Annotated in this window: 51 protein-coding genes (1 of these 51 running past the window's edge); 25 read left to right on the forward strand and 26 right to left on the reverse strand. The window is 58.3% G+C overall.

Annotated elements, in window-relative coordinates; genetic code table 11:
* Nucleotides 1-541: 541 nt before the first annotated feature.
* From KGB21_RS11955 to KGB21_RS11970, 4 genes are all read left to right on the forward strand, one after another.
* A complete protein-coding gene (locus KGB21_RS11955; protein ID WP_223505219.1) occupies nt 542-1,696 on the forward strand; it encodes a DNA cytosine methyltransferase in 1,155 nt (384 codons plus the stop codon).
* Nucleotides 1,689-4,664 carry a sensor histidine kinase gene (locus KGB21_RS11960; protein ID WP_223505220.1) on the forward strand — a complete coding sequence of 992 codons (2,976 nt, stop codon included), beginning with the start codon at nt 1,689-1,691 and terminating at the stop codon, nt 4,662-4,664. Before KGB21_RS11955 ends, KGB21_RS11960 begins: the two co-directional genes overlap by 8 nt.
* Complete coding sequence (locus KGB21_RS11965; RefSeq protein ID WP_223505221.1) at nt 4,657-6,462, forward strand: response regulator receiver domain; 1,806 nt, start codon at nt 4,657-4,659, stop codon at nt 6,460-6,462. Before KGB21_RS11960 ends, KGB21_RS11965 begins: the two co-directional genes overlap by 8 nt.
* Nucleotides 6,463-6,948: 486 nt before the next feature.
* Complete coding sequence (locus KGB21_RS11970) at nt 6,949-7,260, forward strand: DUF3077 domain-containing protein (protein ID WP_223505222.1); 312 nt, start codon at nt 6,949-6,951, stop codon at nt 7,258-7,260.
* Between the two features lie 280 nt (nt 7,261-7,540).
* On the opposite strand, the gene KGB21_RS11975 is transcribed toward KGB21_RS11970, so the two are convergent.
* Nucleotides 7,541-7,909: a PH domain-containing protein gene (locus KGB21_RS11975; protein ID WP_217871134.1), complete on the reverse strand. Its 369-nt coding sequence runs from the start codon at nt 7,907-7,909 to the stop codon at nt 7,541-7,543.
* A 182-nt stretch (nt 7,910-8,091) separates the two neighbouring features.
* Nucleotides 8,092-8,904 (reverse strand): outer membrane protein OmpK, encoded by an 813-nt coding sequence (locus KGB21_RS11980; protein ID WP_223505223.1) that lies wholly within the window; start codon nt 8,902-8,904, stop codon nt 8,092-8,094.
* A 666-nt stretch (nt 8,905-9,570) separates the two neighbouring features.
* Here KGB21_RS11980 and KGB21_RS11985 point away from each other — a divergent pair.
* The 6 genes from KGB21_RS11985 to KGB21_RS12010 all read left to right on the forward strand — a co-directional run bounded on the left by KGB21_RS11985 (nt 9,571) and on the right by KGB21_RS12010 (nt 15,833).
* Nucleotides 9,571-10,593, forward strand: coding sequence for an ABC transporter substrate-binding protein (locus KGB21_RS11985; RefSeq protein ID WP_223505224.1), 1,023 nt, complete (start codon nt 9,571-9,573; stop codon nt 10,591-10,593).
* Nucleotides 10,594-10,667: 74 nt separating this feature from the next.
* Nucleotides 10,668-11,693, forward strand: a complete 1,026-nt coding sequence (locus KGB21_RS11990) for an aromatic ring-hydroxylating oxygenase subunit alpha (RefSeq protein ID WP_016774747.1) — start codon at nt 10,668-10,670, stop codon at nt 11,691-11,693.
* 60 nt (nt 11,694-11,753) lie between these two features.
* Nucleotides 11,754-12,596, forward strand: coding sequence for an ABC transporter ATP-binding protein (locus KGB21_RS11995; protein ID WP_223505225.1), 843 nt, complete (start codon nt 11,754-11,756; stop codon nt 12,594-12,596).
* Between the two features lie 96 nt (nt 12,597-12,692).
* Nucleotides 12,693-13,421 carry an ABC transporter permease gene (locus KGB21_RS12000; RefSeq protein WP_172668708.1) on the forward strand — a complete coding sequence of 243 codons (729 nt, stop codon included), beginning with the start codon at nt 12,693-12,695 and terminating at the stop codon, nt 13,419-13,421.
* A gap of 40 nt (nt 13,422-13,461) precedes the next feature.
* Nucleotides 13,462-14,892 (forward strand): amidohydrolase family protein, encoded by a 1,431-nt coding sequence (locus KGB21_RS12005; protein ID WP_223505226.1) that lies wholly within the window; start codon nt 13,462-13,464, stop codon nt 14,890-14,892.
* Nucleotides 14,889-15,833, forward strand: coding sequence for a PDR/VanB family oxidoreductase (locus KGB21_RS12010; RefSeq protein WP_223505227.1), 945 nt, complete (start codon nt 14,889-14,891; stop codon nt 15,831-15,833). The genes KGB21_RS12005 and KGB21_RS12010 overlap by 4 nt, the downstream gene beginning before the upstream one ends.
* Nucleotides 15,834-16,376: 543 nt before the next feature.
* On the opposite strand, the gene KGB21_RS12015 is transcribed toward KGB21_RS12010, so the two are convergent.
* The 3 genes from KGB21_RS12015 to KGB21_RS12025 are packed head-to-tail and all read right to left on the reverse strand — an operon-like array spanning nt 16,377 to nt 18,221.
* Nucleotides 16,377-16,751 (reverse strand): hypothetical protein, encoded by a 375-nt coding sequence (locus tag KGB21_RS12015; protein ID WP_223505228.1) that lies wholly within the window; start codon nt 16,749-16,751, stop codon nt 16,377-16,379.
* Nucleotides 16,748-17,725, reverse strand: a complete 978-nt coding sequence (locus KGB21_RS12020) for a hypothetical protein (RefSeq protein ID WP_034150863.1) — start codon at nt 17,723-17,725, stop codon at nt 16,748-16,750. The genes KGB21_RS12015 and KGB21_RS12020 overlap by 4 nt, the downstream gene beginning before the upstream one ends.
* Nucleotides 17,726-17,732: 7 nt before the next feature.
* Nucleotides 17,733-18,221 (reverse strand): Hcp family type VI secretion system effector, encoded by a 489-nt coding sequence (locus tag KGB21_RS12025; RefSeq protein WP_034150864.1) that lies wholly within the window; start codon nt 18,219-18,221, stop codon nt 17,733-17,735.
* 730 nt (nt 18,222-18,951) lie between these two features.
* On the opposite strand from KGB21_RS12025, the gene KGB21_RS12030 reads away from it, so the two are divergent.
* The 4 genes from KGB21_RS12030 to KGB21_RS12045 are packed head-to-tail and all read left to right on the forward strand — an operon-like array spanning nt 18,952 to nt 24,072.
* The gene (locus KGB21_RS12030; RefSeq protein ID WP_223505229.1) at nt 18,952-19,428 is read left to right on the forward strand and encodes a formate dehydrogenase subunit gamma; all 477 of its coding nucleotides are present in this window, start codon (nt 18,952-18,954) and stop codon (nt 19,426-19,428) included.
* Nucleotides 19,428-20,987: a formate dehydrogenase beta subunit gene (locus tag KGB21_RS12035; protein WP_223505230.1), complete on the forward strand. Its 1,560-nt coding sequence runs from the start codon at nt 19,428-19,430 to the stop codon at nt 20,985-20,987. The genes KGB21_RS12030 and KGB21_RS12035 overlap by 1 nt, the downstream gene beginning before the upstream one ends.
* Entirely contained in the window at nt 20,984-23,860 is a 2,877-nt protein-coding gene (fdhF, locus tag KGB21_RS12040; protein ID WP_223505231.1) for a formate dehydrogenase subunit alpha, read from the forward strand. The genes KGB21_RS12035 and fdhF overlap by 4 nt, the downstream gene beginning before the upstream one ends.
* The gene (locus KGB21_RS12045) at nt 23,857-24,072 is read left to right on the forward strand and encodes a formate dehydrogenase subunit delta (protein ID WP_223505232.1); all 216 of its coding nucleotides are present in this window, start codon (nt 23,857-23,859) and stop codon (nt 24,070-24,072) included. Before fdhF ends, KGB21_RS12045 begins: the two co-directional genes overlap by 4 nt.
* 558 nt (nt 24,073-24,630) lie before the next feature.
* Here the strand turns inward: KGB21_RS12045 and KGB21_RS12050 are convergent.
* The 8 genes from KGB21_RS12050 to KGB21_RS12085 all read right to left on the reverse strand — a co-directional run bounded on the left by KGB21_RS12050 (nt 24,631) and on the right by KGB21_RS12085 (nt 36,650).
* Nucleotides 24,631-24,972 carry a potassium channel family protein gene (locus KGB21_RS12050; RefSeq protein ID WP_223505233.1) on the reverse strand — a complete coding sequence of 114 codons (342 nt, stop codon included), beginning with the start codon at nt 24,970-24,972 and terminating at the stop codon, nt 24,631-24,633.
* Nucleotides 24,973-25,326: 354 nt separating this feature from the next.
* The gene (locus tag KGB21_RS12055; protein WP_034146993.1) at nt 25,327-26,970 is read right to left on the reverse strand and encodes a fatty acid--CoA ligase; all 1,644 of its coding nucleotides are present in this window, start codon (nt 26,968-26,970) and stop codon (nt 25,327-25,329) included.
* A 22-nt stretch (nt 26,971-26,992) separates the two neighbouring features.
* Complete coding sequence (locus tag KGB21_RS12060) at nt 26,993-28,771, reverse strand: acyl-CoA dehydrogenase C-terminal domain-containing protein (RefSeq protein WP_034146994.1); 1,779 nt, start codon at nt 28,769-28,771, stop codon at nt 26,993-26,995.
* Nucleotides 28,772-28,777: 6 nt separating this feature from the next.
* A complete protein-coding gene (locus KGB21_RS12065; RefSeq protein WP_223505234.1) occupies nt 28,778-31,297 on the reverse strand; it encodes an efflux RND transporter permease subunit in 2,520 nt (839 codons plus the stop codon).
* A 16-nt stretch (nt 31,298-31,313) separates the two neighbouring features.
* Nucleotides 31,314-32,405 (reverse strand): WD40/YVTN/BNR-like repeat-containing protein, encoded by a 1,092-nt coding sequence (locus KGB21_RS12070; protein WP_223505235.1) that lies wholly within the window; start codon nt 32,403-32,405, stop codon nt 31,314-31,316.
* A gap of 149 nt (nt 32,406-32,554) precedes the next feature.
* A complete protein-coding gene (locus tag KGB21_RS12075; protein WP_034146997.1) occupies nt 32,555-33,913 on the reverse strand; it encodes a DUF1329 domain-containing protein in 1,359 nt (452 codons plus the stop codon).
* 41 nt (nt 33,914-33,954) lie between these two features.
* Nucleotides 33,955-35,961: a DUF1302 domain-containing protein gene (locus KGB21_RS12080; RefSeq protein WP_223505236.1), complete on the reverse strand. Its 2,007-nt coding sequence runs from the start codon at nt 35,959-35,961 to the stop codon at nt 33,955-33,957.
* A gap of 122 nt (nt 35,962-36,083) precedes the next feature.
* The gene (locus KGB21_RS12085; protein WP_034146999.1) at nt 36,084-36,650 is read right to left on the reverse strand and encodes an RBBP9/YdeN family alpha/beta hydrolase; all 567 of its coding nucleotides are present in this window, start codon (nt 36,648-36,650) and stop codon (nt 36,084-36,086) included.
* Nucleotides 36,651-37,002: 352 nt separating this feature from the next.
* Here KGB21_RS12085 and KGB21_RS12090 point away from each other — a divergent pair, with 352 nt between their 5' ends.
* Entirely contained in the window at nt 37,003-38,046 is a 1,044-nt protein-coding gene (locus KGB21_RS12090) for an AraC family transcriptional regulator (RefSeq protein ID WP_223505237.1), read from the forward strand.
* A 130-nt stretch (nt 38,047-38,176) separates the two neighbouring features.
* Here KGB21_RS12090 and KGB21_RS12095 read toward each other — a convergent pair whose 3' ends face one another.
* The 8 genes from KGB21_RS12095 to KGB21_RS12130 all read right to left on the reverse strand — a co-directional run bounded on the left by KGB21_RS12095 (nt 38,177) and on the right by KGB21_RS12130 (nt 45,174).
* Entirely contained in the window at nt 38,177-39,187 is a 1,011-nt protein-coding gene (locus tag KGB21_RS12095) for a YeiH family protein (protein WP_223505238.1), read from the reverse strand.
* The gene (locus KGB21_RS12100; protein WP_034147002.1) at nt 39,184-39,510 is read right to left on the reverse strand and encodes a Rieske (2Fe-2S) protein; all 327 of its coding nucleotides are present in this window, start codon (nt 39,508-39,510) and stop codon (nt 39,184-39,186) included. Before KGB21_RS12100 ends, KGB21_RS12095 begins: the two co-directional genes overlap by 4 nt.
* Entirely contained in the window at nt 39,507-40,169 is a 663-nt protein-coding gene (locus KGB21_RS12105) for a DsbA family protein (RefSeq protein WP_034147003.1), read from the reverse strand. Before KGB21_RS12105 ends, KGB21_RS12100 begins: the two co-directional genes overlap by 4 nt.
* On the reverse strand, nt 40,166-41,494 hold the full coding sequence (locus tag KGB21_RS12110; RefSeq protein ID WP_223505239.1) for an MFS transporter: 1,329 nt from the start codon (nt 41,492-41,494) through the stop codon (nt 40,166-40,168). The genes KGB21_RS12105 and KGB21_RS12110 overlap by 4 nt, the downstream gene beginning before the upstream one ends.
* Before the next feature lie 92 nt (nt 41,495-41,586).
* On the reverse strand, nt 41,587-42,639 hold the full coding sequence (locus KGB21_RS12115) for a 3-keto-5-aminohexanoate cleavage protein (RefSeq protein WP_034147005.1): 1,053 nt from the start codon (nt 42,637-42,639) through the stop codon (nt 41,587-41,589).
* A gap of 87 nt (nt 42,640-42,726) precedes the next feature.
* Complete coding sequence (locus tag KGB21_RS12120) at nt 42,727-43,575, reverse strand: TauD/TfdA dioxygenase family protein (RefSeq protein WP_034147006.1); 849 nt, start codon at nt 43,573-43,575, stop codon at nt 42,727-42,729.
* Between the two features lie 13 nt (nt 43,576-43,588).
* Entirely contained in the window at nt 43,589-44,569 is a 981-nt protein-coding gene (locus KGB21_RS12125; RefSeq protein ID WP_034147007.1) for a quinone oxidoreductase family protein, read from the reverse strand.
* Nucleotides 44,570-44,709: 140 nt separating this feature from the next.
* Nucleotides 44,710-45,174: a hypothetical protein gene (locus tag KGB21_RS12130; protein ID WP_034147008.1), complete on the reverse strand. Its 465-nt coding sequence runs from the start codon at nt 45,172-45,174 to the stop codon at nt 44,710-44,712.
* 130 nt (nt 45,175-45,304) lie between these two features.
* Here KGB21_RS12130 and KGB21_RS12135 point away from each other — a divergent pair, with 130 nt between their 5' ends.
* The 4 genes from KGB21_RS12135 (at nt 45,305) to KGB21_RS12150 (ending at nt 48,506) form a co-directional block, all read left to right on the forward strand.
* Nucleotides 45,305-47,224, forward strand: coding sequence for an alkaline phosphatase D family protein (locus KGB21_RS12135; RefSeq protein ID WP_223505240.1), 1,920 nt, complete (start codon nt 45,305-45,307; stop codon nt 47,222-47,224).
* Between the two features lie 108 nt (nt 47,225-47,332).
* Nucleotides 47,333-47,827 (forward strand): adenylate kinase, encoded by a 495-nt coding sequence (locus KGB21_RS12140; RefSeq protein WP_223505241.1) that lies wholly within the window; start codon nt 47,333-47,335, stop codon nt 47,825-47,827.
* Between the two features lie 173 nt (nt 47,828-48,000).
* A complete protein-coding gene (yefM, locus tag KGB21_RS12145; protein ID WP_080757859.1) occupies nt 48,001-48,255 on the forward strand; it encodes a YoeB-YefM toxin-antitoxin system antitoxin YefM in 255 nt (84 codons plus the stop codon).
* Complete coding sequence (locus tag KGB21_RS12150; protein ID WP_223505242.1) at nt 48,252-48,506, forward strand: Txe/YoeB family addiction module toxin; 255 nt, start codon at nt 48,252-48,254, stop codon at nt 48,504-48,506. Before yefM ends, KGB21_RS12150 begins: the two co-directional genes overlap by 4 nt.
* Here KGB21_RS12150 and KGB21_RS12155 read toward each other — a convergent pair.
* Entirely contained in the window at nt 48,500-49,672 is a 1,173-nt protein-coding gene (locus tag KGB21_RS12155; protein ID WP_223505243.1) for an aspartate aminotransferase family protein, read from the reverse strand. The genes KGB21_RS12150 and KGB21_RS12155 overlap by 7 nt on opposite strands.
* A 102-nt stretch (nt 49,673-49,774) precedes the next feature.
* On the opposite strand from KGB21_RS12155, the gene KGB21_RS12160 reads away from it, so the two are divergent.
* Entirely contained in the window at nt 49,775-50,680 is a 906-nt protein-coding gene (locus KGB21_RS12160) for a LysR family transcriptional regulator (protein WP_034147013.1), read from the forward strand.
* A gap of 75 nt (nt 50,681-50,755) precedes the next feature.
* Nucleotides 50,756-51,769 (forward strand): sensor domain-containing diguanylate cyclase, encoded by a 1,014-nt coding sequence (locus tag KGB21_RS12165; RefSeq protein ID WP_034147014.1) that lies wholly within the window; start codon nt 50,756-50,758, stop codon nt 51,767-51,769.
* A 26-nt stretch (nt 51,770-51,795) separates the two neighbouring features.
* On the opposite strand, the gene msrA is transcribed toward KGB21_RS12165, so the two are convergent.
* Nucleotides 51,796-52,500: a peptide-methionine (S)-S-oxide reductase MsrA gene (gene msrA, locus KGB21_RS12170; RefSeq protein WP_223505244.1), complete on the reverse strand. Its 705-nt coding sequence runs from the start codon at nt 52,498-52,500 to the stop codon at nt 51,796-51,798.
* A gap of 48 nt (nt 52,501-52,548) precedes the next feature.
* The gene (msrB, locus tag KGB21_RS12175) at nt 52,549-53,061 is read right to left on the reverse strand and encodes a peptide-methionine (R)-S-oxide reductase MsrB (protein WP_034147016.1); all 513 of its coding nucleotides are present in this window, start codon (nt 53,059-53,061) and stop codon (nt 52,549-52,551) included.
* A 151-nt stretch (nt 53,062-53,212) separates the two neighbouring features.
* Between msrB and KGB21_RS12180 the strand changes: the two genes are divergently transcribed.
* The 3 genes from KGB21_RS12180 to KGB21_RS12190 all read left to right on the forward strand — a co-directional run bounded on the left by KGB21_RS12180 (nt 53,213) and on the right by KGB21_RS12190 (nt 56,277).
* Nucleotides 53,213-53,932 carry a response regulator transcription factor gene (locus KGB21_RS12180; protein ID WP_034147017.1) on the forward strand — a complete coding sequence of 240 codons (720 nt, stop codon included), beginning with the start codon at nt 53,213-53,215 and terminating at the stop codon, nt 53,930-53,932.
* Complete coding sequence (locus KGB21_RS12185) at nt 53,929-55,443, forward strand: sensor histidine kinase (protein WP_034147018.1); 1,515 nt, start codon at nt 53,929-53,931, stop codon at nt 55,441-55,443. Before KGB21_RS12180 ends, KGB21_RS12185 begins: the two co-directional genes overlap by 4 nt.
* A 129-nt stretch (nt 55,444-55,572) precedes the next feature.
* Nucleotides 55,573-56,277 carry a hypothetical protein gene (locus tag KGB21_RS12190; RefSeq protein WP_034147019.1) on the forward strand — a complete coding sequence of 235 codons (705 nt, stop codon included), beginning with the start codon at nt 55,573-55,575 and terminating at the stop codon, nt 56,275-56,277.
* A 144-nt stretch (nt 56,278-56,421) separates the two neighbouring features.
* Here KGB21_RS12190 and KGB21_RS12195 read toward each other — a convergent pair whose 3' ends face one another.
* Nucleotides 56,422-56,973 (reverse strand): hypothetical protein, encoded by a 552-nt coding sequence (locus tag KGB21_RS12195; RefSeq protein WP_034147020.1) that lies wholly within the window; start codon nt 56,971-56,973, stop codon nt 56,422-56,424.
* On the opposite strand from KGB21_RS12195, the gene KGB21_RS12200 reads away from it, so the two are divergent.
* The gene (locus tag KGB21_RS12200) at nt 56,972-57,244 is read left to right on the forward strand and encodes a hypothetical protein (RefSeq protein ID WP_155292716.1); all 273 of its coding nucleotides are present in this window, start codon (nt 56,972-56,974) and stop codon (nt 57,242-57,244) included. The genes KGB21_RS12195 and KGB21_RS12200 overlap by 2 nt on opposite strands.
* A 26-nt stretch (nt 57,245-57,270) precedes the next feature.
* Here the strand turns inward: KGB21_RS12200 and KGB21_RS12205 are convergent, their stop codons facing one another.
* Nucleotides 57,271-57,314, reverse strand: the 3' portion of a protein-coding gene (locus KGB21_RS12205) for a RidA family protein (RefSeq protein ID WP_034147109.1). 451 nt of this gene lie beyond the right edge of the window; only the last 44 of its 495 coding nucleotides appear in the window; the start codon falls outside the window, past its right edge; it ends in the stop codon at nt 57,271-57,273.

The raw sequence follows: 57,314 nt of genomic DNA on the forward strand, positions 1-57,314 counted from the left end.
ATGGAGGGGCTTGATGCTCCGCTCGTTGCGCTTAAGGGCTATCTGAAAGACATTCAATGAGATTGGAACGCACCCCACCGCTAGCCGCCATGCCTTGTGCACTAGTGATACCGCCCCCTCTTTCGTGATACCGGGAGAAGAATTTGACAACAATCAGGTCACTGCGCACGCGTCGCGGCCACGCAGAACCATCAGGCCGGATGATGCAAACGCGGTGTATGGCATCGCCTATCTGAGGCACTATATTTACGGCAGTCAGCAATGAAGATACTGTTGAAAAGCCAGCATGAGCTTAGGATCAAAATCCTTGAGGCGGCATCACTTTTTTTGTGAGGTAACCCACCCCATGCATAGCACCGACATAAATGGTTTCTTCTCAGATATCCAGGGAAAGAAAGGACCAACGCTACGGTTTTTTTCGACCAGCATAAAGATGAGTAACATGTCAAATGTCACCGACAAAAATAGCCAGCCTCCACAAAAAAACTTTAGTTGGCCAATAAATTTTAAAATTATAGAATCTGAGTGTTAATTCAATAGTATGGGCAAGTTGACATTAGACAAACTTGATAGCTTTGCAATTAGTGGTAATGATCGAGCGGCGAGTCAAACTAAGGCTTTGACTTGTGTAGACTTGTTCGCTGGGGCTGGTGGGTTTTCTTTGGCAGCACAGCGATGCGGAATTAAGATTATTGCTGCCGTAGAGCTTAATAAGCATGCGTGTAGAACGTATCGTGAAAACTTAGTCCATAACTCTACCCCGCACCTGTATGAAGCTAATATTTTAGAACTCGAACCTCATGATTTGGTCGCAAAGCATTTTTCAGAAGGTGAAGAGTGCGATATTTTGCTTGGTGGACCGCCATGCCAAGGCTTTTCCGTTCATCGTATTAACGACTCGGGCGTAGATGACCCAAGAAATTCATTGGTCTTGCGTTATTTTGAGTACGTTAGCGCATTAAAACCAAAAATATTCCTGATGGAAAATGTTCCAGGCATTCTTTGGAAGCGACACGATTTCTTTCTGAAGCAACTTTATTTGATGGGCGAGGCAGCAGGTTACCATATGTTTCCCCCTGCGGTAGTTGATGCTAGGGATTTCGGAGTTCCTCAGAGACGAAAAAGAGTTTTTATTCTTGGAGTTCGGAACGATATTGATTCAGATCTAAATTGGCCTCCAGAACCTACTCATGGCGATGAGAAGTCCAGAATTTCAAATCCAAAGCTACTAAAATGGAAATCTTCAGGCGATATTTTTAAGAAACCAGTAGCTGTTGATGACGTTAACAATATTCACATGAATCACTCTGCTTCACTGGTAGAGGTTTTTCGAAATACACCGTTAAATGGTGGCAGCCGCAAAGATTCAGGCAGAGTACTACCTTGCCACGACAAGCATAACGGCCATACCGATGTTTATGGGCGCATCAACCCCTCCGAACCTGCGCCCACTATGACGACAGCTTGTGTAAATCCTTCAAAAGGACGATTTGTACATCCTACTGAGCACCATGGAATCACGCTCAGACAAGCTGCTAGGTTCCAGACCTTCCCTGACAATTACGTTTTCCATGGAGGATTAATGGCCGGGGGGGCCCAAGTTGGAAATGCAGTTCCGATCCAGCTAGGTGAAGCATTACTAAATACCATTACATCGGCACTGCTATCATATACGGATATTAAATATCATGATTAGCTCGATTGCATTTCAAACTCGCGCAAGAACCATCGACCATCTTGGTCGCGAGCAGATTGCTGATTGCCCTACAGCGATATCTGAACTATGGAAAAACTCTTATGACGCCTACTCTCGCACAGTAGGAATGCATGTCTACGATGGCGAGTACCCGGTTGCTACCATTGTTGATAATGGGCATGGGATGAACTGCACCGAATTCAAAAATAAATGGTTAGTTGTAGGCACAGAATCGAAAACTGACAATATCACTTCGTCCAAAGAAGATATGTGCGGGCTTCAACCCAGGGTGAAACAAGGCCAGAAGGGTATCGGCCGCCTGTCTTCTGCAAATCTTGGATCCTTGCTTTTAATTGTTTCAAAAAGAAAAAACGATCGATTTGTCGCATCACTTATAGATTGGAGAATTTTCGAAAATCCATATTTATTTTTAATGGATATAGAAGTTCCAGTAATTGAGTTTGACAAAAAAGATGAGCTTTTCTTATCCCTCCCTGAAATGTTTGAAAAGCTTATTGAGAACGTCAACCCAATAGCTGATGATAATGAGCGAAATAAAAGAATATTGCTTGCTTGGGAGCAGTTCACAGCACTCGAAACATCTAATGGAAAAAAACATTCTACTCATCAGGCCATTCAAGACACCGTCGTCGGAACATTATTTGAAGAATGGCATTTTAGTGAGTGGCCTCTCTGGCGAGGTGAATCTGAGCATGGAACGATACTAGTAATTTCCGATGTGCAATCTGACCTTTTGGCACAACTTCCAAAATATGACAGTGGAGGACATGGAAAAGACTCGACTATCATCCAGGCACGTGATCAGTTATTCCAGACACTTTCTAATATTTCAGACCCTTTTCTAAATGAGAAGGAAATACTTAGGGGGGAAGGTGTCGTCGATTTTAGTACCAAAGCCACGGCGCGGGATCGCACTCGCCTCAGAACAATAGTTGATGATCAGCCACCATTCGATTTGGCATGGCTGCATGAACTCGAACACGTAGTTGATGGAAACGTCGACCCCGCTGGCATATTCCGCGGTAAAGTAAAGGCGTTTGGTGAGTGGCTGGAAGACGAAATCGTTATTCAACCTGCAATAGATATTCCATCGCGAAAAGATTCGTTAGTTGGCCCCTTTAACTTAAGGCTAGGCACTTACGAGCAAAAATTGGACTCAACTTCTCACAGCGAAGAAAGCTATCGGAGTTTTGAGGCAAAGTCAGATAATTACGCAGGATTCTTAGTCTACAGAAATGGCCTAAGAGTTATGCCCTATGGCCGAGAGGGTACTGATTTTTTCCAAATTGAGAAACGTCGAACTTTGCATGCCGGGCGGGAATTTTGGTCGCTCCGAAGATTATTCGGACGCGTAGCACTAGACAAATTCGACAACCCTAACTTACGTGACAAAGCTGGGCGCGAAGGCATCATTGACAACAAAGCTGCCAAAGTATTCAGAGACCTTGTAATTAACATCCTTAAGACATTGGCGCGCTCACACTTCGGCACCGCATCCGACCTAAGAAAAATTACCATTAGTGAACGAGTGGAGCAATTTGAGCAAAGAAAACTTGAAGAGGGACGGAATAAGCAGCGCGCACAAAAAAGAAAAGTTTTTAATTCAAGATTAAACACTAACGAGCCATTACTGATAAACATGCTATCGGCTATCGAAGTGCTTTCCGAAGAGGTGACTAACGACACTCTAAAGGACGAGGAAATTATAGTTCGTTACAAAGGCAAGTTAAGCTCATTAAAAACCGGACTAAAAGAATTAGTGCTGCCAGCGGCCCCTAGAAACCTGGGGTTACTAGAAGAAAAACACATCAACTATAGAACCAAAGCAAAAATCGCAAAGGAAATGGTAGATTTTCTAGAGCAGAAAATTTCTTTTGCATTAGACACAATCAAACCAAAATCACCAAGAGATATCGCATATTCTGAATTGAACTCCAATGCATCTTTTATCCATCGGCGTATTAGAGGCTGGGTTACAGAAGGCAAATCAATCATCGCAACTGAGCAGCAACGACTGCAAAGTCTTCAAGATGAACGAAACAAGGTTTATCACGCTAAAACCATGCCCTTGCTGGACCAATTAGATAGCGGAACAATTTCTCTCTCTGAAGCATCGCGGCTTTTAGATGAGGAGCGTGATATTCAAGATGCCGAAAACTCTAGCTTATTTGAATCATATGTAACCGCCCTTAATAGCCTAAGTGAAAATATCGACCTAGCTAGCTTAGTAACACATAGCGATGACTTGGCGGAGGGATTACGTGAAGAAGTTGACCGGCTGCATGCGCTTGCCCAACTAGGAATTACTGTAGAAATAATCGGCCATGAAATCGAATCACTAGAACAGTCAGTATCAACCAACTTAAAGTTATTTCCTCAAGCGGTACAGGAAAGTAACGCTTACATAGAAGTTAGAGAGAGCCATGAAGCGCTGATTGATAGATTAAGGTTTCTGTCTCCACTAAAACTATCAGGCCCGAAGACTAGGGCCAAGATTACAGGGCAGACAATTTACGATTATGTCCTCCGTTTCTTTAAAGCAAAGCTTGACAGCCAGAACCTCTCGCTTTCAGCAACGGAACAGTTTTTGCGATTTTCGATTCACGACCAGCCAGCAAGAATTATGCCTGTCTTTATAAACCTGATTAACAATAGTATTTATTGGGTTGAGCAATCTGAATTCGCAGAAAAGCATATCATTTTGCAAATAGTAAATGGCAAGGTCGCGATATCGGATAATGGCCCTGGTGTAAGAAGTGATGATATCAATCGTCTATTTCAGTTATTTTTCACAAGAAAAGTCCGGGGGGGCCGAGGAGTCGGACTGTATTTATGCAAGGCCAATCTTGCCGCTAGCGGGCATTCAATAGTTTATTCTGAAGGAAGTTCACCACTTCTATCAGGCGCCAATTTTTTGATTGATTTCAAGGGTGCGAAATATGATTGAGTCAATGGAAGACGCCGCAGCTATGATCCTTCCCAACAACCAAGGAAAACAGTACATCGACCTCATCGAGGAGGTATTTATATCTCCGATTCGGACTGCTGTTGTTGTGGATGACGAATTTCCGACATTGGATGAATTCTTATCAAACTCAAAAGATGCCGCCAACAAAAAACACGCAGATCGAGCCCAAGATATAATAAAATTCTGCCGTACTCGCAAGCCCTTCCCATGGATTGTAGATATACATGACGGAAAAAACATTACGCTGAGTGACGAAAAAGAAAGTGCAACCCACTTTGATCACACTGATCTTCTCGTACTGGACTATCACCTAAGGGGTGAACAACACGGCGGCGACCTTGCTGTCAGCCTGTTAAAACGCCTAGCAAAAAATGATCACTTCAATTTAGTAATAATTTATACGAACAACGAAGTATCAGCGACCTTGCGGGAAATCGGACTTAGCCTTTGCTACCAAGATCGCGTTGCGGCCTTCATGACGGAATTCAACGACAAAAGAGTCGAAGGTATTTATCAGCAATGGGTCGACGAGGGAGACGTGATTGTCCAGCAACTTATGGACAGCTTGGATGCTCTTGCCTTTATAAAAGCCACACATTTTGACGAAATCTCTTTTTCTGAAACCTCGAAGATAGAAGAGCTTTCTGGCTTTTACTCTCTACTCGCAACAAAGACTATCGATTACAACCAACAAAACATGCTAAGACTTTTTTTGAGTCTTAGACATTCCGAGTTCAAAGACAGCATGTCGCCAGTAGATTATGGCAGTGTGTTACTCAATGAAAATGCTGAGGCGGATGGAATAAATGACATCAACTGGCTCAGGGTTGATAGTTTATTCCTGACTATAATTAAGAAGTCGGAAGTTTCACCCGAGCACTTCACCCACAGATTGAGAGCTGCACTAACTAGCTGGGACCCTTCCCCTCACAGACTTATCGTAACAAAGATGCGCTCAGAGATTAGCAAGAGGGGGGTTATGGTTGAAAAGGAAATACTTCAAAACCCTTACCTCCAGGCTGCTTGGCTCGAGGGGCTATTTGACATTGACGCTCAAGCTCGTCGCACAAATGTCGCCAAAAGTGTTACTAAACATTGGGACAGTCTGGGTGGACGCGTAGAGCCGGAGGTTTTGAGCTTCGCAGAGAAGGTATGCACTTATCTTTTTGAGGAAAACGTGAAAGCACCGCGCTTTCATAACTCTGCATATTCAAAGTCTCCTCTAATGGCTCTCTATGTCAATCACAACGTATGCAGCAAGAGAGTGGAGGGACACCACTTATTTACTGGGCATGTTCTCAGAATAGATGGAGAGTTATGGGTATGCTTAACACCGGCCTGCGACTTGGAACCGGGAAGAAATATTGGCAAAGGCTCCAATAGAGAGATAGGCGACTGGAAGCCATTTAAGGCTGCACACATCGAATTACTTCCGGATCATAGAAGTGCACTTTCAAACGCTGCGCGCGGCCATCATCTATTTCTTAGTATTGATGATGCTGCCCCTCAAGCGTTTTCGTTCTCTGCTTCAGGCGATCAATCCGCTTTGCCGACCTTAAGGTGGCAACAGTTCTACGCAGGGAACCAAGGAGTTTTCGAGGCAACATCCACGAGATTTCAAGTGGCCAGTAGTGTTGCGAAGAATTCACAGCTTCACTTCGCTGAAAGCACTGCTGAAGTTGTTGCGCAACTTCGTTACGAATATGCACTTCATCTTCTTCAACGCCTAGGAAGTCACTTATCCAGAGTTGGCCTCGATTTTATTTCTCACACTTGAATAGATACTTTCTCTACCTTCTAGGCAACCAATTAATAGGAAGAATATTCCAACGAGATTAAATAGCTTCTAACAAATCATACAACTCTCGATCCCTAAATATTTTTTTGTAGGTTGCAGCAATACGGCATCCGCTATATCCTCCCCACCGTCGCTGCCAATTCAGCGACCGGGTGTGGAAACCCGTGTAATTCAAGGCGCAACAGCGCCCCCATCACGTCTGCCGGCGCTTTTTTTATGCCTGCGGCGTGAGTTATGGCGGCTGTGCGTGGGACGTCTTCGGGCGTGCCGGTTTCCTTGATTCCCGGTTTTCCACCCTGCGCACAGCTGTCACCCATTCGTGTGGAAACGAACGTGGCAGCTCCTCATATCAAGGAGTTGGATAATGCGCAGTATCAATCCGTTTGAAATTTGGCTTTCCCCTCTACGCCATTCCCAATCGCGTAACCCCCTCCCCCATTGCCTCTCCATCCTCGGAGGTGGCCAATGACTGAACAAAATGAACTCAAAACCATCGGTCTGACGCCCGCGATCTACTGCGCAGATCAAGCGCTGTTCCACGTCACTCGCGGCGTTCCTCTCGGTGATGCGTTGTCTATGGCTTCCGATTTCCTGTTCCTTGCTAAAACGCTCACTGAGGATGCTGCTTATGCCAGAGACACCGACCGACACGCTTGGGCGGCGCATTATTTGACTTCGATGAGTAAGGCGTTGGTGGATGATGCGGTGAAGGTGCTGACTCGGGATCGGGTTTGTATGCCGGTATCCAAGAAGGCGGGAGAGAAAGCTAAGGCTTAGTGTTTGGGCCGGTGGGGTGTGGGTTGTTTGCGATGGTGGTAGCTGGTTCAGCATTTGGGTTGGCTGGGCTGGCGCTATCGCGGGCAAGCCCGCTCCCACAGGGGTTGTGGTGAGTGGCAGGCATCGGTTGGCCCTGGTGTGTGAGCGGGTTTGCGGTGCATCTCAGCATTGAGGGCGGTTGGGCTGGCGCTATCGCCAGCAGGGCTAGCTCCCACAGGGGGATGCGCATCAGCAGGGAGTGCGCGTCAGCCCTGGGTTTCGGGGTTTCGATTAGAGCGGGTCAGAGCAGGTGTTGGGAGATCAGTTTTGAGATTTCTACCATGGACGTCCTGCCGGTGAATTCGAATTTCACCTTGCCCAGGGACGAGAAGTAGATCTCCAGTTCCGAATCCAGGTCGAAGGTGCCGGAGGTTTCTACGGAGTAGGCGACGATGTTTTTGTAGGGCAGTGAGGTGAAGTCTTTTTTGCTGCCGGTGAGGCCCTGGACGTTGACGGCGATGATGCGTTTGTTGGTGAACACGACGCCGTCGCGCATGGATTTGTAAGCGTCGATCACTTGCTCGCCGTCCAGCAGCAGCGCACTGACGCGTTCTGCGTATTCTTCGTTTTGCTTGAGTTTGAAGAAGCCTTTGTTGTTGAAATCAATCATCTGCTTTTCCCTGTTTTCTGGCGGTGAGTTCCAGGCTGATCGTGACGTACCTGGGCATCGGGGTGAATCAAGACAGGGAAATCTCGCACAAGCCCTACAGAAAACATCGACGAAAATTGTGACAGGGTAAAACCGGGGCACCACGCGCCCCGGTCAAACGCCCTACCCGTCACGCTTTCCCGTCAGAAATGCACCTTCAGCAAGAGACTCAGCGCGTTCTGGTCTGTTTCAAATCCTGAAGTGTCTTCAATCCCGTATTTATTCGACCAGTAATCCCACTCGATCCCCGCATAAAACTGCTTCTGCCGTTGCCCCAGCGCCTTGCCCACGTCGTATTTGATCTGCGGGTTGAAGTGCAAGCTCTTGGCCACGTAGTTGGAGGTGCCTTTGGTGCCGACGTCGTTGACGTACCACTCCAGGTAGCCGTCGAAGAGGATGTCGGAGCGGCCCACCGGGAGGGTCATGGACCAGGTGGGGTTGATCTGCCATTGGCCGGAGGCCTTGCCGGTGATGCCGTCGGGTTTGCGGTAGTAGGTGTTCAGGGAGAAGCGGTCGAAGCCCGGCATGGCAAGGTCTACAGCGGGGCCGAGCAGATATTTGCGGTTGCGGTCTTTGCCGCGTTCGTAGGTGGCGGCGATGAGCACGTCCTTGACGATGCCGTAGCTCAGGGACCGGTCGCTGATTTTGCCCAGGGACAGGCGTGGAGAGAATTCACCATAGTAGGAATAGCCGTCGTCACCCGAGAGGCCGTTGGACCATTTGTTGTCGACGAACATGAAGACGTCACCCCAGGTCCAGCCGCTGGCGTGCTCGAAGCTCACCGTTTGCTGGGTGTCGTCGCCGGTGCCGTCGACTTTGAAGTGCTGGCCGTAGAGGTAGCTCAGGCTGTTGTCGTTCCACAACATCGGGCCGGCTTCGACGCTGGCGCTGGCCAGGGCGAACAGCGGCAGCAGGCTGCGGCGCAAAAGAGGTGCAAGTAATGTAGACGTTTTCATGGGCTGCCCTTGTCAGGTGATTGGCGGATATCACCGGCAAGGCATGCCCGAGCTGCGGGTTTGCCACTGTTCTGGCCCTCAACGTAACGAGGGGCGCCCCTTGCCGGGTACGCGGCGTAATGCCGCCAGAGCAATGCCCTGCACGTTGCGTCCTGTTGGAGTCGCTCAGTGCTGACCGCTTCTACTCGATACGGGACTTAGCACGGGTTGTGCCAACTGATCGAATACAATCAACAGGCCCTATTCAGCACAATCCACGCCTGAAACTGCACACTCAATCGGCGAATGCGCTGCGCACCAATTTGAGGCCCGCCCAAAAAACTCGCACCATCGCGATTCATCTCCCCACTGCTCCCCAAGCGCCTGACACGCCGAATCCCCTGACGGCGCGGCAGCAACAACTTGGCACACTTCTGGCTTTAGCTCCCCTCGAGTAGAAGCGGTCAGTGCCAGCCATGGCACCGGGCATTGCTCTTGCGCCCTTCCCTATGGGCGTACGTCCGATTGGATGCTTGAACGCGGCGCCAACGCCCCGGGCAAGAGAGAATTGTCAGCCGCGTGAATACGCCTTGGCGCCCTCTCTCTTCCCACGTTCTCTCCAGTCGGTCCCTCGCTGGCGTGCCGATTGGCGCGCGGCGGTTTTCGAATCGTTGTGGAGAACACATCATGAAAATTCGCTTTGCCTTGGGTCAACCGCTTCGCTCGCTACTGGCCATGGCCGTCGTGCCCGCTGTCCTAATAGCGTCTCCGCTGGCCCTGGCCAATGACAAGGTGGTGCTGCTCACTTCCTGGTATGCCCAGGCCGAACAGGGTGGTTTCTATCAGGCCCTGGCCGATGGCTTGTACGAGAAAGAAGGCCTGGACGTGACCATTCGCATGGGTGGGCCGCAGGTCAATGGTATGCAGTTGCTGGTCAACAAGCAGGCCGACTTCATCGTCAACTACGACTTGCAGATCCTCAAGAGCGTGGAGCAAGGCCTGCCGGTGGTGGCGGTGGCCGCGCCGTTTCAGGGCGACCCCCAAGGCTTGTTGACCCATAGTGATGTCAGTGGCCTGGACGCCCTGCAGAACAAGCAGGTGCTGGTGTCCACCTCGGGCCAGCAAACCTGGTGGCCGTGGCTCAAGGGCAAGTACCAACTCAAGGACAGCCAGGCCCGGCCCTACACCTTCAACCTGCAACCTTTCCTCGCAGACGCCAACACCACGCAGCAGGCCTATGCCAGTTCCGAGTTGTTCCAGGCGCTGAAGACCGGTGAGAAAGCCAACTTTTTCCTGTTTGCCGACGCCGGCTACCCGCCCTACGGCTCGACTCTGGCCACCCGCCAGGACGTGATTGATCAGCACCCTGACCGGGTCCAGCGTTTTGTCCGCGCCTCGATGGAGGGCTGGAAGCGCTACCTGGACAACCCGAGCGCCAACCACCTGATCAAGGCCGACAACCCGAACATGAGCGATGAACTGCTCGCCTGGGGTTTGTCGACCCTCAAGCAATACCGCCTGGTCACCGGTGGTGATGCCGCCACCCAGGGCATCGGCGTGATGAGCGATGCGCGCTGGCAGGCCACCCGCAATTTCATGGTCGAGGCCGGCCTTCTCGGGGCCGATGCGCCTTGGCAGAAGGCCTATACCACGCGCTTCGTCCAGGATTTGAAGGTGCTGCCTACCGCCGAGCAGGCCGCCAGCCGCTAAGCCGATTGCCCCAACGCTGAACCCAAAGCCCGGGCCCAAGAGCCGGCTGAATGAATACCGTGAGGACACTTTTTATGTTGGTCACCAAACAACCTGTACTGCGCCGTTTCTGGTATGCCCTGCTGCCCATGACCGCGCTGGACGCTGGCCCGCAGCCCTTCACGCTGCTGGGTGAGGCGCTGGTGCTGTGGAAGCGCCCCGACGGCACCCCGGTGGCGATGCGCGACCGTTGCTGCCACCGCACTGCCAAACTGTCCAAAGGCTTTGTCAGCGAGGACGGCAACATCGCTTGCGGCTATCACGGCTGGGAATACGACTGCACCGGCACCTGCGTGAAGATCCCGCAAAACCCCGCGGGCATGATCCCGCCGGGCGCCTCGGTCCAGGCCTTTCACTGCCAGGAAAAATACGGCTACGCCTGGGTCGCCCTCGACGATCCGCTGCAGCCTATCCCTGAGTTTCCCGAAGACGGCGCCCCGGGCTACCGGCGCATCTTCCAGTTTTATGAAGAGTGGAAAACCAGCCCGCTGCGGGTCATGGAAAACTCCTTCGACAACTCCCACTTTTCCTTCGTCCACAAGGCCAACTTCGGCCTGTTCGACCAGCCGGCGCCGGCCGGCTACGAGTTCCGCGAAACCGACTACGGCTTCGAGGCCGAAACCCGGGTGCCGATCCGCAACCCCGAGGAAAGCTATCGGATCACCGGCACCCGCGAGCCGATCACCCAGCGCCACCTGATCAACCGTTATTACCTGCCTTTCTCCCGGCGCTTCGGCTGCATGTACCCGGACAGCGGCATCCACCACATCATCTACAACTGCGCGACGCCCATGGAAGACGGGCGCCTGATGCTGGTGCAGTGGCTGTATCGCAACGACAGCGAGGAACAATGTTCGACCCAGGAGCTGATCGACTGGGACGCGGCGATCACCGCCGAAGACCGCGACATCCTTGAGGCCACCGATTACGACGCCTGTGTCGACACCCGGCGCCGGGTGGAACTGCACATGCCGTCGGACAAGCCCGGCCTGGTGATTCGTCGGCAGCTGCTGGGCCTGCTCGAAGCCCACGGCGAAAGCGAAGTGTTCCTCAGCCACTGAGTTCAGCGCCCCGGTGCGCCGGGGCTTATCCGGTCGCTCATGACCCCAGGGGAGAGCGCTATGTTGATGCAAACCATAACTCCAGCCGACGCCCGGCCACAGGCATTGCCCGACACCGACAGCGTGGGTGTGCAAACGCCGCTGTTCGCCAACCAGGTGGAAAAAACCTACAGCAATGGCACCCAGGCCTTGAGCCGGGTGAAGATGGCAATCCAGCGCGGCGAGTTCGTGTCGTTGCTCGGCCCTTCGGGCTGCGGCAAAAGCACCCTGCTGAAGATGTTCGCCGGCCTCGAACAACCTTCCGCCGGCCATGTGCGCTGGTGGGGCAAGGACAGCCCGGCCAGCCCGACGCAGGGTCAAAGCCTGGCCATGGTGTTCCAGGAGGCGACACTGATGCCCTGGGCACGGGTCAGCGATAACGTGCGCCTGCCCCTGGACCTGGCCGGTGTGCCCAAGGCCCAGAGCCAGCCCAAGGTCGACGCGGCCCTGGCCCTGGTCGGCCTGGACCGCTTCAGCCAGGTGTACCCGCGGGAGCTGTCCGGCGGCATGCAAATGCGCGCATCCATCGCCCGGGCCCTGGCCACCGAGCCCAATCTGCTACTGATGGATGAGCCCTTCGGCGCCCTCGACGAGTTCACCCGCAACAAGCTCGACAGTGACCTGCGCCAGCTGTGGGCCAGCCGCGACCTGACCGTGGTGTTCGTCACCCACAGCATCTTCGAGGCGGTGTACCTGTCGTCGCGGGTGGTGGTGATGGGCGCGCGCCCGGGCCGGGTGATCGCCGACATCGAGATCGACGGCCCCCTGGAGCGGGACGAGGCCTACCGCACCTCCCCGGCCTTTATCGAGCAGTGCGCACGCCTGTCCCGACTGCTGGCCCAGGCCAATGGCGACCCTTGCTGATTTCACTTTGAGAGCCCAATCATGAGCCCATCCTTTACTCCCTGGTTGCGTCACCCCACGGTGTTGCGCATCGTCTCGCCGCTGCTGCTCGGCGCCGTGTTGCTGAGCCTGTGGCAACTGGCCTGCGTGGCCTGGCAGGTGCCGGTGTATTTGGTGCCCTCCCCGGCCGACATCGGCCGCACCCTGATCAGCGATGGCCCGATGTTGCTCGGTGCGTTATGGATGACCTTGAAGATCACCTTCTTCTCGTTTGCCTTGGCGGTGCTGATCGGCACGTTGGCGGCATTTGTTTTCGTGCAGAGCCGGGTGCTGGAAGCCAGCCTGTTTCCCTACGCCATCCTGTTGCAGGTTACGCCGGTGGTGGCGGTGGCGCCGCTGATCATCATCTGGTGCAGCAACACCACGCTGGCGTTGGTGATATGCGCGACCCTGGTGGCGATTTTCCCGATCATCGCCAACACCGTACTCGGCCTGCGCAGCGTCAACCCCGGCTTGCTCAATCTGTTCCGCCTGAACCGCGCCAGCCGCTGGCAGGTACTGCTGCGCCTGCGCATTCCCAGCGCCCTGCCGTGTTTTTTTGCCGGGCTGCGCATTGCCAGCGGGCTGGCTTTGATCGGCGCGGTGGTGGCGGAGTTCGTCGCGGGCACCGGGGGCACCGGCGCCGGGCTGGCGTACCAGATTCTCCAGGCCGGTTTCCAACTGAATATTCCAAGGCTGTTCGCCGCCCTGCTGTTGATCGCCCTGACCGGTGTCGCATTGTTCAGCCTGATGGCCGTGCTGGCCCGGTTGAGCCTGCGCAACTGGCACGAAAGCGAAATCGGCTAACCCTTTGAGTCCGCCGCAGGCGCGGCGTATGGAGCCTCACATGACGTTTCAAAACAGCTGGCTGGTGCGCAATGCCAGCGCCATTCTCACCGGGTTGTCCGGCGCGGCGGCGCGCCATGCCGGGCCCGATATTCGCATCGTCGACGGGCGCATCGCCGCCATCGGCGCCCTGCAACTCCAGCCCGGGGAGCGCGTGCTGGATGCCACCGATTGCGTGGTCTACCCGGCGTGGGTCAATACCCACCATCACTTGTTCCAGTCGCTGCTCAAGGGCATTCCCGCAGGTATCGACCAGAGCCTGGGGGCCTGGCTGGGGGCCGTGCCTTATCGCTATCGCGGCCTGTTTGACGAGCAGAGCTTTCGTCTGGCCGCACGCATTGGCCTGGTCGAGTTGGCCCGCTCCGGCTGCGCCACCGTCGCCGACCACCATTACCTGTATTTGCCGGGCATGGCCTTCGACAGCGCCGAGGTGCTGTTCGAGGAAGCCGAACGGCTGGGGCTGCGATTTGTCCTGTGCCGTGGCGGCGCCACGCAGGCGCGGCAAGCCGAAGGCAACGCGGTGGCCGGGCCGGAGACTCTGGAGCAGTACCTGAATGACGTTGAGCGCTTGGTGCGGCGTTACCACGACCCGGCTGCCGATGCCTGGCGACGGGTGGTGATGGCGCCCACCAGCCCTCCCTACTCCATGCCGGCGGAGCACCTGCGGGAAACCGCCCGGGTCGCCCGGCGATTGGGCATTCGCCTGCACAGCCATCTGAGCGAAACCGTCGAATACCAAAACGAGGTGCAGCAACGCCATGGCATGTCACCAGTGGCGTTCTGTGCCGAGCAGGAGTGGCTGGGGCCAGACGTGTGGTTCGCCCATCTGGTGAAACTCGACACCGAGGAAATCCAGATGCTCGGGGCCAGCGGCACGGGCATCGCCCATTGCCCGCAAAGCAATGGCCGCCTGGGCAGCGGCATCGCCGATGTGGTGGCCATGGAAGCCGCCGGGATGCAGGTGTCGATCGGCGTAGACGGCGCCGCCTCCAACGAGGCCTGCGACATGATCAGCGAAACCCACGCCGCCTGGCTGATGCAGCGGGCCAAGGCCGGCGAACGGACCCGGCCGCGTTATGCCGGCGGTGACGAGGAAGGCGGTGCCCACGCGGCCACGGTGGAAGACGTGGTGCGCTGGGGTACCGCCGGCGGGGCAAAGGTGCTGGGGCTGGACGACGTGGGCAGCCTGCAGGTGGGCATGGCGGCCGACCTGGCGATCTACCGCCTCGACCAGCCGCGCTACTTCGGCCTGCACGACCCGGCGATCGGTCCGGTGGTGGGAGGTGGGCGCCCGACGTTGCGTGCACTGCTGGTGGGCGGGCGGTTGACCGTGGACAACGACCAGTTGCCCGACCTCGACCTGGCGGAACTCGGCGCTCAGGCCCGGGACGCGGTGCGCCGCTTGCAGCAGGCCGCAGGAGTCCGCGCATGAGCTGGTCTGCCCTGCACGTGCGCAGCCTGCGCCTGGAAGCCGACGATGTGCTGGGTATCGAACTGGCCCCCGTCGACGCCGCGCCCCTGCCCTTTAGCTGGGCCGCCGGCGCCCACGTCGACCTGCGCCTGGGCAACGGCGCGGTACGCCAGTACTCGCTGCTGAGCCTGCCCGAAGATGGTCACCTGTACCTGGGGATCAAGCGCGAACCGGCCTCCCGGGGTGGCTCGCGCTGGCTGCACGAGCAACTGCGCCTGGGTGCGCAGATTGAAGTCAGTGCGCCACGCAATCTGTTTGCCCTGCAACCGGGCAACGGGCCGGTGACGCTGGTGGCAGCGGGCATCGGTATTACGCCGTTGCTGCCGATGTATCGCCAATGCCTGGCCGAAGGCCGCCCCGTGCGCTTGCTGTACTTCACCCGGGAGACACGCCAGGCGCCTTTCATCCAGCGCCTGGGCGCCGACGTCCAGTGGTACGGCGGCTTGCGCGCCGGGCAAATCGCCGAGCTGTTGGCCAGGCAATTTCCCGCGTGGCAAAGCGCAGCCGGTTTGTATTGCTGCGGCCCCACCGGCTTCATGGACACCGTCGAACAGGCGGCGCTCAAGGCGAACTGGCCGGCCTCAGCCCTGTATCGCGAGCACTTCCAGGCCCAGCAGCCCGCGAACCCTGAGGCGCAGAGCTTTTCACTGGAGCTGCGACGCAGTGGCTGTGAGGTGCAAGTGCAAGCCGGGGAAAGCCTGATCCAGGCAGCTTCGCGGGCCGGGGTCAATCTGGAATTTTCCTGCGGCATGGGCATGTGCGGCGCTTGCGTGTGCCGGGTGCTTGAAGGCGAACCGGAGCACCGGGATGAATGCCTGAGTGACGCTCAGCGCCAGAGCGGGGAATGGATTGCGGCCTGTGTGTCCGGGTGTCGCGGCCAACGGTTGGTGCTGGATGCCTGAAACCGGCAGGCATGGAGCCTGTGAAATGAATGCAGCATCAACAATAATAAAATCAAACGACCAAAAGCCAAAAAATAAACATTGCGAAAAACAAGAACACACCAATAATCCATGGCACGAACAACTTCCACTTCAGATGCACCGGCAAATTTAGGAGCTCACCCTTCTCTATTAGGCCACGTCTCTCACAGAGCCCAGGAAACAAAAACATCAATGCTATCGAACCATTTCTGACCGCTTTACCTAGCAACCCCAAACCAGACAAAGCCTTACGATTACTTGCTACAAACTTACTCCTATCTAAGTAGCCTTCTATTAACTCCGTAAATAAATAAGAGAACACATATATCCAGCAAGAGACCACCAGAGAGGAAAAAAATCATGAATATTGCGACACCTGCCAAAGCAATATCACTCATTAGGGCAATGACTCATAAATTATTATATCCGACCATCTTGCATACGATACGACAGAAATTGATAACGATAGGTATTTTCATCCCCAGCCATTCTCAGCCAGCATATATCCTCCACCCACCCAATTCATTTAATATACTTTACAAACGCCCCAAATATAACAAAAACAAGACTTAACAGCCAAAACAACCCCCACGAGATAACTAGCATTCTTTTTAAAACTTTCGGAAATTTTTCGACTTCAGCATCATTGACTATACCTCGTTTCACGGAAATCCCCGGCATAATCAAAACCATAGTGAGAACCCCACTGCGCATAAATCTTCCAACAACCCCCATATTAGAAAATGCGGCTTTGTTAACTCTTACAAAATGACTATTACACAACAACGCCTCCGCTTTTTCGGTGTGAGCTTGCACAACATAAATCAACCATACCGCCACAAGTAAAAGCGGACTCAGTATTATTAAAAATATCAAACCGATGTGATCGGTATTCATTGCTCTATTTTTCCATAGAGATATTCACCAATATATTCACCTGCCATTTCGCCTATCTTCCCTCCTTCGATCCCACCCAATGCGCCGCCAACTACGCCGCACGCGAATGCACCAGGCCCGCTACTTGCGATACCCAACACTAATACGCACGCAAAAGTGGTTGCGTGCCCCCCAAGGCTTCCTCCAACGGCTCCACCAACAAGGCTTACCGCCAAAGAAGAACCCTCAACATACTTCGCCGTCGTACACTCATCCTCCCGTCCAAACGCACATGCCTGCTTGATCTTCAGCCCGGCAGAGGCAACACTCAGGGCAGTACCGATGTAGACTCCTCGCTTGATCAGCTTCGCCGCCCTGGCCACGCCACTGACCTTCTGCGCATAACCGGTAATCTCGCCGGTACTCATGTAGCTTTTGGTCGAAATTCCCAACATTCGTTTGATCGAACCTTGGGAACGCAATCCCGAGCCGTAAGAGGCAATATTGCCCAGTTGTTTTTCCAGCTTGATGAATAATCTGGCGCGCTCGCTGTAGAACTTGTCTCTGGCGGCAATAGATCCGCTGCGCAGATAGTTTTCATGGGCGTGTTCGATCTCCTCTAGCGTGGCCTTGATCGCGACCATGTATTTGCTCCACCCATCACTGACGGCCCCGGCGCCGATAGCGCCGTAGTCGAGAACCTCCTGCAGCAGTTCGAAGTTGTCGAGAAAGAAGTCGTCGGCGTCGACCTGATTAGTCAGCAGGGCTATGTGGATGTCCCTGGCTTTGCTCATCAAGTACGCCTCTTGATGAGTACTGGATGAGGTCGTGACATCGCCAATGATCACCACTTCACCCGCCAAGACCACAGTGTTGGCGATATGGCTGTTGAGTGCATCAAACTTGCTTCTTGCAATGCCGGTCAGTCGCAGTTCGGCCTTGAGGGATTCGAAAGACTGGGTTCGGGAGTTGATAAACGCTAGAGGCTCTGTCATCTACACCTCACGAATATCTTTTATTGCTAATGCGATCCCAGCCACCCGCTATGTTGCCGCCGCCTGCACCATCGCTGCGTTTTTGCTGGGTGTACACGGTTTTAATGCGGCCGTAATTCAATTGCACGATTTCAACGGGAATGCCGGCTGCGGCATTTTGCGTGTAGTCGGCGATGATGACTTCCTCTAGCACAATCTCGTAGTACTTGAGCTTGTCGGTACCCGCCCGGCTCAGCACCAGGGTGACTTCTTTCAGGTGCTCACCGGCGCAACTGGCTTCCATCAGTTTGCAGCTCGATTTGTCCAGCGATTTGGTAAAAGTGAAATGGCTCAGGGTTGTCCGGCCGGCGGTAGCGCCACCGGCAGAGCTGGCGGTGGCTGAGGTGCTTTGATAGGTGCTAAAGCTGTAGCCACTCACTTCGATCCAGTTACGGTATTTTTCGTCCAGCGCTTCGCCTGGAATACCTTCGATTTTGATAAAAGCGTCGAACGCCATGAGACGGCTCCTTGGCAGTGGCTGGTTCTATTTAAGGGAGTAGAAAATCTACGCCATTCGGGATCAGCGATGGCTCATTCAGCCATCGCCAAAAAACAGAATCAGATGCTTCCGATTCTGTTTTGGCCGTCGGATGTAGGACGTTTCCACGCAGCAGGCATTGGAGTGAGTTTTGGGTGCATCTTCAGCGTTGATGGTGGTAGGGCTGGCGCTATCGCCAGCAGGCTGGCTCCCACGGGGGGAATTGTGGGGTGGCTGGAATTTGGGATTGGCTTCGCGGTTTTCGGTTTTTTTTGTGTTTGAGTCAGAGGGGAAGGCGTTCGGGTTGCGGTGGAGTGGATCAGTGCATCTGCTCCGTAGAATTGCCCACGGTTCTGATGCTTCTTCTCACCTTTAATGATTGCTATACATCAATCATCGACAAGCCCACCGGGCATTAGGCCAGTGAGTGAACGCCCCCGCCTCCCTCATCTAGACTTAATGGATAGTCGTAGGCAGAACCGAACACGTCGCTTTGGTGCAGGTCGATCAATAGCGGCGTGGCAAGCTGCCCTTTATGCCCAGTAGAGGTGCGGCGAAGACCGTGCCGGGCACAACAAGATGCCCGCCAAGGGTGCCCTGGCCAACGGCCTGAAAATCCACGATGCCGTGACGTGGTACGAGTGCCGCAGCCGACACTTTCGGACGACCGACAACCATCTGGTTTGTCCGTGACCGTGAGGATTGCTGAATGCCTGATGAGATGTTGCACCTGCCTGTGGTCAACAGTCTGCTGGAGCGCCACAAGGGCTCTGCGGGTGCGCTGTTGCCCATTCTTCATGATATTCAGGAGCGCATCGGTTACATCCCCGATGCCGCCGTCCCCGAGATTGCCCACGCCCTCAATCAGAGTCAGGCCGAGATTCGTGGGGTGATCAGTTTTTACCATGACTTCCGTACTGCGCCACCTGCGCGGCATATCCTGCGGCTGTGCCGGGCTGAGTCGTGCAAGAGTCGTGGTGCCGAGGATCTCGCTGCGCAGTTGCGCGAGCGTCTGCAACTGGACGACCACGGCAGCAGCGCCGATGGCAGCATCAGTTTGCGACCGGTGTATTGCCTGGGTGCCTGCGCCTGTTCGCCGGCGCTGGAGCTGGATGGTCGGGTGCATGCGCGGCTCAGTGCCGAGCGGTTGGATGCGTTGCTTGATGCTTGCCGGGAGGACGCGTGATGCCGACTCTCTTTCTGCCTTGTGATTCGCTGTCCCGCGCCGTGGGGGCGGATGAGGTAGCGACGGCGCTGATCACTCAGGCCCACGAACGCAATCTGCCACTGGAATTGCAGCGCACCAGTTCGCGGGGGTTGTATTGGCTGGAGCCGTTGCTGGAAGTGGACAGCCCGCAAGGTCGTATCGGCTTTGGTCCGCTGACGGCTGCTGATGTGCCGTCTGTGCTTGAGGCGCTGAAAGGCGATCCATCCGCTCATCCCCTGGCCTTGGGTCTGGTGGAAGAGTTGCCGTATCTGAAGACTCAACAACGCCTGCTGTTCGCCCGCGCCGGTATCACTCGACCGCTGTCGCTGGACGATTACCGGGCCCATGGCGGTTTCGAAGGTTTGACGAGGGCCGTCAGCATTGGCGGCGAGCAAACTGCGACGGCGGTGTTCGACTCAGGCCTGCGTGGCCGTGGCGGCGCGGCCTTCCCTGCCGGAATCAAATGGCGCACCGTGCGCGCGACCGAAGCGGCGCAAAAGTACATCGTGTGCAACGCCGACGAAGGCGACTCCGGCACTTTTGCCGATCGCATGCTGATGGAGGGCGACCCCTTCCTGTTGATCGAAGGCATGGCGATCGCGGGCATCACCGTCGGCGCCACCTACGGCTACATCTATGTGCGTTCGGAGTATCCGGATGCTGTGGCGACACTGCGCGCAGCGCTAAACATCGCCCGAACCGCCGGTTACCTCGGCGCCAATGTCGGCGGCAGTGGTCAGGCTTTCGACATGGAAGTACGCGTCGGTGCCGGCGCTTACATCTGCGGTGAAGAAACCGCGCTGCTGGATTCCCTCCAAGGCAAGCGCGGCATCGTTCGCGCCAAGCCGCCGATTCCTGCGTTGAAGGGATTGTTCGGCCAGCCGACTCTTGTGCACAACGTGCTGACCCTGGCCTCGGTGCCGCTGATTCTGGCCAAGGGTGCGCAGTTCTATCGTGACTACGGTATGGGCCGTTCTCTGGGCACCATGCCTTTCCAGTTGGCGGGCAACATTCGTCACGGCGGACTCGTGGAACGAGCCTTCGGCCTGACCTTGCGGGAGCTGGTGCAAGATTACGGTGGCGGAACCGCCAGTGGCCGACCGCTGAAGGCTGCGCAGGTGGGCGGCCCGCTCGGTGCATGGGTGCCGCCATCGCAATTCGACACGCCGCTGGATTACGAAGCCTTCGCCGGCATCGGCGCAATGCTCGGTCACGGTGGTGTGGTGGTGGCGGACGACACGCTGGACATGGCCCACATGGCGCGCTTCGCCTTGCAGTTCTGCGCCGAGGAGTCCTGTGGCAAGTGCACGCCGTGCCGCATTGGTTCGACTCGCGGCGTGGAGGTGATCGACCGGATGCTGGCCGCGCCGAACCAGGGCGGTCGCGATGAGCAGGCGATCATCCTCAAGGACCTGTGCGACACGATGCAATACGGTTCGCTGTGCGCGCTGGGCGGCATGGCCCCGTTCCCGGTGGTCAGCGCCCTCAAGTACTTCCCTGCCGACTTCGGTCTGCAAGCCTCGGAGGCCGAGCAATGATTACTCTCTTCGACCCGAAAACCGATATCGACTTGGGCACTCCGCACCGCGACAGCCAGGTACAAGTCACCCTTAATATCGACGGCCGCAGCATCAGCGTGCCCGAAGGCACCTCGGTGATGCGCGCCGCCGCGTTGCTGGGCACCACCATTCCCAAACTCTGCGCCACCGACAGCCTGGAAGCCTTCGGCTCCTGCCGCATGTGCCTGGTGGAGATCGACGGCATGCGTGGTTATCCGGCGTCCTGCACCACGCCGGTCAGCGAAGGCATGAGCGTGCACACCCAGACGCCGAAGCTCGCGACCCTGCGCCGCAATGTCATGGAGTTGTACATTTCCGATCACCCGCTGGACTGCCTGACCTGCTCGGCCAACGGCAACTGCGAACTGCAAACCGTGGCCGGTCAGGTTGGCCTGCGGGAGGTGCGTTACGGCTATGAAGGCGACAACCATCTGGCCGATGTGAAGGACACTTCCAACCCCTATTTCGACTACGACCCAAGCAAGTGCATCGTCTGCAACCGCTGCGTGCGCGCCTGTGAAGAAACCCAGGGCACTTTTGCCCTGACCATTACCGGACGCGGTTTTGAATCCCGAGTGGCGGCGGCCGGTGGGGATAACTTCCTCGACTCGGAATGCGTGTCCTGCGGCGCCTGTGTGCAGGCCTGCCCTACTGCGACCCTGATGGAAAAAAGCGTGGTTGAGTTGGGTCAGCCGGAGCGCAGCGTGATCACTACGTGTGCCTATTGCGGCGTGGGATGTTCGTTCCGCGCCGAGATGAAAGGCGACCAGTTGGTGCGCATGGTTCCGGACAAGAACGGTCAGGCGAACCATGGCCATTCCTGCGTGAAGGGGCGCTTTGCCTGGGGTTACGCCACCCACCCGGATCGCATTACCAAACCGATGATCCGCCAGCACATCAACGACCCGTGGCAGGAAGTCAGCTGGGATGAGGCGGTGACCTATGCCGCCAGTGAATTCCGCCGACTGCAGCAGAAATACGGCCGCGACTCCATCGGTGGGATCACTTCCAGCCGTTGCACCAATGAAGAAACCTATCTGGTGCAGAAACTTGTGCGCGCGGCGTTCGGCAACAACAACGTCGACACCTGTGCGCGGGTTTGTCACTCGCCGACGGGCTATGGTTTGAAGCAGACGTTGGGCGAATCTGCCGGTACTCAGAGTTTTGATTCTGTGATGCAGGCTGACGTGATTCTGGTGATGGGCGCTAACCCTAGCGATGCGCACCCGGTGTTTGCCTCCCAGCTCAAACGCCGTCTGCGGGAAGGTGCGCGGCTGATTGTGATCGATCCGCGACGCATTGATCTGGTGGACTCGGTGCACGCCCGCGCTGAATATCACCTGGCCCTGCGGCCGGGGACTAACGTCGCCATGCTTAACGCTTTGGCGCATGTGATTGTCACTGAAGGTTTGCTCAATCAGTCCTTTATTGATGCACGTTGCGAGGGCATTGATTTTGCCCGTTGGAGCGAGTTGGTCAGCCAGCCGGAGAACTCGCCGGAAGTGCTCGGCGCGATCTGCGGTGTGCCCGCTGCGGACATCCGTGCCGCTGCGCGGTTGTATGCCACTGGCGGTAATGCGGCGATTTATTACGGGCTCGGTGTCACCGAGCACAGCCAGGGCAGCACGGCGGTGATGGGCATTGCCAACCTGGCCATGGCCACCGGCAACATCGGCCGTGAAGGCGTGGGCGTGAACCCGTTGCGGGGGCAGAACAACGTGCAGGGCTCCTGCGACATGGGCTCGTTCCCTCATGAGTTGCCCGGTTACCGGCACATCTCCAACGAAGTCGTGCGGACTCAGTTTGAACAGGCGTGGAACGTCACCCTGCAACCTGAACCGGGTTTGCGCATTCCCAATATGTTCGAGGCGGCGCTGGGCGGCAGCTTCAAGGGTTTATATTGCCAGGGTGAGGACATTGCCCAGAGCGATCCGAATACCCAGCACGTCACCGCGGCGCTGTCGGCCATGGAGTGCGTGGTGGTGCAGGATATTTTCCTCAACGAAACCGCCAAGTTTGCCCATGTGTTTTTGCCGGGCAGTGCGTTTCTGGAGAAGGACGGGACTTTTACTAATGCCGAGCGGCGGATCTCGCGGGTGCGCAAGGTGATGGAGCCGCTGGGTGGCAAGGCTGACTGGGAAGGCACGGTGGCTTTGGCCAACGCGCTGGGCTACCCGATGCATTACCAGCACCCATCAGAAATCATGGATGAAATCGCCAGCCTGACGCCGACTTTCACCAACGTCAGTTACGCCGAACTGGATCGCCACGGCAGCCTTCAATGGCCGTGCAACGCGGCGGCACCAGACGGCACGCCGACCATGCACATTGAGGAATTCGTGCGTGGTAAGGGGCGGTTCATGCTCACCGGGTATGTGCCGACGGAGGAGAAGGTCAACAGCCGTTATCCGCTGTTGCTGACTACCGGGCGCATTCTTAGTCAGTACAACGTTGGTGCGCAGACGCGACGTACCGAGAACGTTGCCTGGCATGATGAGGACCGGCTGGAAATCCATCCGACTGACGCTGAGAGCCGTGGCATCAATGAAGGTGATTGGGTGGGTATCGGCAGCCGGGCTGGGCAGACGGTGTTGCGGGCGCGGATTACCGAACGGGTTGCGCCGGGTGTGGTTTACACCACGTTCCACTTTCCTGAGTCGGGGGCCAATGTCATCACCACCGACAACTCCGACTGGGCTACTAACTGTCCGGAGTACAAGGTCACGGCCGTGGAGATCAGCCGCGTGTATCACCCTTCGGAGTGGCAGAAGCGCTTTCAGGAATTCAGTGATGAACAACATCGCCTGCTGAAGGAACGTCGACACCCCGAGAAAGCCGAGGTGCGCAAATGAGTACGGACAATCTGATCAAGATGGCCAACCAGATCGCCCAGTATTTTGCCAGTCAACCGGACCAGGAACAGGCGGTGCTCAGCGTGCGCAATCACCTGCAGATGTTTTGGGCGCCGAGCATGCGCAAGGAGTTGTTGGCCTGGCAGACGGAGCATAAGGGCGCGGATTTGCATCCGCTGGTGCAGGCGGCGGTGAGTGGCGCGGGTTGGTAGTGACTGAAAAAACGCAAATTACGTAGGAGCCGGCTTGCTGGCGATGGCGGTTTGTCAGGCGGCGTCTGTGTCAACTGTATGTCCGCAATCGCCAGCAAGCCGGCTCCTACAGGTTGCGCATGGCATTATTTTTTTGCGCCAGATTGTGGCGAGGGAGCTTGCTCCCGCCGGGTCGCGAAGCGGCCCCAAAAAAGGGGACTGCTGCGCAGTCCAGCGGGAGCAAGCTCCCTCGCCACAGGTTTTTTGATCGCTCGAAAATATCCTTACTCTTCTTGGCCCGTCGCTCGCACCGCCACTTCAATCGCCCGAACGCTGACCGCGGCAAATATCGCGGTCATCAGCACGTTTGTCAGGCGACGTCTGTGTCGACTGTATGTCCGCAATCGCCAGCAAGCCGGCTCCTACAGGTTGGGCACCGCGTTATTTTTGGTGGGCCAATTTGTGGCGAGGGAGCTTGCTCCCGCTGGGTCGCGAAGCGGCCCCAAAAAGGGGACTGCTGCGCAGTCCAGCGGGAGCAAGCTCCCTCGCCACCGGTTTTTTGGTCGCTCGAAAATATCCTTACTCTTCTTGGCCCGTCGCTAGCACCGCCACTTCAATCGCCCGAACGCTGACCGCGGCAAATATCGCGGTCATCAGCACGCCGTTGAACCCTAGCATTAACGCCAGAACCCGCGAGACGCCGAGTTTGGGCACCAGCTCTCCATAACCAATGGTCAAACCGGTCACGAAGCCGAAATAGATGCCGTCCATGGGCTTCCAGCCTTCCAGATAGCCGATGATGAAGCCGAACAGCACGATCAGGAAAACCAATACGGAGAAGATCGGCCAGACAACTCGCAAGTAGAAACCGACTGCTTTGAAGAATTCTCGACGGACATGCGCTGCATGAGTGATGTTCATGTCATGGGCTTCCTGAGGATGGGATGAGCTGATGGCGTATCAAGACTCCATTAGCTTGGCACAAACGCTGGAAACCGCTGGTCAATCGCAGCTCGCGACCGACGGAGAGTTGCCGTGAAGATTCAAGGCTAAGCTGGTATTTCACGGCGCAGGAGAACACCGATGATCAAGCACTTGATCCCTCCCGTCCTGATCGCCGTTGTCATCGCGCTCAGCGGTTCTTCGTGCCATGACCCTGGCAAAGATGAAAGCGTAACCGCGTCACAGGCTCCCCCCATCAACGGAGGCGGCGCCAGGATGATCCCGGCGCAGCAACGCATGCCCTCTACGATGCCGCGCCCGAGAAGGTAACGGTCAGCCCGCTTCGCTTTCGCGGATCAGCTTCTTGTTGATCTTGCCGACGCTGGTCTTGGGAATCTCCGTGACGAACTTGAACTGCTTGGGGATCGCCCACTTGTTGATGCGACCGCGTTCAACAAAAGTTTGCAGGTGGGTTTCGAGGATTTTGCGGTCGAGGTATTGCCCCGGTTCGCACACCACCAACGCCATCGGCCGCTCGCCCCATTGCTCGTCGGCGATGCCCACGACGGCGACCGACATGACCGCTGCGTGCTCGCTGATCAGGCTTTCCAGTTCCAGGGAGCTGATCCACTCGCCACCGGTCTTGATCACGTCCTTGATCCGGTCCTTGATTTCCACGCCGCCCATCGCGTCGATGGATGCCATGTCGCCGGTGTGCAGCCAGCCGTTGTGCCAGAGCTCGGCGCCTTTTTCCGGCTCATTCAGGTAGCCCTGAGTCAGCCACGGTGCGCGCACGACGATTTCGCCTTGGGCCACGCCGTCATGGACGACGTCCTTGCCTTCGGCATCGATGATCTTCAGGTCGACCATCGGCACCGGTGTACCAGTCTTGATGCGCAGCGGCAACTGGTCGTGCATCGGCTGCTTGAGGTCTTCGTCACGCAGGTAGGTCACGCACAGCAACGGGCAGGTTTCCGACATGCCGTAACCGGCGTGCACCACCATGCCTTTGGCGCTGGCTTCGCTGGCGATGCCGAGGGTCAGGGCGCTGCCGCCGAGGAGCATTTTCCAGCCGTCGAAACGGGCGGATTTCGCTTCCTCACAGTTGAGGATCATTTGCAGGATGGTCGGCACGCAGTGAGAGAACGTCACCTTCTCTTCGCGGTGCAGACGGACCAGGCTGTTGGGTTCATAGCGGCCGGGGTAGACCTGCTTGATGCCCATCAGGGTCGCGACATAGGGCACGCCCCACGCATGCACGTGGAACATCGGCGTGATCGGCATGTACACGTCGTCGGAACGCAACAGCGGCTGGCCTTGGTACACGCCCAAAGTGCCGACGGCATTCAGGGTGTGCAGGACCAATTGGCGATGGGTGAAGTACACGCCTTTCGGCGCGCCAGTGGTGCCGGTGGTGTAGAACAGCGTCGCGACCGAGTTCTCGTCGAAGTCGGGGAAGTCGTACTGATCCGAGGCCTGCGCCAGCAACTGCTCGTACTCGCCGAGTACCGGCAGCGACGTGTTGGCGGCGCTGTCGTCGGTGAGCTGGAGGAAGCCTTTGACGGTGGTCAGTTGCCCCTGGATCTGCTCCACCAGCGGCAGGAAATCGTCATGCACCAGCACCAGGTCATCCTCGGCGTGGTTCATGGTGTAGAGCACCTGATCCGGCGACAGGCGAATGTTCACCGTGTGCAGCACCGCGCCGATCATCGGCACGGCGAAGAAGCATTCCAGGTAGCGATGGCTGTCCCAGTCGAGCAAGGCCACGGTGTCCCCGGCCTTGACCCCGGCCGCCGTCAGCGCATTGGCCAAACGGCGGATGCGTTTGTTCAGCGTCTGGTAGCTGTAGCGCAGTTTGTCGGCGTAGACGATTTCCCGACCCGGTTCGTAGCGCACCCCGGACAGCAACAATTGCTTGATCAGCAGGGGGTAGGCATAGGCGCCTTCGGCGGGCGCAATTATTTTTGTATTTATCATGTTGGAGTTCCTTGTCCGTGGCTTAGAACTGCGCCGCGTCCAGTTGATAGAGGCATTCGCTGCCAGCCTTGGCCGACGCGCTCAGCGAGTGGATACGCGGCAACAGACGAGCGAAGTAGAAGCGTGCGGTGGCCAGTTTGCTGACGTAGAAATCGTCGCTGGAATCGGTGCTCATGGCGGCTTTTGCCATGCGTGCCCACATGTAGGCGTACGCGGTGTAGCCGAACACTTGCAGGTACTCGACCGAGGCCGCACCGATTTCATTCGGGTTGCTTTGGGCTCGATCCAGCAGCCACGACGTCAGTTCGTCGAGGGTGTCCACGGCGGCGTTCAGCGGTTGGGTGAACTCGCCGAGGTCAGCGCAAGCGTTGGCGGTGAAGTTACGGATTTCCGAGGCGAACAACCGATAGAGCGCCCCGCCGCTGCCGACGATTTTGCGCCCGACCAGATCCAGGGATTGAATGCCGTTGGTGCCTTCGTAGATCTGGGTGATGCGCACATCGCGCACCAGTTGCTCCTGGCCCCACTCGCGGATGTAGCCGTGGCCGCCAAAAACCATCTGGCCGTGAAGGGTGGTCTCCAGGCCCATGTCGGTGAGGAATGCCTTGGCCACCGGTGTCAACAGGGCCACCAGTTCCTGGGCGCGATTGCGCGTGACTTCATCTTCACTGAACTTGGCGGTGTCCAGTTGCAGCGCGACATAGCTGGAGAACGCACGACCACCTTCGTTCAAAGCTTTCATGGTCAGCAGCATGCGACGCACGTCCGGGTGGACGATGATCGGGTCGGCGGATTTGTCCTTGTGCTGCGCACCGGTGGGCGCACGGCTTTGCAGGCGATCGCGGGCGTACGCCAGGGCGTTCTGGTACGAGCGCTCACCCTGAGCCAAACCCTGAATCCCAACGCCCAGACGCTCGTAGTTCATCATGGTGAACATCGCCGCCAGGCCTTTGTTCGGCGCGTCGACGAGCCAACCGGTGGCGCCGTCGAAGTTCATCACGCAAGTAGCCGAAGCCTTGATGCCCATCTTGTGTTCGATGGAACCGCAGGACAGCGCGTTGCGTTCACCCAGCGAGCCGTCGTCATTGACCAGCACTTTCGGCACCAGGAACAGCGAGATACCTTTCGGCCCTGCTGGCGCATCCGGTAGACGTGCCAGTACCAGGTGGATGATGTTTTCCGTCAGATCGTGCTCGCCGCCGGTGATGAAAATCTTGCTGCCGCTGACTTTATAGCTGCCGTCAGCCTGAGGCTCGGCGCGGGTACGAATCATGCCCAGGTCGGTGCCGGCGTGGGCTTCGGTCAGGCACATCGAACCGGTCCAGGTGCCGGCGTACATGTTCGGCAAATACTTGGTTTTCAGCGCTTCGCTGGCGTGGGCGTTGATCGACAGGCACGCGCCCGCGGTCAGCATCGGGTACAGGCCGAAGGACAGGCTGGCCGAGTTGACCATCTCTTCGACCTGCGCCGAAATCGCCTTGGGCATGCCCATGCCACCGAACTGCGGATCGCCGCCGACACCGACCCAGCCGCCTTCAGCGAAGGCTTGATAGGCTTCGGCAAAACCGTCCGCCGCGCTGACCGAGCCATTGCTCCAGGTGCAGCCCTGTTCGTCGCTGGCGCGGTTCAGCGGTGCAATCACTTCACCACTGATTTTGCCGGCTTCTTCGAGAATCGCGGCGGCGGTTTCTTCATCGATCACGTCAGCCAGGCCAGGCAATTCGGCCCACAACCGGGACACCTGGAAAACCTCGTTGAGTACGAAGCGCATGTCGCGCAGGGGAGCTTTGTAGTCAGACATCGTTGCTTACTCGGAAGTGGTCACGGCATGAGGCATGCCAGGACGTTCAGTGGTTTCGGTGGTTTCGGCTGCCGTGACAGCAGCGGTTTCGACCGCGCGTTCACGCAGCAGGAAGTACGACAGGGCCGGGATCAGGATCAGCGCGCCGAGCATGTTCCACAGGAACATGAAGGTCAGCAGGATGCCCATGTCGGCCTGGAACTTGATCGGCGACCAGACCCAGCACACCACGCCAGCGGCGAGGGTGATACCGACCAGCCCGACCACCCGGCCGGTGAACGACACGGCGTTGCGGTAAGCCTGGGACAACGGCATGCCCTGACGCTGGAAGTGCAATTGCACACTGAGCAGGTACAACGCGTAGTCGACGCCGATGCCCACGCCGAGGGCGATCACCGGCAATGTCGCGACTTTCACGCCGATGCCCATGGCTACCATCAAGGCTTCGCAGAGGATCGAGGTCAGCACCAGCGGCAGCAATGCCACCAGCGTCGCGCGCCAGCTGCGGAAGGTGATCAGGCAGAACAGCGTCACCGCCAGGTAGACGTACAGCAGCATGGTGCGGTTGGCCTCACGCACCACGATGTTGGTCGCCGCCTCGATACCGGCACTGCCGGCAGCGAGCAGGAACTGGCGATCCTCGGTGCTGTTTTCCTTGGCGAACTTGTCGGCAATCGCCACCACGGCATCGAGCGTTTCAGCCTTGTGATCCTTGAGGAACGCAATCACCGGCATCAGCGAACAGTTGTTGTTGAACAGCTCCGGCGAGTTGACCGAAGCCTGTTGCGCAGCGTAGTTCAGCACGTCCTGGTTGCGCTGGATGCTGTTGAGCTTGGGGTTGCCTTCGTAGGTGCCCGCGGTGATTTGCCGTACCGCGTTGACCAGCGAGGTGGTCGCTTGCACGCCCGGATACTGTTGCAGCTCCCAGGCCAGGCGGTCGGCGAGGGTCAGCGTCTTGTAGTTCAGACAGCCTTCCGGCGCAGTCTTGATCATCACCGCGAACAGGTCGCTGGACAGCGCGTAATGCTGAGTGATGTAGGCGTTGTCGCGGTTGTAGCGCGAGTCCGCACGCAACTCCGGCGCGCCGCTTTCCAGGTCGCCGATCTTCAGGTTCAGGCTGACCATGAAACCGCCAATGCCCATCAACACTGCGACCAATACGGCACCGGTGGCCCACTTGCGCGTGGTGAAGCGGTCGAGCAGCTCCCACAGTTTGCCAAAGCCTTTGTTGCGTTCGGCGCGGTTGTCGATTTTCAGTGCGCGGTCAGCAGCCTTGGCGCCGACGCCGACGTAAGACAGCGCCACCGGCATCAGCAACAGCGAGGTGAAGATCAGCACTGCGACACCGATACTCGCGGTGATTGCCAGGTCCTGAATCACTGGAATGTCGATCAGCATCAACACCGCGAAGCCCACGGCGTCGGCCAGCAATGCGGTGACGCCCGCGATGAACAGACGGCGGAAGGTGTAACGCGCGGCGATCAGTTTGTGGGTGCCACGGGCGATGTCCTGCATGATGCCGTTCATCTTCTGCGCCGCGTGGGACACGCCGATGGCGAAGATCAGGAACGGCACCAGCACCGAGTACGGATCAATGGCATAACCCAGCCAGGCGACGATGCCCAGTTGCCAGACCACCGCGATCAGCGAGCAGCCGACCACCAGCAATGTGCTGCGCACGCAACGGGTGTAGGCATAAATGATGATCAGCGAGGTGATGACGGCGAGGCCGAAGAACATCATCACCTGAATCAGGCCGTCGATCAGATCGCCCATCAGTTTGGCGAAACCAATCACGCGGACCTTGTACTGGCCCTTACCCTCTACCCCGGATTTACGCGCGGCACTGTCGCCGGCGTATTCGATCTTGTCGCGCAACTGCTCTTCGAGCATCTGCGAGAACGCGTGATAGTTGATGGGCTGACCACCCGCGGCGGCTTTATCCAGCAGCGGCACGATCAACATGCTCGACTTGAAGTCGCTGGCCACCAGGCTGCCGACGATGCCGGCGCGAGAGATGTTCTGGCGCAGTTGTTCGATCTGTTCAGGTTGACCCGAGTAGGTGTCGGGCATCACCGGGCCACCCTGGAAACCTTCCTCGGTGACTTCAGTCCAGCGCACCGCCGGGCTCCACAGCGACTTCATCCACGCCCGGTCGACGCCTTCGGTGAGGAACAACTGATCGTTGACCTGCTTGAGCACGTCGAGGTACGCCGGGTCGAAAATATCGCCCTGGGTGTTTTCCACCACCACCCGCACCGAGTTGCCCAGGCCGCGCAGCGACTGGCGGTTTTCCAGGAAGTTCTGGATGTACGGCTGGCTCTGCGGAATCATTTTTTCGAAGCTTGGGCGCAACTCCAGGCGAGTCACGGCCATGAAGCCCAGCACCACGGTGGCCAGGGCCATCAGCAGCATGAACAGCGGCCGATAGTTGAACACCAGCCGTTCGAGCAGGTTGCCGGAGCGGTGGTCGAAATCACGCAGATCGCGGATCACCGGCATGGCGTCTTGTTTGATATTGCCCATGTCTGGGTTCTCGCTCTTAGGGTTCGAGGGCTGGATCGGCGGCCAGCGTCCGTGCGCCACGGCTGCCTGCCACGACCAGCGCGCCATCGGCGGACTGGGTAGCACCGGCTATGGGTGTCGGTGTCGGTTTCTGCACCAGATACAGTTGTGCGCCAGAACCCTGGCTCACCAGCATCTGCCCTCCCTGGGTGAACAAGCGGTATTGCCCGCGCGCATCGATAAGGCCGGCGGTGACGCTGACGTGCAGACCGGTTTTCAGCGCGGTCCAGTTTTGCCCGCCGTCGGTGCTGCGCAACACGTTGCCGCGCAAGCCGTAGACGAGCACTTCGCCAGGCTTGCCGAGTACGCCGAAGAAGCTGCCCTGATAAGGCGTCGGCACCGCAGCGAAACGCTGGGTGATGTCGTCCCATTTGAGCAACAGGCCTTGCTCGCCGGCGATGTACACGGCGTCGCCGGTGGAGGCGATGGCGTTGAGGTGGAAACCCTGCGGGTTGTCGGTGCGATCCTGGAATGGGGTCCAGGTCAGGCCACCGTCTTCGGTGCGCAGGATCAGGTTGAACACGCCGACGACATAGCCGACTTTTTCATTGGCGAACCAGACGTCAAGCAGCGGCTTGTCCGCGCCTTGATCGACCAGTCGTTGGCCTTCCATAGCCAACTGGGGCCATTGCTCGTTGCCCGGTTCGGCGCTGGCCAGCGCCGTGTAATGGTTGACCACCAAAGTACCGATCTGGCGGCCGTCAAGTTGCTTGCTCCAGGTCGCGCCTGCGTCGCTGGTATGCAGCACCACGCCGTCATTGCCCACCGCCCAGCCTTGGCTGGCGGTCGGGAAGTTAACGGCGGTGAGGTCAGCACTGACCGGCACGGATGCCTGTTGCCAGTGCTGGCCGGAATCATCGGAAAACAGAATATGACCACGCTGGCCGACGGCGATCACACGCCCACCGGCGCGGGCCATGCCAGACAACGGGCTTTTGATGGCCAGGGCGCTGACCTTGGCGGGCAGGTCCAGCACATCGACGTAATCGTTCGCATGGGTGATGCCCTGCGACAGGCAGAGCACAACGCCAAATGCCAGCTGCAACATATTATTTTTATACGAACACATACCGCGTCCTCTTCGAAAAACCGCGCCGGGGCACACGTTGGTGTGCCTGACGTTCGAACCTGGCGCCCGCGGCGATCGGCATGCACCGACCGCAGCACGGTTCACCGCCTTGTGAGCAGTGGACCGTACGGGCGTTTTTTATGGTTGGCTTAGCGAATGCCGCTACCGGCCAGCGATTCCGAAGACCACTGGGCCTTGGAGAGCGGTTCGATGTACTTGATGCCGCCGTAAGGGCCGACTACACCGTTGATGTTGTAGGAGCCGCCCACCAGGTCGTAGATCATGAATGGCGTGGAGTCCGGAACCTGCTTGTCATAGCTCTGGCTGAGGAAGGCGAACGAGCCGCGATAGAGCTGACCACGGGCGTCATATTGATCCGAGGCCAGAGCGGTCCAGCTGTCTTCGTCGAGGTAGAAGCGGCGCTTGGCGTAGATGTGACGAGCACCGGCCTTGAGGGTGCCTTCGACGACCCAGACGCGGTGTTTTTCCCAACGGACGAAGTCCGGTGCCAGGTGATTAGGCGTCGTGATCGACTTCGGATCCTGGACGTAGGTCAGCTTGTAGGTGTTGTAGGGCACGATCATTTCCTGCTTGCCCACCAGCTTCCAGTCGTAGCGGTCCAGCGCACCGTTGAAGACGAACACGTCATCGTAGGTGCCGGCGCCGGCAGTACCCGGGTTAGGCGTGTCGTACGCCAGGCTCGGTGCCAGTTTGACCCGACGCTGACCAGGCAAGTACTGCCAGGCGCGACGTGGTTGCTGCAACGGGTTGGCGGCGTCCTTGAGCATGATCGCCTCGCCGGCACGGCGTGCAGGACCGGTGTAGGCCAGCTTCATCTGGTAGTACACATCGGAACTGCTGATCGGCTGCGAAAGGTTCTCGTAGATCGGATAGGAGATGTTCGCCTGCCCGGTGGTTGCCAGGCTCGGAACGCCAGCGGAGTCAACGTTCCAGGAGTCGTACTTGGAGCTGATGCTGACACCCTGGTAGCGCAGCAGGAAGTTCCACATCGCTTCGTTACCCGACTGCGGAATCGGGAACGGCACGCCTGGCAGCACGTTGTCGATGGCCAGGCCACCTTCCAGCGACTTGGCATCGGTGGCGTTTTTCACGCCATTGTCCAGCACCGCTTTTGGCAGCGAGACGGTACGGTGGGTCGGGAACACGTTGACGTGGAAGGTGGAAAAACGCTTGGCCAGTTCCACGGTGGTGGCGCTGAGCATGCCCTTGTACTGATCGACGTTCTTGCCGTCGATCACCAGCAACGGTTGCTCATTGGCAAACGGATCCGGGCGCATGCTGTCGCCGGCTTTGAAACTGGCTGGCGGCGTGGTCAGGCCACCGTTGTAGGCAGGAATGGAACCATCAGCGTTCCCGGCCTTTTCGGCGCCCACCAGAGTCAGGTTGCTGCCCAATTTGGCGGCTTCCTGGGTTGATACAGCGGCCTGTGCCTGAGCGGCAAGGACCATGGCCAGCGAAGCGGCCAACACGGTTTTTACGAATTTCATGTTGTTATTCTCCTGCTTGCATTGAGCAAATCAGTGGTGAATCAAAAAGTGGTTTTCATCGTCAGGTAAACAGCGCCACGGTCCTCAGTCGTTGCACCACCACCGGAAAAGGCTGAGTAGCCACCGGCGTAACAGGCGTAGTTTTCGTTGCCGCTGAAGGCGTTCGGCGCAGCGCCGTCACCGCCATTCGGACCGGTACTCACACCACTGACATTGCACTTGTCGGCCTTGCCGAAAGAATCCACGTACTTCAGGTCGACAAAGTATTTGTTGTACACAACGGCACCCAGGCCGACTGCGTAGTTACCGGTGTCTTTGGCACCGCCACCGGAGACCGGTGACACACCATCGAGACCGAGGTTGATCGACATCGGCGCGTTGAGGTCAACACCGGGAAACACCTGGTACCAGGTCGGTGTGAAGTTGACCGCGATACCCCAGTTATCCCGGGTCGGCTGATCGATGCCGCGGTAGGTGCTCTTTCCTTTGTAGAGCGCTTCATTCTTGCTATCGAGCTTGAGCAAGTTGCTGTAGTACAACTCGGCGAGCAGGGTCGCCGAATCGAACACGGGGGTTTTCGGCATGGTCATCAGACCGTTGAGCGTCCAGTGCAGGGTGTCGCCGGTGGCGGCCATGCTGTCGCCCTTCTCCGGCGTGTCATAAATCACGCCGGTGGAAGCCGTGCGCGCCGGCAACAGGCCAAGACCCTGGCCCAGACCCAGCGGACTGGTAGTGCTGACAATCGCCGGAATACTGGCCAGCGGCATGTTGTGACGAACGTTCAGGTCGGAACCCACGCTCACCCCGCCGACGTCCTTGGACAGGCTCAGGCCGACGATCTTGATGTTGTCGGCGTAGGCCATTTGATAGGTGGCAGTGTTCAGCGAGTTGAGCGTGTTGACGACCGCTGGCACTTGCCCTGCCGGACGGGTGCCGTTGGCGTTGGCCGAGCTGATGCCCCTGGCATCCAGCCACGCTTGCGGCAGGATTTCCGAGGTTTCGCGGTAGTAAACGCCGAGGGTGCCGTCCAGCCAGGCTGGCGACCACTTGGCCATCAGGCCCCAGTCGCCGCGCTTGTCCGGTGTCAGGTCATGGCCGCGACGGACGTTGGTCAAACCGTTGCACGGCGCCAGGCCACAACCCAGCGGGCTGCCCGGAACCACGGCGTTGGTGTTGCCCAACAGGAACGATTGCGCACCGAAACCGACCAGGTCGGAACCGCCGTAATAGGTGCCCGCTTCCGGCAAGCGCGCTTCATCCCAATCGAGGAAGTACTGCGCCGCCAGGGTCAGTTCAGGGTTGACCGTGAACGACATCGACAGCTGATTACGCGGAACGAACAGCTCCTTGGCTTCGGTGCCTGGCGACGCGGCCAGTTTGGCCAGGTCGAGGCCGGATTGGCCGTAGCTGATCGAGTGCACCGGGTTGAGAATGGTCTCGCCCCAGAACACGTTGTGCTGGCCAGCCTTGAAGCTCAGCATCGACTCCTCGCCCACTTCAGTGCTGTAGAACACGAAGGCATCGAGGATTTCGCCGGACGGACCGGTGTAGTAACGCTGGGCATAGTTGCTCAGGTGCGGGCTGCCAGTGCCAACGTTGTCATTGGTAACCGGGGCCAGGCGCGGGTCGTTGGCGATCAGGCCCGACGTCGAACCGTTGCCGTTGACGAACGGGTTGGAGTTGGAGCCGGTGTTCTCGTAAGCCTTGTCGTACCAGCTGGCGGCGCTGACGCGAAAGCCCATGTGGTTTTGGTAGACCACGTCCATCTCGGTCAGCAAGTCGACGCGATTGGTGATGTTGGTCCCGGACTTGCGGAAGTTGTAATCGCCGTCGTTGTTGTTCGGCGTTGCCAACATGCGCTTGTCAGCACTTTCGGTGCGTACGCCGTAGTTGTACTTGATGGTGTTATCGATTCGCATGGTCCAGTCCGGGTTACCCGTCTCAATCTCTGCCCCATGTGCGGCCGGCATAATGGCGGCCAGAATGGCCGACGCCAGCAAGGTGTAGCGTGTCGTGGTGAAGCCGTGACTCTTATTGTTGTTGTGCATTGCGTTGTCTCCGCCTTTTTGTATTTGTTTTTAGCGCAGCCGCCCTCGCGCGGCCAGGTGAGGCCAGCGTTTCAGGGGTGAGGGCAAATGCCGGTCGGGATGCGGCCCGACTGGCTCCTGTACTAGCGGTCCAGCTCCAGGATGAGTTCTTCGGCCTGGGGCCAGTGACCGAAACCGGCCGCCGGGTTGAGGTGGCCGACATCGCCCAGATTGAGCAATTCGGCGCCCCAGCCATGGGCCAGGTGAGTGGCAGCGTCCAGGCTGGCCAGGTGATCGTTGGTGCTGGCAGCCACCAGGCTACGGAAGGGCAGTCGGTTTTTGGGTAGAGGATCCCAACCGTTGCTGCGCAGGGTTTCAGGGGATGGGTAATTGGCGGGCCACGCCGCATTCAGATCCGGTGGCGCGGCCAGCAAAGCACCCTTGATCGGACGAGTGAACTGCGCAGCCCAGTGCGCGACCATCAACACACCGGCACTGTGGGCAACCAGAATCACCGGCCCGTCGATCTGTTCAAGTTCGTGCTGGATCGCCCGGACACGCGCCTGGCAATCGAGCTTGTCGGTCTCGAGCGGCGGCACGCTGCGTACTTTGCTCAATCTGGCTTCCAGCAGCGTTTGCCAATGTTCGGCAACGTGCTCGCGCAGACCGGGTACGATCAAAACGGTGGCAGCAGTTTGCAGTTTGTCCACGTCAACACCTTTGCTTTCTCGATGACTCGACTGGCTCTTTCGCCAGGGGCTTTTTGTAGTGTCGACATTAAAGAGCGCCCACCCGCTACGCTTTACATTGGACGTCATGCACTTTTCTTTTGATGACAAATTGTCGGACACTCAGACGTGTGACCCATGGTCTAAAATCAGCGCAGGTTGGCGCAGGGTCACTGTAATCAACGGATGAGGTGCGATCGCTCCGTATCGTGCAGTTCACAGGGCACGGGACAGCAGCAAAACATCCCTTACATGACAACTGTTCAACAGCCCACGTGCTGGATATAGTCGCCACGCTCACGCCAATTGCCATCGGCCCAGGGAAGACCTTCGAATGCCCAAGTTTGTTCGCGCCGCCGTGTTGACCAACTACCTGGAGGTTACCCAGTACCTGGGGTTCAACCCGCGTGACGTATTGGCCGGCGCAGGCCTGAGCAGAGCCCAGTTGCAAGCCCCTGAATCACGCATCACCATCGATGCCGCCGTGCGCCTGCTGGAAGACTCGGCGGCCGCCAGCGGTTGCCAGACCTTTGGCCTGAGCATGGCCGAGTCGCGCCAGCTCTCGGACTTCGGGGTGGTCAGCCTGCTGCTTAGCCACCAGCGTACCTTGCGCGATGCCTTGCAGGTGGTGCTGAACTATCGGCACCTGATGAACAATTCGCTGGCGATCTTCGTCGAAGAGGCCGGAAAAATGGTGATCATCCGCGAAGAGGTGGTCACCGAGTCGCCGATGCCCAGCAAGCAGGCCACGGAGCTGGCCATCGGTGTGATGTTCCGGCTGTGTGCCGCGCTGCTCGGCAGCCACTGGCATCCCTACAGCGTCAATTTCATGCACCAGCCACCAGACAACCTGCAACTGCATCGGCGCCTGTTCGGTTGCAACCTGGAGTTCGGCAGCGAGTTCAACGGCATCGTCTGTCCCAATACCAGCCTCGACCTGCCCAACCCCCATGCCGACCCCGCCATGGCCCGTTACGCCCAAAGCTACCTCGATTCGCTGCAGAACGACGAAGGCGCCTCGTTGCTGTTCGAAGTGCGCAAGGCCATCTACATGCTGTTGCCGATGGGGCGCGCCACCATCGAGCAGATCGCTCAGACCCAGGGCATGAACGTGCGCACCCTGCAACGCCGCCTCAAGGAAGACGGCTGTGCCTTCAACGACGTGATCAACGACGTGCGCCGCGACCTGGTGCTGCGTTACCTGGAAAACCCGAACTACCCGCTCAGCCGCATTGCCGACATGCTCGGCTACTCGATGGCGAGTTCGTTTACGCGCTGGTTCATCAGCCAGTTCGGCATGCCGCCGGCGACGTGGCGCGCACAAAAGCAGGGCTCGGCCAAAGCCCCGACGGACGCTCTCCCTCCGAAGACCTCGTGATATCGCGAACAAAAAAAACGGCGACTGCTGGTACAGTCGCCGTGTAAAGACCGGTGTTTGTGACACCGGTCGAGAGCTTCACTGTGACGAGGAGCCAGCCCAGTGAAGCCCTGCCATAAACCTTGCGTTCTCAGAGCCCCCAGTGCAGCAGCAACAGCACCAGCACGACCAGGAACACCGTCTCCCCGACCATCAGCAGGATTGGCTTGATACCGACCGAGGCCAGCTCCTTGAGCCGAGTCTTCATGCCCAGGGCACTGATGGAAATCACCAGGCACCAGCGCGACAATTCGTTGACCGAACCCTGCACCGCCGGGGCTATCCAACCGGTGCTGTTGATGCACGCAAGAATCAGAAAACCAACGGCGAACCACGGCAGCAACGGTGGACGCTTGCCGGTCGGATCGGCGCCCTGCATGCGAGTAATCATGGCGGCGGTGACGATCACCGGCAGCAGCATCGCAACCCGCATCAATTTGACCACCGTGGCCGTGTCGCCGGTCTCGGTCGACATGCTGTAACCGGCGCCGACCACCTGGGCCACGTCGTGGATGGTGGCGCCGAGGAACACGCCCGCCACCTGCGGCGACAACTGCAGCCAGTTCGCGATCATCGGATAGACGATCATCGCCAAGGTCGATAGCGCGGAAACGCCGATCACCGTGAACAAGGTCGCGCGTTCTTTCTGCGGATGGTTCGGCAGCGCCGCCGCCAGTGCCAGTGCCGCCGAAGCACCGCAAATTGCCGTCGCGCCACCGGTGAGCATGCCGAACAGGCGTTGAAAGCCCAGGGCCTTGGCCGCGATCACGGAAACGCTGATGGTCACCACCACCAGAATCACCACCAGCGCAATCGGCTTCCAGCCCAGCGCTGCCATTTGTTCGAGGGTGATGCGCATGCCCAGCAGCGCCACGCCGATACGCAACACGGTGCGCGCCGTGAACTCGACCCCGGCCTTGCACGGGCCGTCATCGGCGAGAAAATTCAGCGCCATGCCCAGCAACAGGGCGAACAACATGACGGGCGCACCGTAGTGCTCGGACAAAAACGACGCGGCGGCCGCGACGATCAGGCTGACGATAAAGCCCGGGGCCAACTCGCGTGTGCGGCTATGGATACGGGTAAGGGCGATGGCGCTCATGGCGCGGCCTCCTCGGGAACAATCACGATAAACGCCTGGCCGTCGATGATCTCGACCGGGTAGTTGTTGACTTTGACCTGGGTGGAATTGAGCAAGTAGCCGCTGTGCAAATCGAAGCGCAAACCATGGGCGAGGCATTGAATCACCCGGCCATCAAGGCGCCCGCCACATAGCGAGGAGCCCTGGTGCGGGCAGCTGTCGTCGATGGCGAACAGCTGTCCATCGACATTGAACAACGCCAGGCTTTTGTCTTCGAATTCGAACAGCGCACGGCCACCGGCCTGCGGGTATTTCCCGGCAGGTACGGGGATGCGCCGAGTCATGCCGGTTGCCGCTCGAGTTCACTGTCCTTGATTGCCTGGTTCATGGCCGCAAGCAGCGCCTGGGCCGGTTGCGCACCGATGACCGTCATTCGGCGGTCGAACTGAAAGCTCGGCACGCCACTGGTTGCGTCGGGCGATCCTTCAAATGGCGTACCGTCGCCCTTCAGGCAATCGAGCACCACGTTGGTATCGACGCCGCAGGAGCGGGCGATATCGAGCAAGGTCTCACGGCAGCCGAGGTTCTCGCGTCTCAGGAAGTAAGCGGCGAACAGTCGTTCAAGCAACATTTCACGCTGAGCGGTATTACCCAGTTCACTGACACGCTCGAACATACGATGGGCGTCGGCGGTGTTGGGCATCGTCTCGATGCGGCTGAGGTCGATGGCCAGCCCTACCGCTCCGGCAGCCTGCTGCACCTGGGCTTGACGCATGGTCACGGCGTCGGCATTACCCAGGCGCTTGCGGTAGAAATCGGCGAAGGGCTCACCCTGTACCGGCAACTGCGGCAACAACTGCGCGCCATGCCACACCGTGGTGATCTTCACGTCCGGGTGGCGACTGAGGAACTGTACCTGCGCATGCTCCAATTGGCGTTTGCCGATCAGGCACCATGGGCAGATAAAATCGAAAAACACATCAATCTGTAAACGACGACTCACAACTTCACCTCTATCCCGGCTGCACTGACAGGTTCAGGCACGCTCTGACCTTCAAGCCGGGCGATATCTTTTTGGTAATGACACTTGGCATAAAAGAACACCGCTGCCGCCGCGAGGCTGACCAGTGGCACCAATTGGAACGCGGCATGCAGGCCGATAAGGTCGGACACGCGACCCGTCAGGAACGGCCCGGGCGCCAGGCCCAGCAGGTTATTGGCCAGGGTCAGCGTGGCGAACGCCGTACCGTGGACCGAGTAATGGGTCAGGTTGGCAACCATCGCGCCGGCCGGGCCGGTGGTACCGGTGGCAATCGACATGCCCAGGCAGATCAGCAGCAGTTGCACCGGCCCCGCCTGCAAGGCAAACGCCGCCGACAGCAGCAGGCAGCTACCCAGGCAAAAAGCGATGGCCAGGCTGACCTTGCGCTCCGGCGAGTTACGGCACAGGCGATCGCTGAGAATGCCGCACAGGATCATCCCGGCGCCGCTGCACAACACGATGATCGCCGCCATACCGCCAGCCTTGTCCGTAGGCATTTCGTAGTAGCGATTGAGGTAGCTGGGAATCCACACCATCACCGTGCCGCCGACGAACAGCTGCAGGCCACTGCCGACGTAGGTAGCCACCACCGAACGGCTGGACCACAGCGTACGCAATGGACGCTTGACCGCTGCCACCTTGTTCGCCAGTTGCGCTGCACGCTTGGGCGCAATGCGCGCTTCCTTGACGATGATCGGGTAAAGCACCGCCAGCACCAGGCCGAACAGCGCCATGCCGGCAAACGACCAGCGCCAGCCGAGCTTGGCCGCGATCGCACCGCCCAACGCCATGCCCAGCACCGAGCCGAACATGCCGCCGGCCATGAAGGCACTGGCCAGGGTGGCGCGCATGTGTTTCGGAAACACCGAAATCACCACCGCGATGCCGACGCTGCCGTAGGCCGCCTCGCCAACGCCGACCATGAACCGGGCAATGAACATTTGCTGGTAGTCCTGCGCCACGGCGCAACCCAGCGTGGCCAGGCTCCACAGCAGTGCCATCAGCGCGAGGCTTTTGACCCGGCCAAAACGGTCAGCCATCAACGACAGCGGGAATGTCAGCAGGCCGACCATCAGGGCAACGATGCCGCTGAGCAACCCGAGCTGGCCGTCGCTCAAGGCCCATTCGCCCTTGAGCAGCGGGAACACCGCGTTCAGGACCTGACGCGACATGTAATCGGAAATCAACAGGCCGAACGTCAGTGCAAAGACGATCCAGGCATATTGGCGCGCAACGCCGACTTCGTTGGAGTCGTCATCGTCGGCGGCGATTGGGTGAAAGGCCATGCAGCCTCCTCAAAAGCTTTTATTTATTGTTGTTATCAAGCGTGTTGCAGTGCAGCGGACGAGAGGTCACGGCCCCTCGTCCGGACCACAGGTCAGCCGCGTTGCGGCACACCTTTTTGCCCAGCCTTGCGGTTGGGGGCCATACCGTTGGCGAGCAGGGTTTCTTCGATGCTCTGGTACTCCACGCCGATGCGGTAGATCTCGCGGGCTTCTTTGCCGGTAGCGATTTCGCGACCCAGCTCGTGGGCGATGCGCACGGTTTGCTTGATCTGCGCGACCGAGCCGAAACGCTCGCCCTTGTGATCAATAATAGTGTCTTCGTTGCCCACACGCGGGTGCAGCCCCATGGACATCGCCATGGTGTTGAACGGCAGTACGTTCTTGAGCAGCGACTCGGAAGTCAGGGTGCAACCGTTCGGAACGCGGTGGATGAAGTTGAAGAAGTTGAACGGGTTCGGGCCGTCGAAACCGCCGCCGATGCCGATCCAGGTCAGGTTCAGCGGGCCTTTGTAGACGCCACGGCGTACCAGGCGCTCAAGGGTTTCCAGAGCGTGCATGCCGGTCAGCTGGAAGTGCGGCTGAATACCGTTGTCCATCAGGCGCTTGAGGTGCTCGGCGACCCAGGCCGGGCCGGCCGGTACGGTCATTTCGCTGTAGGCCGCGTGGATCATCGGGTTGTCCAGAGAAGTGCCCTTCAGGTACTCCGGATACAGCAACTCCATGATGTTCATCTGGGTGGTGTTGATCGCGACGGTGACCTGATCCGGTTTCGGCGTCAGCTCGGCCAGCATGTGGCGAGTGTCGTCGGACAGCCACTTGGCGGCTTCACCATCGCTTTCCGGAGCGAAGGAGATCGAACCACCGACCTGGATGATCATGTCTGGCACGGCTTCACGCACACCGGCGATCAGCTCGTTGAATTTCGACAGGCGCTTGGAGCCCTTGCCGTCCAGTTCACGCACGTGCAAGTGCAGCACCGTGGCACCGGCTTCGTAGCATTCGACCGCTTTCTGGACCTGTTCATCCATGGTCAGCGGGATGTCTTCCGGGAAGTCTTCCGGCATCCATTCCGGGCCGTACGGGGCCACGGTGATGACCACCTTTTCCATGTTTTCCGGGTGCAGGGAATCGTCGAAGAATTGCATGATTTACTCCAGTTCTTATGATTGTCCCGCCCACCCGGGGTCGTGCCGGGCAGACGTATTCACGAGTGCGTATGCAGAGGGGGTGGATCAGTACGTCTTTTCGCCGATGATCCCGGCGCGCTCCATCTTGCGATGGCATGGCGGGTAATCCATGACGGCGTAGTGCTGGGTACTGCGGTTGTCCCAGATGGCGATGCTGTTGGGCTTCCAGCGCCAGCGCACTTGATACTCAGGGATGTACGCCTGGCTGATCAGGTAGCGCAGCAACTCACCCGCGCCCGGGTTGGCGTCCTGGCCAAAACGCACCCGCTCAGGGGTGTGGTAGTTGCTCAAGTGCGTGGTGAAGGCGTTGACGAACAGCACCTTCTCGCCAGTTTCCGGGTGCGTGCGCACCACCGGGTGCTCGGCGTCCGGGTACATCGCCTTGAGCGCCAGGCGCTTCTCGATCGGCATGGCCGCACCGAAGCTTGCTTCGATGCTGTGACGGGCGCGCAGGTCGGCAATCTTCAGCTTCACGTCTTCAGGCAAACGCGCATAAGCCTCGACCATGTTCGCCCACATGGTGTCGCCGCCCACTGGCGGGCATTCCACGCAGCGCAGCACGCAACCCATCGGCGGTGCTTCGCGCCAGGTCGCATCGGTGTGCCAGGCGTTTTCGTAACGGTCCATCGGCTGGTCCGGATTCTTGTAGATCCGCACCAGTCCCGGATGCTCCGGATCGCTGCCGGCCACCGGGTGATCTTCCAGCTCGCCGAAGCGACGGGCGAAGGCCACGTGATCGGCGCGGGAGATTTCCTGGTCACGCAGGAATACCACTCGATGCTTGAGCAGCTGGGCACGAATCTCGGCAAACAGACCGTCGTCGTGCACGGCGTCGGCGAGGTTGACGCCGATCAGTTCGGCGCCAATGGTGGCAGTCAATTGTTCGACTTTCATGGCTGGCAGCTCCTTAAATGACGAAAATCGACGAGCCGGTGGTCTTGCGTGACTCAAGGTCGCGATGGGCCTGCACCGCGTCCTGCAACGCGTAGTGCTGGTTGATCTCGATCTTGATTCGGCCGCTGCCGACGTGGTCAAACAACTCACCGGCCAGCTCGGCTTTTTCGGCCGGGTCGCTGATGTAGTTGGCCAGGGCCGGACGGGTCAGGTACAGCGAACCTTTCATCGCCAGCATCACTGGGTCGAACGCCGGGATCGGCCCGGACGCGGTACCCACGCAGACCATCAGGCCACGAGGCTTCAACGAATCCAGCGAACCCATGAAGGTGTTCTTGCCAACGCTGTCGAACACGACGTTGACGCCCACGCCATCGGTCAATTCGCGAACGCGAGCGGCGACGTCTTCATGGCTGTAATTGATCGTGTGGTCGCAACCGTGAGCCCGGGCTATTTCAGCCTTTTGTTCGGTCGACACGGTGCCAATCACGTTCAGCCCGAGCAATTTTGCCCACTGCGAAACGATCAGGCCGACACCGCCGGCAGCCGCGTGCAGCAGAATGCTGTCGCCGGCCTTGAAGTCGTAGATGCGGCGCATCAGGTACGAGGACGTCAGCCCGCGCATGGTCATCGCGGCGGCGGTCTCGAAGCTGATGGTTTCCGGCAGCTTGATCAGCGGCGCGGCCGGGATCAGGCGCTCGGTGCTGTAGGCGCCGAGGGTGTTGAGGAAACCGGTGTAAGTGACGCGGTCGCCCACCTGGACGTTGGTCACGCCCTCGCCGATGGCCTGGACCACGCCGGAGGCTTCAACCCCCATGCCGTTGGGCATCGGGATCGGATAGGTACCATTGCGAAAGTAGGTGTCGGCATAGTTCAGGCCAACGGCTACATGACGAAGACGGACCTGGCCAGGACCGGGTTCGCCGACTTCGACGTCCTCATAGCGAAGAACATCGGGACCACCAGTTTCGTAAAAGCGTACGGCTTTGGCCATTATTTTTATTCTCCAATCTGCAAGTTGGCTGTGGCATCGAATTGCGTTGATTGGACTGTAGGTCGCGGCCTGATGCGACGCTTCTCATCAGGCGACAATGGCTTTTCATTTCATGACAGGTGTGGCAGCCCCCTCCTCGTCTATTCGATCTGAATCGGCCCTTTGGTTCCGGCATCACTGTCGGTCCAGTAGTCCTCGTTCTCCAACCGTCGGTCGCCCTGGATCGTGAAGGTGAGCTTGCCCTGACGAAATTGCAGCGTGCCATCGGTGCGCTTGGCCTTGACCCGCTCACCGTTGACCCAGACGTTCTCTTTGGAATCGATGCGAATGGTGGCGACGGTCGCACCGGCATCACTCTTGGCGACCCATTGCCCGGCAAAAGGGGTCTGTGTCGTGGCGCTGTCGGCGGCGGCCGGTGCTTGCGGGTTGCTGAAACCGGCCTTGGCGTTCTCGGCCTTGCTCTTGTGGATATCGCAGCCTTCCAGCTCGCTGACCTGTGTGCAACCGGACGCCTCAAGCTGTTTGCGGTACTTGTCATTGATGGCGTAGGCCGGGGATTGGGCCAGGATCAAAATGGCCAATGCCGGCATGATAAATCTGCTCATGGGTTCCTCACTGCATCCGGAAAACTTGTTCAAAGCGCCGACAAACGGCGTCGCCGATTCACAATAGCCTGTCCCGCCGCCACCTGCGCTATCATCGCCCGCCTCTGCGCTTCCAAGAGCCTTGACCCGGATGTCCGTAACGCTGCCACCGCCCGCCGATCTTCATTCCCTGCCACCGGTGCTCGCCGGTCCGCTGTTGCGACGTCTGGAACCCACTCGGCTGGTGCTGTGGCTGGTGGGGTCACGTGCGCAGGAGCTGACTCTGCGTTTGCAGGGCGTTGCCGATATCCGTCTCGACGACGGGCAATGCACAGTGATTGCGGTGGGCACTCAGGCTTTCGTGCATTTGATCGATGTGCAACTGGACAGTGCCCTGCCCTATGACGAGCGGATCGAGTACGACCTGCTGATGGATGATGGCACCGGCATCGCCGATTGGGCGCCGCATCTGCTTTATGGTGATGCTCGGCGTCCGAATTTCGTCCTGCGCTCAAGGATCGATCAGTTGCTGCACGGTTCCTGCCGCAAACCCCATCACCCGGCGACCGACGGTTTGCTCTGCGTCGATGCCCTGTTGGCGCAAGAACACGAAGCCAAGGATCGCCCCGCGCTGTTGATGATGAGCGGCGATCAGGTATACGCCGACGATGTCGCCGGGCCAATGCTGCGAGCGATTCATGCCTTGATCGAGCGGCTGGGCCTGTTCGGCGAACACCTCGAAGGCGCCGTCGTCAGCGACAGCGCCGAGCTGTACGGCCACGCTGCCTGCTATTACCACCGCGCCGATTTGCTGCCGGCACTGAAGAGCAACGAAACCCTGCGCGATCGATTCTTCGGCGGTGTGCGCAAGCCGATTTTCACCAGCAGCAGTGCCGACAATCATCTGGTGACTTTCGCTGAAGTCATGGCCATGTATTTGTTGGTCTGGTCGCCGACGCCTTGGTCGCTGATCGCGCCAAAGCCGCCGAAACTGATCAAGGAACGGCGTGAGCGTTATGCGCAGGAACAGACGCGCATCGACGGTTTCAAGGCTGGCCTGGGCAACGTCGCGCGAGCGCTGGCGCATTTGCCGACGCTGATGATTTTCGACGACCACGACATTACCGATGACTGGAATCTTTCCGCGCAATGGGAGGAAACGGCCTACGGCCATCCGTTCTCCAAACGCATCATCGGCAACGCGTTGCTCGCCTACCTGTTGTGCCAGGGTTGGGGCAACAATCCGGATGCGTTCAGCGGCGTACTGGAGAAGGCCCGCTCGTTGATTGCCACCGGGCAGGATAGCTACCTCGACAGCCCGGTGCAGGACGCGTTAATCGACGAACTGCTGCGCTTTCAAAATTGGCATTACGTGCTGCCTACCAGCCCGGCGATGGTGGTGCTCGACACCCGCACGCGGCGCTGGCGCAGCGAGATGACGCTCAAGCAACCTTCGGGTCTGCTGGACTGGGAAGCCCTCAGTGAACTGCAACAGGAACTGCTGGATCACCCGTCGGCAATCATCGTTTCGCCGGCGCCGGTGTTCGGCGTCAAACTGATCGAAACCGTACAACGGGTGTTCAGTTGGTGCGGTTATCCACTGTTGGTGGACGCGGAAAACTGGATGGCCCATCGCGGGGCGGCGCAGGTGATCCTGAACATTTTCCGACACTCTCGTACACCGGGTAACTACGTGGTGCTCTCAGGCGATGTGCATTATTCCTTCGTCTACGAAGTGCTGATCCGACACCGCAAGGCCGGGCCGCGAATCTGGCAAATCACCAGCAGCGGCATCAAGAACGAATTCCCGCCGACCCTGCTGGAATGGTTCGACCGCCTCAACCGCTGGCTGTACTCGCCGCGCTCGCCTCTTAACTGGCTGACCAAACGTCGGCGCATGCGCATCGTGCCGCACGTTCCGGAGCATGCTGAAGCGGGCGAACGGCTGTGGAACTCGGCAGGCATCGGCCAGGTGTTCTTCAATGAACAGGGGCAGCCACGGGATATTTTTCAGCACAATTCCAATGGCTCGCCGAAGACGCGGATGGTGGCGCCTGAGGATGATGATTAATAAACCTGTGGGAGCCTGCTCGCGAATGCAGTTTGGCAGTCACTGTTGTGATACCTGCCCCACCGCCTTCGCGAGCAGGCTTGCTCCTACAACAAATCAGTGTCGCTCATGGACCTCACCCGAACCCTGATCATAGGCAACTCCGGTTCCGGCAAGAGCTGGCTGGCGCAACGCCTGGCCGAGCAAATGCGGGCGCCATGGACCGATCTCGACCTGATTCACTGGCTATCCGACGAACACAGCATCGCCCGCCCCCGCGCCGAAGCATTGGCCATGGCACGGATCGCGGCCAGTAAAGAGCGATGGGTGATCGAAGGTGTTTACGGCTGGATCGTCAGCGAGCTGTTGCATCGAGCGACTGCGCTGGTCTGGCTGACCGTGGACGATGAAACCTGCATCGCCAATATTCGCCAGCGCGAGGCGAAACGGGATGAGGAGGATGCGCTGTTGATTGCGTTGCTGGAGTGGGCCGGTAGCTATCGGCTGCGTGAGGACTGCAGTGGATTTGCTGCGCATCAGCGGTTGTTCGAAGGGTTTGGTGGTTCGAAGATTCAGTTGATGGATGGGGCTGAAGTTACGGCTTTCGTCAGTGCAGATGCATAGAAGAAGTTTGAATCAGATCGGGATTACAGCGTTCTCGGAAACGTCCTGAGGAAGCTTCGGAAATACTTGAGATAAACGTGGATAAGTCGTCCGCGTCACAACCACTCGTAGGTATCGCCTTGCTACCATGTACTCATTTCTGTACGTTCTCTGCATTGAGCGAGGACAAAACGATGGACACTATCAACTACACCAACGCACGCGCACATCTGGCGGAAACCATGGATCGCGTCAATGAAGACCGAGCACCATTACTGGTCACTCGCCAGAAAGGCGAACCGGTGGTGATGATGTCGCTGGCGGAATACAACTCTCTTGAAGAGACCGCTTACTTACTCCGCTCCCCAGCCAATGCTGAACGGTTGATCAAATCAATCGGCAATTTACGGGCAGGGAAAACCACGACCAGACAGCTCATTGAAGAATGAACATCGAGTTCACACCCGAGGGTTGGGACGATTATCTTTGGTTCCAGCAGAACGACAAGGCAGGACTCAAGCGTATTAACCTTTTAATCAAAGCAATCCAGCGTGAACCGTTTAACGGTTTGGGAAAACCTGAACCGCTCAAGTACAACCTGAGCGGTTTCTGGTCACGCCGGATTACTGCTGAACATCGCTTGATTTACACAGTCGAGAACGGCGAAGTACGTGTCCTGATGTGTCGATATCACTACTGAGACACCGCCCGGCTCACCCCTCTCACAATCATTTCCACCTCCCGCTCATCAATCGTCAACGGTGGCAGCAGGCGAATGGTCTGGCCCCGGGTTACGTTGATCAACAAGGCATGATCCCGTGCGGCGATCAGGCTCAGGTCTCGGATCGGTTGCTTGAGTTCGATGCCGATCATCAGGCCCTGGCCGCGAATCGCTTTTACGTTCGGGTTATCCGCCAATTCCATGCGCAATCTGTCGAGCAGGTGTTTGCCCTGTAGCCGTGCGTTGTCCAGCAGCGCTTGTTCTTCGATGATCTCCAACACGGTGCAACCGACCCGGCAGGCCAACGGGTTACCGCCGAACGTGCTGCCGTGGCTGCCGGGGGTAAAAAGTTCGGCAGCTTTGCCACGGGCCAGGCAAGCGCCGATCGGGATGCCGTTGCCCAGGCCTTTGGCCAGGGTCATGACGTCGGGGACGATGCCTTCGTGCTGGAAGGCAAACCACTGGCCGGTCCGGCCGATGCCGGTCTGGATTTCATCGAGCATCATCAGCCACGAGCGCCGGTTGCACAGTTCACGCACGGCTTTGAGATAACCGGGCGGCGCCAGTTGCACGCCACTTTCGCCCTGGATCGGCTCCATCAGAATCGCCACGATGCGCGCGCCGTGGGTCTGCTGCACCTGGTCCAGCGCCCTGAGATCGCCGAACGGGACTTTGACGAAATCTCCCGGCAATTTGTTGAAACCCAATCTGACCGCCGGTCCGTCGCTGGCGGACAGGGTGCCAAGAGTCCGACCGTGGAAAGCGTTCTCCATGACCACCACCAGCGGCTGTTCGATGCCTTTGTGCCAGCCATAAAGCCGAGCGATTTTCAGCGCCGTTTCGTTGGCCTCGGCCCCGGAATTGTTGAAAAACGCCCGGTCCATGCCTGCCAGCGCGGTGAGTTTGTGTGCCAGTCGTTGCTGCCAGTCGATGCTGTAGAGGTTTGAGGTATGAAGCAGCAAGCCGGCTTGCTCGCTGATGGCCGCGACGATTTTCGGATGGGAATGGCCAACGTTGGTCACCGCCACACCGGCCACCGCGTCGAGGTATTCACGACCGGCCTGATCCCACAGTCGAGTGCCCAGGCCTTTGTCGAAACTCAAGGCCAGGGGTTGGTAAGTGCTCATCAGGCAGGCGGCGGTCATGACATCAGGCTCCAGCAATTGTCGGTGTTTTTGCAGTATGGTTAGCCACCTGAGCTGGATAAACGCGGTAAAACTTCAATCATTTAAAAGCTGAGCTTGATAATGGATTTATTCCAGGCAATGACCGTTTACGTAAGAGTCGTGGAAGCCGGCAGCATGACCGCCGCCGCGCAGCAGTGCGAAATGTCCACGACCATGGTCGGCAATCACCTCAAAGCGTTGGAGCAGCGCTTGGGTGTGCGCCTGCTCAACCGTACGACTCGGCGTCAACGCTTGACGGAATTTGGCACCGCGTATTACCAGCGCTGCCTCGAAGTGCTAGGGCTGGTGGCGGACTCCGAACGTCTCGCGGAGCAGGCGCTCGACGAGCCTAGCGGCACCCTGCGAATCACTGCCCCGCTGACCTTCGGCACCGAACGCCTGGCGCCCGCATTGAGTGAGTTCAGCCTGCACAATCCGCGGGTCAAACTCGACGTGGTGCTGACCAATCGCCGTCCGGACCTGATGGATCATGGCTTTGACGTGGCGTTCCGCCTCGGTGCACTCGAGCCTTCGAACCTGATCGCCCGCCCGCTGATCGACTACACCCTGACCATGTGCGCCTCCAGGGAGTATCTGGCGCGCCGGGGCACCCCACAAAAGCCAGAGGACCTGCAACACCATGATTGCCTGGCGTTTGCCTACCCTGCCGGCGATGACTGGCAGTCCGTGGAAAAACAATGGCGCCTGAGCGGCCCGGAAGGCGAAGTCGTGGTGGCGGTTAGCGGTCCGATGCTGATCAACAGCTCGGCGGGGCTGCATCAGGCCGCGCGCACCGGCATGGGCATTGTGATGGTGCCGGATGCGCTGGTGGAGCAGGATCTGAAGGATGGAAAACTGGTGGCGCTGATGCAGAGCTATCGACTTCCGAGCCGGCCGATGCACCTGGTGTACGCCCAGGATCGTTACCGTTTGCCGAAACTGCGTCGTTTCGTCGACTTCGCCGTGCAGATGTGGGGCAAGCACTAGCGGGGCCGAGGCGCCATGCACTAATCTCCACGACAGGCAGGTCATTTTGATATCAGGACGCCAGGGAGAGCAGCGATGGGTGAGGCATCGAACATCGAACCGTTGAAGTTCAACGTGTCGGACATGAACGACGACATGCTGCACACCATCCTGGAATTGGTCAGCGACGGTATTTGGGACTGGAATGCCAATACCGGTTTCGTTTATCGAAACCCTCGCTGGTACGAAATGCTCGGTTACACCCCGCACTCCCTGGACAACAATGTGTTCACCTGGGAAAGCGTGATCCATCCCGACGATTACCCGCACGTCATGGCGCAGTTCGATGCCTACCTGACGCATCGTGCGCCTGCCTATCAGGCCGAATATCGCTGCCGCATGCAGGACGGCAATTACACCTGGATCGAAGATCGCGGCTACGTGCTGGCGCGCAATACCGATGGCTCGGTGGCACGGATGGTTGGCGCGCACCGCAGCATCGAAGACAAGAAGCGTCTGCTGGAAGAACTCGAACGACGCAATCAGTCCCTTGAAGCCATCGTTGAAGAGCGCACCCGTGAATTGTCCCGGGTCAATCAGCAACTGCAGGTTCAACTTGAAGAGAACCGCAAACTGGCGGAAACCGATGTACTGACATCGGTCGCCAATCGCTATCGCCTGGAAAAAGTCCTGCCCCAGGCATGTGAGCGCGCTCAACGCTTTCGACAGCCACTCGCGCTGATCGCTATGGACATTGACGACTTCAAGACCATCAACGATCACTACGGCCATGCACTCGGTGATGCTGCATTGGTGCAGGTGGTCGAAAGCGTCAAGCGCTGCGTGCGCGAAGGCGATCTACTCGCCCGTTGGGGCGGTGACGAGTTCATCGTGATCCTGCCCGATACCTCGCTGGCCGATGCCAGGCTTGTCGCCGAGAAAATCCGCCATGGACTTGGCAGCTTGCCGCCAGTGGGAGACTTCCAGGTCACCATGAGTTTCGGCGTGGTCCAGCGCTTTGAAGATGAGCAGCAGACAGGCCTCATGGCCCGGGCTGACCAAGCCCTCTATCGGTCGAAGATTTCCGGCAAGAATGTCATTACGGGATGAGGTCCATAACCGCTCATCCCTTCCACTTACATCCCCGCCTTCACCAACACCGGATTTTCCTGATACCGCTGCGGATACAACTGCTTGAGCTGGGCGACCTTCGGTAGATCGTTGATCACGATGTAGGGATAGGTCGGATGCTCAGTCAGAAAGTCCTGATGCTCTTCTTCCGCCGGATAGAAACCGTTGTAGGTTTCCAGTTTGGTCACAATGGGTTTGTCGAACGAACGGGCACTGTCCAGCTGGGCAATGTAAGCCTGCGCGACGCGTTGCTGCTCCGGACTCTGCACAAATATCGCCGAACGATACTGCGTCCCATGGTCAGGTCCCTGACGATTGAGTTCGGTCGGGTTATGCGCCACTGAAAAGTAGATTTGCAGCAGGCTGCCGTAGCTGACCTGGGCTGGATCGAAGGTGACTTCGACGGCTTCAGCATGCCCGGTATCGCCATTGCTGACTCGCTCATACTGCGCGGTGTTGGCGGCACCGCCCGCGTAGCCGGAAACGGCTTTCTTCACACCTTTGACGTGCTGGAACACACCTTGAACACCCCAGAAACAACCACCGGCGAAGACCACGGTTTCGCTGTGGGCCTGGGTGATTTCGTCAATGCTTGGCGGTGGGATGACGACTGCATCCTCAGCGCCGAAAGAGAAGGCCAGGCATTGGCCCATGACGCTGGCGGCTGCCAACCCTAACAACGTGCGGCGCCAGGTGAACAAAGCTTTCATGAGACGGACTCCTAAGTCATTTCAATCGCGATCAACCGGGTTTCGGGATCACGCCGGTTTGAACGTCATCGCCAGACCGTTCATGCAGTAGCGCAGACCAGTGGGTTTGGGTCCGTCATCGAAGACATGCCCCAGATGACCGCCACAGCGCCGGCAATGAACCTCTTCGCGCAGCACGCCGAAAGAGCGGTCCTGCCGGGTGGCAACAGCCTTTTCCAGCGGTGCCCAGAAACTGGGCCAGCCCGTACGGCTGTCGAACTTGGTGCCTGAGGAAAACAACGGTAAATCGCAACCGGCACAGGCGAACGTGCCGTCACGGTGCTCATTGTTCAGCGCGCTGCTATAGGCCCGTTCGGTGCCCTCCTCACGGAGGATTTCATATTGCTCGGCGCTCAGGATCGAGTGCCATTCGCTGTCGCTGTGGGTCACTTCGAATACCTGCGCCGCGCGGGCATCGCTGATCAGCGCAGAGCCCATGGAAAATTTTGGCAATACACCGATCGCCAGGGCTGCAACCCCCAGCCCGCCGCTCGCCAACAGAAATTGCCGTCGTGAAACCATGCTCGTCTCCGAAAATTCCAGGTGCCAGTCTTGGAACACAGCCTAGGCTTGGGTTGATCGCCAAATCCTCACGGAAAGTTAAATAATTCGTGATAACTCAGGCCCCGAAAAACCCGCACAATGCGCTCATTGCGCCGAAGGATTGAGCTGGATGGAACAGACCAAACGTGTCCTCGTGGTTGAGGACGACCTGCATATCGCCGACCTTATCTGCCTGCATCTGCGTGATGAGCAGTTCGAGGTAGTGCACTGCGCCGACGGCACTGAAGGTATGCGTCTGCTGCAGCAAGGAAGCTGGGATGCACTCATTCTCGACCTGATGCTGCCGGGTGTCGACGGCCTGGAAATCTGCCGCCGCGCCAGGGCCATGGCCCGCTACACACCGATCATCATTACCAGTGCGCGCTCCAGCGAAGTGCACCGGATCCTGGGGCTGGAACTGGGCGCCGACGATTACCTGGCCAAGCCATTTTCCATGCTCGAACTGGTAGCCCGCGTCAAAGCACTGCTGCGCCGGGTCGACGCCATGGCCCGCAACCTGAAAATGGACGCCGGCGGCTTGAACATCGACGGCCTGGCCATCGATCCGATTACCCGCGAAGTGTCTCTGGAGGGGCGTCGCCTTGATCTAACGCCGAGGGAGTTCGACCTGCTGCACTTCTTCGCTCGTCAGCCGGGCAAGGTGTTTTCGCGCATGGACCTGCTCAACGCCGTGTGGGGTTACAGCCACGAGGGCTACGAACACACGGTCAACACACACATCAACCGCCTGCGCGCGAAGATCGAGACTGATCCGGCGCAGCCGGCACGCATTCTCACGGTGTGGGGGCGCGGCTACAAATTCGCCTCCAGTCAGGAGCCGCCACCATGAGGCTGACCCTCACTCAACGCCTGTCGCTGGTGTTCGCCGTGTTGCTGCTGGTGTGCTGCGGCACGTCGGCCTGGATGCAAGTGCGCTCCAACCAGATGCATGAACAGGAAGTGGTGCAAGGGTTGTCCCGGGATCTGGCGCAACACATCGCCCGTGACACGGTGCTGATGGACAGCAAAGGCCTGATGCCCGATGCCGTGCGCGACCTGTTCAGCAAGCTGATGCTGGTCAATCCCAGTGTCGAGGTCTATCTGCTGGACACCGAGGGCAAGATTGTCGGCAGCGCCGCACCCGAGGGGCGGATACGTCGGGAGCGGGTCGACCTGGCGCCGATCCAGCGCCTGCTCAAGGGCGATGCGCTGCCGATTCCCGGCGACGATCCGCGCAGCAATGATGGGCTCAAGGTCTTCAGCGCCGCGCCGCTCAAGGTCGACGGCAAACCGGCAGGCTATCTCTATGTGGTGTTGCTCGGCGAAGACCACGACCGCATTGCTGAACGCGGCGCCACCAGTGCAGCGCTCAATACCGCCCTGATGTCCATCGCACTGGTGGCGCTGCTGTGCCTGATCGCCGGTCTCACGGCGTTTGCCCTGATCACCCGGCCATTGCGACGCCTGACCGAAACCGTCAGCCGGTTCGACATTGACGGCGTCCCCGTCTCGGTACCGTCAACGGCTCCGATGGATAAAGCCGCCAGCCACGATGAAATTGCCATCCTCGATGCCACCTTCCGGCAGATGCAGGCGCGCCTCGGTGAACAATGGCGCTCGTTGACCCGCCAGGATCAGGAGCGCCGCGAGCTGGTGGCGAACATTTCCCACGACCTGCGTACACCGCTGGCTTCGCTGCACGGTTACCTGGAAACCCTCTCGCTCAAGGACGCCACGCTGTCCCCCGCCGACCGCCGCCGCTACCTCGGCATCGCACTGGACCAGAGCCGCAAGGTCGGCGGTCTGGCGCAGTCGCTGCTGGAGCTGGTGCGGTTGGAGCACGGTTTCGTGCAACCGGTGCTGGAGCGTTTTTCCCTGACCGATCTGACGCAGGACATCTTCCAGAAATTCGAACTGACCGCCGAGGCACGTCAGGTCGAGCTGAAGGCCACGTTCGCGCCCAACGTTTCTGCCGCTTGTGCCGACCTGGGATTGATCGAACGGGTGCTGACCAACCTGTTCGACAACGCCCTGCGCCATACCCCACCCGGTGGGGAAATTGAACTCGGCTTGCGCCCGCAAGGATCGTTTATTGAAGTGACCGTCAGCGACACCGGTCCCGGTATAGCCCCGGAGCTGCGCGAAGGTTTGTTCCTGCGGCCATTCAACATTGGTGGCGCACGACGTGATGGCGGGCTGGGACTGCGGATTGTGCATCGCATCCTGCAATTGCATGGGCGCGAGATTCAATTGATCGATGTTCCAGGGCGCGGGGCGACTTTTCGCTTTTCACTGCCGGTGGATGAAGCAACCGCATCCGCGTTGGCAGAGCGCTCGATGAACCTGAATACACCGGGGTAAACCTGAGCTCCTGCACGGCTTTGTCTGTTGGGCCGTGACAACGCCGCCCCGGTCCAATAGATTAGGCGACCTGAAAAGGCCCCCGTGCTTTCTCGCCTCAATTCAAGTTAAAGAAGTAGTGAAATTTCAATGTCCGATTCCAACACCGCTGAATCCGTAGTCACCTTGTCGTCCAAAGCGGAATACGAAAACTCCATCAATCTTTCACAACACGTGCCACAGGCGAAAACCATCAGCGAGATGGTTCTGGACGCCTTCCAGTCCACCCGCGAAAGCGACCAGATCCGCGAACTGCGCGCCGCCATTCGCCAGGCCCACGACAGCTTCGACGACGACAAAGCCTACGAGCTGATGGGCGAACTCAAGCAGTTGAAGGACGCCGAGGCTGCCGACATTGCCGCCCTGGAAGACCTGAGCAGCAAGTTTTCGATCAACCGCATTCTTTCCAGCTTCAAGGACGATCCAGCCTTTCAGGAAATCGTCTACGGGCTGGCGCTGAAGGTGTTGAACCAGACTCACCAGGCCATCAGCAACCCAAGCAGCGGCAAGAGCAAAGCAGCACGGGCCAAGAAGGACGTCGAGGTGTTCACCATCAGCAAGGACGGCGTCAGCGTCACCTTGCCAATGCGAACCCCGCGCTCGCGCCTGAACGTTGACCGTGAAGCGCTGGAGTTCCTCGGGTTCACTTTCGTCGGTGAAGGCGATGAAGCCGAGCTGGAAGGCGAAACGTTCCTCGACAATGCCGGTGCGGAACAGGCGGTCAATCGCAAGAACATCATCACCGCACTGCAACAGCAGACCGCGTTTGACGGTTACAGCATCGCCGCGCAGTAAGCATTGAGCCAAACCTGGCCAATAAAAAGCCCCGCTCTTCACTGGAAGGCGGGACTTTTTTCTTTGGCTTGTCTAATGAGCAATCAGCGCAGGTTTTCTTCGCCGATGTATTAATAAGACTCGAGTACATCCACATTTGAATCATTATCCAAAAGGCACTAGATCGCGCAGAATTACGTCTCCATAAGTGTTGCGGGGAAAGACAATGGTTGAACCTATCCGCGTATCGACAACATTCACTTTCAAGAAAAAGTATGGCCAGGCGGCTACTCGAACCTTAGGGACATTAGAATCGTTGCGATATATGCGATCGGCCTCGAGCATAGGCGAACACCAAGGCCCAGGTTCGATACTGGTAGTACGAATATCGTCGTACTTCTGCGGTATTAATCGGAGCCCTTGAGAAAAGACCGGGTATAGAAAAACAATGGCGAGGTCCGGCAGATACTTTCTGTACTTCCTGATTCGTGCACTTCTCTCGTCCTCACTGGAGGGCCATGGATAAAACATCAAATCTGTCGGTAATACGGAACTGCCCATGACCTCATCGGGTGCAATGCCCATATCCTCCGGCACATCCCCCTCACGGACACCATTTGTGCGAACGGAGAAACCGCGACTGCGCAGCTCGTTCGCCATAGGGTCGGCAATATCAGCCTCTTCAACGATTAGTATTGTTGGCGGGTTAGTTAACATGACTCACTCCAAAGCAAAGCTACCTAGTTGGCGGAGTATGTATACACCCGGCGCGCCTAGCTTAATCACTGTCATAGTTGACAGTTCATTAATTCATTTGGAAATAACGAGACTCTCGACCAACCGTGTCTGCTATAAGCTGATCGACGCCCTGCAATGGATTTCCATCAACAGCGGGGTCAATCTGGCATTTAGAGGCAACACCCGCGTAGAAGTATTCGTCATCGACATGGAAAAGCCCCGCCCTGAGGTTCAGCGCGGGGCTTTTTGATGCCTGAATTTTAATCGGCAGGAGCGTTACAGCGCTGTCGGCCGCAATGCCGCGATCATGTCGACTTCGA

Origin of the sequence: Pseudomonas sp. GL-RE-29 (assembly GCF_019947275.1) — a bacterium.
Taxonomy (GTDB): domain Bacteria; phylum Pseudomonadota; class Gammaproteobacteria; order Pseudomonadales; family Pseudomonadaceae; genus Aquipseudomonas; species Aquipseudomonas fluorescens_A.

What these genes read in the sequence shown, in the direction of transcription:
- KGB21_RS11980 (WP_223505223.1), bottom strand. Translation starts at nt 8,904, where the DNA reads ATGAAAACGTCTACATTACTTGCACCTCTTTTGCGCCGCAGCCTGCTG.
- KGB21_RS12025 (WP_034150864.1), bottom strand. Translation starts at nt 18,221, where the DNA reads ATGGCGTTCGACGCTTTTATCAAAATCGAAGGTATTCCAGGCGAAGCG.
- fdhF (WP_223505231.1), top strand. Translation starts at nt 20,984, where the DNA reads ATGATTACTCTCTTCGACCCGAAAACCGATATCGACTTGGGCACTCCG.
- KGB21_RS12190 (WP_034147019.1), top strand. Translation starts at nt 55,573, where the DNA reads ATGTCCGATTCCAACACCGCTGAATCCGTAGTCACCTTGTCGTCCAAA.
- KGB21_RS11965 (WP_223505221.1), top strand. Translation starts at nt 4,657, where the DNA reads ATGATTGAGTCAATGGAAGACGCCGCAGCTATGATCCTTCCCAACAAC.
- KGB21_RS12110 (WP_223505239.1), bottom strand. Translation starts at nt 41,494, where the DNA reads ATGGCCTTTCACCCAATCGCCGCCGACGATGACGACTCCAACGAAGTC.
- KGB21_RS11990 (WP_016774747.1), top strand. Translation starts at nt 10,668, where the DNA reads ATGTTGGTCACCAAACAACCTGTACTGCGCCGTTTCTGGTATGCCCTG.
- KGB21_RS12030 (WP_223505229.1), top strand. Translation starts at nt 18,952, where the DNA reads ATGCCTGATGAGATGTTGCACCTGCCTGTGGTCAACAGTCTGCTGGAG.
- KGB21_RS12200 (WP_155292716.1), top strand. Translation starts at nt 56,972, where the DNA reads ATGACTCACTCCAAAGCAAAGCTACCTAGTTGGCGGAGTATGTATACA.
- KGB21_RS11955 (WP_223505219.1), top strand. Translation starts at nt 542, where the DNA reads ATGGGCAAGTTGACATTAGACAAACTTGATAGCTTTGCAATTAGTGGT.
- KGB21_RS12095 (WP_223505238.1), bottom strand. Translation starts at nt 39,187, where the DNA reads ATGAGCGCCATCGCCCTTACCCGTATCCATAGCCGCACACGCGAGTTG.
- KGB21_RS12070 (WP_223505235.1), bottom strand. Translation starts at nt 32,405, where the DNA reads ATGTGTTCGTATAAAAATAATATGTTGCAGCTGGCATTTGGCGTTGTG.
- KGB21_RS12090 (WP_223505237.1), top strand. Translation starts at nt 37,003, where the DNA reads ATGCCCAAGTTTGTTCGCGCCGCCGTGTTGACCAACTACCTGGAGGTT.
- KGB21_RS12125 (WP_034147007.1), bottom strand. Translation starts at nt 44,569, where the DNA reads ATGGCCAAAGCCGTACGCTTTTACGAAACTGGTGGTCCCGATGTTCTT.
- msrB (WP_034147016.1), bottom strand. Translation starts at nt 53,061, where the DNA reads ATGGTTTCACGACGGCAATTTCTGTTGGCGAGCGGCGGGCTGGGGGTT.
- KGB21_RS12035 (WP_223505230.1), top strand. Translation starts at nt 19,428, where the DNA reads ATGCCGACTCTCTTTCTGCCTTGTGATTCGCTGTCCCGCGCCGTGGGG.
- KGB21_RS11970 (WP_223505222.1), top strand. Translation starts at nt 6,949, where the DNA reads ATGACTGAACAAAATGAACTCAAAACCATCGGTCTGACGCCCGCGATC.
- KGB21_RS11975 (WP_217871134.1), bottom strand. Translation starts at nt 7,909, where the DNA reads ATGATTGATTTCAACAACAAAGGCTTCTTCAAACTCAAGCAAAACGAA.
- KGB21_RS12185 (WP_034147018.1), top strand. Translation starts at nt 53,929, where the DNA reads ATGAGGCTGACCCTCACTCAACGCCTGTCGCTGGTGTTCGCCGTGTTG.
- KGB21_RS12080 (WP_223505236.1), bottom strand. Translation starts at nt 35,961, where the DNA reads ATGCACAACAACAATAAGAGTCACGGCTTCACCACGACACGCTACACC.
- KGB21_RS12155 (WP_223505243.1), bottom strand. Translation starts at nt 49,672, where the DNA reads ATGACCGCCGCCTGCCTGATGAGCACTTACCAACCCCTGGCCTTGAGT.
- KGB21_RS12015 (WP_223505228.1), bottom strand. Translation starts at nt 16,751, where the DNA reads ATGAATACCGATCACATCGGTTTGATATTTTTAATAATACTGAGTCCG.
- KGB21_RS11960 (WP_223505220.1), top strand. Translation starts at nt 1,689, where the DNA reads ATGATTAGCTCGATTGCATTTCAAACTCGCGCAAGAACCATCGACCAT.
- KGB21_RS12100 (WP_034147002.1), bottom strand. Translation starts at nt 39,510, where the DNA reads ATGACTCGGCGCATCCCCGTACCTGCCGGGAAATACCCGCAGGCCGGT.
- KGB21_RS12120 (WP_034147006.1), bottom strand. Translation starts at nt 43,575, where the DNA reads ATGAAAGTCGAACAATTGACTGCCACCATTGGCGCCGAACTGATCGGC.
- KGB21_RS12020 (WP_034150863.1), bottom strand. Translation starts at nt 17,725, where the DNA reads ATGACAGAGCCTCTAGCGTTTATCAACTCCCGAACCCAGTCTTTCGAA.
- KGB21_RS12135 (WP_223505240.1), top strand. Translation starts at nt 45,305, where the DNA reads ATGTCCGTAACGCTGCCACCGCCCGCCGATCTTCATTCCCTGCCACCG.
- yefM (WP_080757859.1), top strand. Translation starts at nt 48,001, where the DNA reads ATGGACACTATCAACTACACCAACGCACGCGCACATCTGGCGGAAACC.
- KGB21_RS12065 (WP_223505234.1), bottom strand. Translation starts at nt 31,297, where the DNA reads ATGGGCAATATCAAACAAGACGCCATGCCGGTGATCCGCGATCTGCGT.
- KGB21_RS11995 (WP_223505225.1), top strand. Translation starts at nt 11,754, where the DNA reads ATGTTGATGCAAACCATAACTCCAGCCGACGCCCGGCCACAGGCATTG.
- KGB21_RS12055 (WP_034146993.1), bottom strand. Translation starts at nt 26,970, where the DNA reads ATGATAAATACAAAAATAATTGCGCCCGCCGAAGGCGCCTATGCCTAC.
- KGB21_RS12195 (WP_034147020.1), bottom strand. Translation starts at nt 56,973, where the DNA reads ATGTTAACTAACCCGCCAACAATACTAATCGTTGAAGAGGCTGATATT.
- KGB21_RS12115 (WP_034147005.1), bottom strand. Translation starts at nt 42,639, where the DNA reads ATGCAATTCTTCGACGATTCCCTGCACCCGGAAAACATGGAAAAGGTG.
- KGB21_RS12005 (WP_223505226.1), top strand. Translation starts at nt 13,462, where the DNA reads ATGACGTTTCAAAACAGCTGGCTGGTGCGCAATGCCAGCGCCATTCTC.
- KGB21_RS12150 (WP_223505242.1), top strand. Translation starts at nt 48,252, where the DNA reads ATGAACATCGAGTTCACACCCGAGGGTTGGGACGATTATCTTTGGTTC.
- KGB21_RS12165 (WP_034147014.1), top strand. Translation starts at nt 50,756, where the DNA reads ATGGGTGAGGCATCGAACATCGAACCGTTGAAGTTCAACGTGTCGGAC.
- KGB21_RS12050 (WP_223505233.1), bottom strand. Translation starts at nt 24,972, where the DNA reads ATGAACATCACTCATGCAGCGCATGTCCGTCGAGAATTCTTCAAAGCA.
- KGB21_RS12010 (WP_223505227.1), top strand. Translation starts at nt 14,889, where the DNA reads ATGAGCTGGTCTGCCCTGCACGTGCGCAGCCTGCGCCTGGAAGCCGAC.
- KGB21_RS11985 (WP_223505224.1), top strand. Translation starts at nt 9,571, where the DNA reads ATGAAAATTCGCTTTGCCTTGGGTCAACCGCTTCGCTCGCTACTGGCC.
- KGB21_RS12075 (WP_034146997.1), bottom strand. Translation starts at nt 33,913, where the DNA reads ATGAAATTCGTAAAAACCGTGTTGGCCGCTTCGCTGGCCATGGTCCTT.
- KGB21_RS12060 (WP_034146994.1), bottom strand. Translation starts at nt 28,771, where the DNA reads ATGTCTGACTACAAAGCTCCCCTGCGCGACATGCGCTTCGTACTCAAC.
- KGB21_RS12130 (WP_034147008.1), bottom strand. Translation starts at nt 45,174, where the DNA reads ATGAGCAGATTTATCATGCCGGCATTGGCCATTTTGATCCTGGCCCAA.
- KGB21_RS12140 (WP_223505241.1), top strand. Translation starts at nt 47,333, where the DNA reads ATGGACCTCACCCGAACCCTGATCATAGGCAACTCCGGTTCCGGCAAG.
- KGB21_RS12160 (WP_034147013.1), top strand. Translation starts at nt 49,775, where the DNA reads ATGGATTTATTCCAGGCAATGACCGTTTACGTAAGAGTCGTGGAAGCC.
- KGB21_RS12180 (WP_034147017.1), top strand. Translation starts at nt 53,213, where the DNA reads ATGGAACAGACCAAACGTGTCCTCGTGGTTGAGGACGACCTGCATATC.
- KGB21_RS12045 (WP_223505232.1), top strand. Translation starts at nt 23,857, where the DNA reads ATGAGTACGGACAATCTGATCAAGATGGCCAACCAGATCGCCCAGTAT.
- msrA (WP_223505244.1), bottom strand. Translation starts at nt 52,500, where the DNA reads ATGAAAGCTTTGTTCACCTGGCGCCGCACGTTGTTAGGGTTGGCAGCC.